The organism is Serratia odorifera, assembly GCF_041448735.1.
GTDB lineage: Bacteria > Pseudomonadota > Gammaproteobacteria > Enterobacterales > Enterobacteriaceae > Serratia_F > Serratia_F odorifera.
In genome coordinates this window covers 1-56,339 of the sequence record NZ_JBGMUT010000016.1, presented here as the reverse complement: position 1 = coordinate 56,339, position 56,339 = coordinate 1, and the positions used below count along the sequence as shown (strand labels likewise).

Annotated in this window: 57 protein-coding genes, 1 tRNA gene and 1 other RNA gene (1 of these 59 running past the window's edge); 45 read left to right on the top strand and 14 right to left on the bottom strand. The window is 54.9% G+C overall.

Going from position 1 to position 56,339, the window contains the following annotated elements:
* Positions 1-530 carry the 3' portion of a LysR substrate-binding domain-containing protein gene (locus tag ACCC84_RS22210; RefSeq protein ID WP_371902350.1) on the top strand. It extends 409 nt beyond the left edge of the window, so only the last 530 of its 939 coding nucleotides appear in the window; its start codon lies off the left edge, out of view; its stop codon occupies positions 528-530.
* A gap of 40 nt (positions 531-570) precedes the next feature.
* On the opposite strand, the gene ACCC84_RS22205 is transcribed toward ACCC84_RS22210, so the two are convergent.
* Complete coding sequence (locus ACCC84_RS22205; protein WP_004958962.1) at positions 571-897, bottom strand: putative quinol monooxygenase; 327 nt, start codon at positions 895-897, stop codon at positions 571-573.
* Positions 898-1,258: 361 nt separating this feature from the next.
* On the opposite strand from ACCC84_RS22205, the gene epd reads away from it, so the two are divergent.
* The 6 genes from epd to ACCC84_RS22175 all read left to right on the top strand — a co-directional run bounded on the left by epd (position 1,259) and on the right by ACCC84_RS22175 (position 7,640).
* Complete coding sequence (epd, locus tag ACCC84_RS22200) at positions 1,259-2,275, top strand: erythrose-4-phosphate dehydrogenase (RefSeq protein WP_198774098.1); 1,017 nt, start codon at positions 1,259-1,261, stop codon at positions 2,273-2,275.
* Positions 2,276-2,349: 74 nt separating this feature from the next.
* On the top strand, positions 2,350-3,513 hold the full coding sequence (gene pgk / locus ACCC84_RS22195; protein ID WP_004958966.1) for a phosphoglycerate kinase: 1,164 nt from the start codon (positions 2,350-2,352) through the stop codon (positions 3,511-3,513).
* Between the two features lie 240 nt (positions 3,514-3,753).
* Complete coding sequence (fbaA, locus tag ACCC84_RS22190; protein WP_039991768.1) at positions 3,754-4,833, top strand: class II fructose-bisphosphate aldolase; 1,080 nt, start codon at positions 3,754-3,756, stop codon at positions 4,831-4,833.
* Positions 4,834-5,058: 225 nt separating this feature from the next.
* Entirely contained in the window at positions 5,059-5,928 is an 870-nt protein-coding gene (mscS, locus tag ACCC84_RS22185; RefSeq protein ID WP_004958970.1) for a small-conductance mechanosensitive channel MscS, read from the top strand.
* 183 nt (positions 5,929-6,111) lie between these two features.
* The gene (argO, locus tag ACCC84_RS22180) at positions 6,112-6,726 is read left to right on the top strand and encodes an arginine exporter ArgO (protein WP_088499783.1); all 615 of its coding nucleotides are present in this window, start codon (positions 6,112-6,114) and stop codon (positions 6,724-6,726) included.
* A 182-nt stretch (positions 6,727-6,908) separates the two neighbouring features.
* Entirely contained in the window at positions 6,909-7,640 is a 732-nt protein-coding gene (locus ACCC84_RS22175; RefSeq protein WP_071586657.1) for an oxidative stress defense protein, read from the top strand.
* Between the two features lie 51 nt (positions 7,641-7,691).
* On the opposite strand, the gene ACCC84_RS22170 is transcribed toward ACCC84_RS22175, so the two are convergent.
* Positions 7,692-8,585 carry a LysR family transcriptional regulator ArgP gene (locus tag ACCC84_RS22170; protein ID WP_004958979.1) on the bottom strand — a complete coding sequence of 298 codons (894 nt, stop codon included), beginning with the start codon at positions 8,583-8,585 and terminating at the stop codon, positions 7,692-7,694.
* A gap of 127 nt (positions 8,586-8,712) precedes the next feature.
* On the opposite strand from ACCC84_RS22170, the gene rpiA reads away from it, so the two are divergent.
* Together rpiA and serA are read left to right on the top strand one after the other, a co-directional pair.
* A complete protein-coding gene (rpiA, locus tag ACCC84_RS22165) occupies positions 8,713-9,369 on the top strand; it encodes a ribose-5-phosphate isomerase RpiA (RefSeq protein WP_004958980.1) in 657 nt (218 codons plus the stop codon).
* Between the two features lie 464 nt (positions 9,370-9,833).
* Positions 9,834-11,072 (top strand): phosphoglycerate dehydrogenase, encoded by a 1,239-nt coding sequence (gene serA / locus ACCC84_RS22160; protein ID WP_004958982.1) that lies wholly within the window; start codon positions 9,834-9,836, stop codon positions 11,070-11,072.
* A gap of 54 nt (positions 11,073-11,126) precedes the next feature.
* On the opposite strand, the gene ACCC84_RS22155 is transcribed toward serA, so the two are convergent.
* The 3 genes from ACCC84_RS22155 to zapA form a co-directional block, all read right to left on the bottom strand.
* Positions 11,127-11,735, bottom strand: coding sequence for a 5-formyltetrahydrofolate cyclo-ligase (locus ACCC84_RS22155; RefSeq protein WP_039991769.1), 609 nt, complete (start codon positions 11,733-11,735; stop codon positions 11,127-11,129).
* 48 nt (positions 11,736-11,783) lie between these two features.
* A non-coding RNA gene (gene ssrS, locus ACCC84_RS22150) (6S RNA) lies at positions 11,784-11,965 on the bottom strand.
* Positions 11,966-12,005: 40 nt separating this feature from the next.
* Entirely contained in the window at positions 12,006-12,335 is a 330-nt protein-coding gene (gene zapA, locus ACCC84_RS22145) for a cell division protein ZapA (RefSeq protein ID WP_004958986.1), read from the bottom strand.
* Positions 12,336-12,643: 308 nt separating this feature from the next.
* On the opposite strand from zapA, the gene ACCC84_RS22140 reads away from it, so the two are divergent.
* The 7 genes from ACCC84_RS22140 (at position 12,644) to gcvP (ending at position 22,030) form a co-directional block, all read left to right on the top strand.
* Positions 12,644-13,222, top strand: a complete 579-nt coding sequence (locus ACCC84_RS22140; RefSeq protein WP_004958989.1) for a YecA/YgfB family protein — start codon at positions 12,644-12,646, stop codon at positions 13,220-13,222.
* A gap of 56 nt (positions 13,223-13,278) precedes the next feature.
* Entirely contained in the window at positions 13,279-14,592 is a 1,314-nt protein-coding gene (gene pepP / locus ACCC84_RS22135; protein WP_004958992.1) for a Xaa-Pro aminopeptidase, read from the top strand.
* A 1-nt stretch (position 14,593) separates the two neighbouring features.
* The gene (gene ubiH, locus ACCC84_RS22130; RefSeq protein ID WP_004958994.1) at positions 14,594-15,772 is read left to right on the top strand and encodes a 2-octaprenyl-6-methoxyphenyl hydroxylase; all 1,179 of its coding nucleotides are present in this window, start codon (positions 14,594-14,596) and stop codon (positions 15,770-15,772) included.
* Between the two features lie 31 nt (positions 15,773-15,803).
* Positions 15,804-17,006 (top strand): FAD-dependent 2-octaprenylphenol hydroxylase, encoded by a 1,203-nt coding sequence (gene ubiI / locus ACCC84_RS22125; RefSeq protein ID WP_004958996.1) that lies wholly within the window; start codon positions 15,804-15,806, stop codon positions 17,004-17,006.
* Between the two features lie 480 nt (positions 17,007-17,486).
* Positions 17,487-18,584 carry a glycine cleavage system aminomethyltransferase GcvT gene (gene gcvT, locus ACCC84_RS22120; protein WP_039991772.1) on the top strand — a complete coding sequence of 366 codons (1,098 nt, stop codon included), beginning with the start codon at positions 17,487-17,489 and terminating at the stop codon, positions 18,582-18,584.
* A gap of 93 nt (positions 18,585-18,677) precedes the next feature.
* A complete protein-coding gene (gcvH, locus tag ACCC84_RS22115; protein ID WP_004959000.1) occupies positions 18,678-19,064 on the top strand; it encodes a glycine cleavage system protein GcvH in 387 nt (128 codons plus the stop codon).
* Positions 19,065-19,150: 86 nt separating this feature from the next.
* Positions 19,151-22,030 carry an aminomethyl-transferring glycine dehydrogenase gene (gene gcvP / locus ACCC84_RS22110; RefSeq protein WP_371902348.1) on the top strand — a complete coding sequence of 960 codons (2,880 nt, stop codon included), beginning with the start codon at positions 19,151-19,153 and terminating at the stop codon, positions 22,028-22,030.
* Positions 22,031-22,084: 54 nt separating this feature from the next.
* Here gcvP and ACCC84_RS22105 read toward each other — a convergent pair whose 3' ends face one another.
* On the bottom strand, positions 22,085-22,324 hold the full coding sequence (locus tag ACCC84_RS22105; RefSeq protein WP_371902347.1) for a hypothetical protein: 240 nt from the start codon (positions 22,322-22,324) through the stop codon (positions 22,085-22,087).
* On the opposite strand from ACCC84_RS22105, the gene ACCC84_RS22100 reads away from it, so the two are divergent.
* Positions 22,323-23,069, top strand: a complete 747-nt coding sequence (locus tag ACCC84_RS22100) for an SDR family oxidoreductase (RefSeq protein WP_004959006.1) — start codon at positions 22,323-22,325, stop codon at positions 23,067-23,069. The two genes, ACCC84_RS22105 and ACCC84_RS22100, sit on opposite strands and share 2 nt — an antisense overlap.
* A 4-nt stretch (positions 23,070-23,073) precedes the next feature.
* Here ACCC84_RS22100 and ACCC84_RS22095 read toward each other — a convergent pair whose 3' ends face one another.
* On the bottom strand, positions 23,074-23,754 hold the full coding sequence (locus ACCC84_RS22095) for a GntR family transcriptional regulator (protein ID WP_039991774.1): 681 nt from the start codon (positions 23,752-23,754) through the stop codon (positions 23,074-23,076).
* A gap of 125 nt (positions 23,755-23,879) precedes the next feature.
* On the opposite strand from ACCC84_RS22095, the gene ACCC84_RS22090 reads away from it, so the two are divergent.
* The 4 genes from ACCC84_RS22090 to ACCC84_RS22075 are packed head-to-tail and all read left to right on the top strand — an operon-like array spanning position 23,880 to position 27,959.
* Positions 23,880-24,593 (top strand): DUF2848 domain-containing protein, encoded by a 714-nt coding sequence (locus ACCC84_RS22090; protein WP_371902346.1) that lies wholly within the window; start codon positions 23,880-23,882, stop codon positions 24,591-24,593.
* On the top strand, positions 24,593-25,942 hold the full coding sequence (locus ACCC84_RS22085) for an amidase (RefSeq protein WP_004959013.1): 1,350 nt from the start codon (positions 24,593-24,595) through the stop codon (positions 25,940-25,942). The genes ACCC84_RS22090 and ACCC84_RS22085 overlap by 1 nt, the downstream gene beginning before the upstream one ends.
* Positions 25,943-25,989: 47 nt before the next feature.
* Positions 25,990-26,643 (top strand): DUF4286 family protein, encoded by a 654-nt coding sequence (locus ACCC84_RS22080; protein WP_039991775.1) that lies wholly within the window; start codon positions 25,990-25,992, stop codon positions 26,641-26,643.
* On the top strand, positions 26,640-27,959 hold the full coding sequence (locus ACCC84_RS22075; RefSeq protein ID WP_371902345.1) for an MFS transporter: 1,320 nt from the start codon (positions 26,640-26,642) through the stop codon (positions 27,957-27,959). Before ACCC84_RS22080 ends, ACCC84_RS22075 begins: the two co-directional genes overlap by 4 nt.
* 114 nt (positions 27,960-28,073) lie before the next feature.
* Here ACCC84_RS22075 and ACCC84_RS22070 read toward each other — a convergent pair whose 3' ends face one another.
* A complete protein-coding gene (locus ACCC84_RS22070) occupies positions 28,074-28,682 on the bottom strand; it encodes an HD domain-containing protein (protein ID WP_004959018.1) in 609 nt (202 codons plus the stop codon).
* 194 nt (positions 28,683-28,876) lie between these two features.
* Between ACCC84_RS22070 and trhA the strand changes: the two genes are divergently transcribed.
* Both trhA and ACCC84_RS22060 read left to right on the top strand, forming a co-directional pair.
* Entirely contained in the window at positions 28,877-29,551 is a 675-nt protein-coding gene (gene trhA, locus ACCC84_RS22065) for a PAQR family membrane homeostasis protein TrhA (protein ID WP_039992574.1), read from the top strand.
* A gap of 153 nt (positions 29,552-29,704) precedes the next feature.
* Complete coding sequence (locus ACCC84_RS22060; protein ID WP_004959022.1) at positions 29,705-30,205, top strand: DUF2165 family protein; 501 nt, start codon at positions 29,705-29,707, stop codon at positions 30,203-30,205.
* Positions 30,206-30,259: 54 nt separating this feature from the next.
* On the opposite strand, the gene ygfZ is transcribed toward ACCC84_RS22060, so the two are convergent.
* A complete protein-coding gene (gene ygfZ, locus ACCC84_RS22055) occupies positions 30,260-31,249 on the bottom strand; it encodes a tRNA-modifying protein YgfZ (RefSeq protein ID WP_004959025.1) in 990 nt (329 codons plus the stop codon).
* Between the two features lie 322 nt (positions 31,250-31,571).
* On the opposite strand from ygfZ, the gene sdhE reads away from it, so the two are divergent.
* The 5 genes from sdhE to creD all read left to right on the top strand — a co-directional run bounded on the left by sdhE (position 31,572) and on the right by creD (position 35,767).
* On the top strand, positions 31,572-31,838 hold the full coding sequence (gene sdhE, locus ACCC84_RS22050; RefSeq protein WP_004959027.1) for an FAD assembly factor SdhE: 267 nt from the start codon (positions 31,572-31,574) through the stop codon (positions 31,836-31,838).
* Complete coding sequence (locus ACCC84_RS22045; protein ID WP_039991778.1) at positions 31,819-32,244, top strand: protein YgfX; 426 nt, start codon at positions 31,819-31,821, stop codon at positions 32,242-32,244. Before sdhE ends, ACCC84_RS22045 begins: the two co-directional genes overlap by 20 nt.
* Positions 32,244-32,939 (top strand): two-component system response regulator CreB, encoded by a 696-nt coding sequence (gene creB, locus ACCC84_RS22040; protein ID WP_371902344.1) that lies wholly within the window; start codon positions 32,244-32,246, stop codon positions 32,937-32,939. Before ACCC84_RS22045 ends, creB begins: the two co-directional genes overlap by 1 nt.
* The gene (gene creC, locus ACCC84_RS22035; protein ID WP_371902343.1) at positions 32,936-34,375 is read left to right on the top strand and encodes a two-component system sensor histidine kinase CreC; all 1,440 of its coding nucleotides are present in this window, start codon (positions 32,936-32,938) and stop codon (positions 34,373-34,375) included. Before creB ends, creC begins: the two co-directional genes overlap by 4 nt.
* Positions 34,376-34,438: 63 nt before the next feature.
* Positions 34,439-35,767 (top strand): cell envelope integrity protein CreD, encoded by a 1,329-nt coding sequence (gene creD, locus ACCC84_RS22030; protein ID WP_371902342.1) that lies wholly within the window; start codon positions 34,439-34,441, stop codon positions 35,765-35,767.
* Between the two features lie 40 nt (positions 35,768-35,807).
* Here the strand turns inward: creD and fldB are convergent, their stop codons facing one another.
* Positions 35,808-36,326 carry a flavodoxin FldB gene (gene fldB / locus ACCC84_RS22025; RefSeq protein ID WP_004959039.1) on the bottom strand — a complete coding sequence of 173 codons (519 nt, stop codon included), beginning with the start codon at positions 36,324-36,326 and terminating at the stop codon, positions 35,808-35,810.
* Between the two features lie 114 nt (positions 36,327-36,440).
* Here fldB and xerD point away from each other — a divergent pair, with 114 nt between their 5' ends.
* The 6 genes from xerD (at position 36,441) to ACCC84_RS21995 (ending at position 42,829) form a co-directional block, all read left to right on the top strand.
* Positions 36,441-37,340 (top strand): site-specific tyrosine recombinase XerD, encoded by a 900-nt coding sequence (gene xerD / locus ACCC84_RS22020; protein WP_004959041.1) that lies wholly within the window; start codon positions 36,441-36,443, stop codon positions 37,338-37,340.
* Positions 37,341-37,366: 26 nt separating this feature from the next.
* Positions 37,367-38,083 (top strand): bifunctional protein-disulfide isomerase/oxidoreductase DsbC, encoded by a 717-nt coding sequence (gene dsbC / locus ACCC84_RS22015; RefSeq protein ID WP_004959043.1) that lies wholly within the window; start codon positions 37,367-37,369, stop codon positions 38,081-38,083.
* A gap of 6 nt (positions 38,084-38,089) precedes the next feature.
* Positions 38,090-39,823 carry a single-stranded-DNA-specific exonuclease RecJ gene (gene recJ / locus ACCC84_RS22010; RefSeq protein ID WP_004959045.1) on the top strand — a complete coding sequence of 578 codons (1,734 nt, stop codon included), beginning with the start codon at positions 38,090-38,092 and terminating at the stop codon, positions 39,821-39,823.
* 151 nt (positions 39,824-39,974) lie between these two features.
* A protein-coding gene (prfB, locus tag ACCC84_RS22005) for a peptide chain release factor 2 (RefSeq protein WP_102991031.1) occupies positions 39,975-41,073 on the top strand; the annotation gives its coding sequence in 2 pieces (ribosomal slippage) (positions 39,975-40,049 and positions 40,051-41,073; 1,098 coding nt in all).
* Between the two features lie 9 nt (positions 41,074-41,082).
* A complete protein-coding gene (gene lysS, locus ACCC84_RS22000; protein WP_004959050.1) occupies positions 41,083-42,600 on the top strand; it encodes a lysine--tRNA ligase in 1,518 nt (505 codons plus the stop codon).
* Between the two features lie 155 nt (positions 42,601-42,755).
* Positions 42,756-42,829 (top strand) — tRNA-Gly (locus tag ACCC84_RS21995).
* Positions 42,830-43,370: 541 nt separating this feature from the next.
* Here the strand turns inward: ACCC84_RS21995 and ACCC84_RS21990 are convergent.
* Positions 43,371-44,057, bottom strand: a complete 687-nt coding sequence (locus tag ACCC84_RS21990) for a hypothetical protein (protein WP_371902341.1) — start codon at positions 44,055-44,057, stop codon at positions 43,371-43,373.
* Between the two features lie 1,093 nt (positions 44,058-45,150).
* Here ACCC84_RS21990 and ACCC84_RS21985 point away from each other — a divergent pair.
* From ACCC84_RS21985 to ACCC84_RS21960, 6 genes are all read left to right on the top strand, one after another.
* Positions 45,151-45,606, top strand: a complete 456-nt coding sequence (locus ACCC84_RS21985) for a hypothetical protein (RefSeq protein ID WP_371902340.1) — start codon at positions 45,151-45,153, stop codon at positions 45,604-45,606.
* A 165-nt stretch (positions 45,607-45,771) separates the two neighbouring features.
* The gene (locus ACCC84_RS21980) at positions 45,772-46,563 is read left to right on the top strand and encodes a helix-turn-helix domain-containing protein (RefSeq protein WP_371902339.1); all 792 of its coding nucleotides are present in this window, start codon (positions 45,772-45,774) and stop codon (positions 46,561-46,563) included.
* A gap of 12 nt (positions 46,564-46,575) precedes the next feature.
* Complete coding sequence (locus ACCC84_RS21975) at positions 46,576-47,007, top strand: hypothetical protein (RefSeq protein ID WP_371902338.1); 432 nt, start codon at positions 46,576-46,578, stop codon at positions 47,005-47,007.
* A 131-nt stretch (positions 47,008-47,138) separates the two neighbouring features.
* Positions 47,139-47,615 carry a phiTE-211 family phage-derived protein gene (locus tag ACCC84_RS21970; RefSeq protein WP_371902337.1) on the top strand — a complete coding sequence of 159 codons (477 nt, stop codon included), beginning with the start codon at positions 47,139-47,141 and terminating at the stop codon, positions 47,613-47,615.
* Between the two features lie 1,088 nt (positions 47,616-48,703).
* Positions 48,704-49,204 carry a hypothetical protein gene (locus tag ACCC84_RS21965; RefSeq protein WP_371902336.1) on the top strand — a complete coding sequence of 167 codons (501 nt, stop codon included), beginning with the start codon at positions 48,704-48,706 and terminating at the stop codon, positions 49,202-49,204.
* A gap of 30 nt (positions 49,205-49,234) precedes the next feature.
* Positions 49,235-49,528 (top strand): hypothetical protein, encoded by a 294-nt coding sequence (locus ACCC84_RS21960; protein ID WP_371902335.1) that lies wholly within the window; start codon positions 49,235-49,237, stop codon positions 49,526-49,528.
* Positions 49,529-49,592: 64 nt separating this feature from the next.
* Here the strand turns inward: ACCC84_RS21960 and ACCC84_RS21955 are convergent, their stop codons facing one another.
* Together ACCC84_RS21955 and ACCC84_RS21950 are read right to left on the bottom strand one after the other, a co-directional pair.
* A complete protein-coding gene (locus ACCC84_RS21955; protein WP_371902334.1) occupies positions 49,593-49,871 on the bottom strand; it encodes a hypothetical protein in 279 nt (92 codons plus the stop codon).
* A 19-nt stretch (positions 49,872-49,890) separates the two neighbouring features.
* Complete coding sequence (locus ACCC84_RS21950) at positions 49,891-50,412, bottom strand: hypothetical protein (RefSeq protein ID WP_371902333.1); 522 nt, start codon at positions 50,410-50,412, stop codon at positions 49,891-49,893.
* 1,850 nt (positions 50,413-52,262) lie between these two features.
* Between ACCC84_RS21950 and ACCC84_RS21945 the strand changes: the two genes are divergently transcribed.
* The 5 genes from ACCC84_RS21945 (at position 52,263) to ACCC84_RS21925 (ending at position 54,641) form a co-directional block, all read left to right on the top strand.
* A complete protein-coding gene (locus ACCC84_RS21945) occupies positions 52,263-52,604 on the top strand; it encodes a hypothetical protein (RefSeq protein ID WP_371902332.1) in 342 nt (113 codons plus the stop codon).
* Positions 52,605-52,629: 25 nt separating this feature from the next.
* Positions 52,630-53,646, top strand: coding sequence for a major capsid protein (locus ACCC84_RS21940; protein WP_371902331.1), 1,017 nt, complete (start codon positions 52,630-52,632; stop codon positions 53,644-53,646).
* A gap of 61 nt (positions 53,647-53,707) precedes the next feature.
* Positions 53,708-53,887 (top strand): hypothetical protein, encoded by a 180-nt coding sequence (locus ACCC84_RS21935; protein ID WP_261411771.1) that lies wholly within the window; start codon positions 53,708-53,710, stop codon positions 53,885-53,887.
* 153 nt (positions 53,888-54,040) lie between these two features.
* Entirely contained in the window at positions 54,041-54,217 is a 177-nt protein-coding gene (locus tag ACCC84_RS21930) for a hypothetical protein (RefSeq protein ID WP_371902330.1), read from the top strand.
* Complete coding sequence (locus tag ACCC84_RS21925) at positions 54,174-54,641, top strand: hypothetical protein (RefSeq protein WP_371902329.1); 468 nt, start codon at positions 54,174-54,176, stop codon at positions 54,639-54,641. Before ACCC84_RS21930 ends, ACCC84_RS21925 begins: the two co-directional genes overlap by 44 nt.
* 64 nt (positions 54,642-54,705) lie before the next feature.
* Here the strand turns inward: ACCC84_RS21925 and ACCC84_RS21920 are convergent, their stop codons facing one another.
* Positions 54,706-55,932 carry a tyrosine-type recombinase/integrase gene (locus ACCC84_RS21920; protein WP_371902328.1) on the bottom strand — a complete coding sequence of 409 codons (1,227 nt, stop codon included), beginning with the start codon at positions 55,930-55,932 and terminating at the stop codon, positions 54,706-54,708.
* Positions 55,933-56,339 lie beyond the last annotated feature (407 nt).

The following is a 56,339-nucleotide window of genomic DNA, read 5'->3' as shown; positions in this document are numbered from 1 at the left end:
TGGTGAGCGAGGGATTCGATCTGGATATTCGCGTCGGCGACGACATCGCGCCGAACCTGATCGCACGCAAGCTGGCGGATAACCGGCGTATTCTGTGCGCTTCGCCGGCGTATCTGGCGCGCCACGGCATGCCGAAAACGCTGAACGAGCTGTCGGGCCGCGCCTGTCTGGTGATCAAGGAGCGCGATATGCCGTTCGGCATCTGGCGTCTGCAAGGCCCTGGCGGCGAGGAGACCATCAAGGTTACCGGCGCGCTGGCCTCCAATCATGGCGAAATCGTACACCAGTGGTGTCTCGACGGGCAGGGGGTGGCGCTGCGCTCCTATTGGGACGTGCAGGAAAACATCGCCAGCGGCAAACTGGTGCATATTCTGTCCGATTATTATCAGTCTGCGAATATTTGGGCGGTATATGTTTCACGCTTGGCGACCTCGGCCAAGGTGCGGGTGACGGTGGAGTTTTTGCGGCAGTATTTTGAACGGCATTACGGCGGTGCCGCACCGCAGGCGGAATACTTGTTCAGCCGCTAGTGTCACAAGGGCGCGTCGCGCCCTTGTTCAAGCGTTCGCTTTATTTCGACTTTTCCAACTGGGTCAATCGTTGCACGTTCAGGCTTTCCAGCTTGCCGTCCAGTTCCTCGAGGAAGCGATCGTGATAGTCCATGGCGATGTGCTTTTTCAGATCGTCTACCGACGCCCAGCGTTCAATAAACACAAACGAGACCTTGCCGGGCTTCTCCAGCTCTTTGACGTTGGTTTCCTGGGATTCGTGGCAATCGTACTGCAGGCAACCCGGCTCCAGATGGGTTGGGGCGACCATGGCGCGCGCCGCTTTTCTCACTGCGTCGACGTGCTCGGGGAACGGGGTCAGCGTGGCAACAATTTTGACTTCACTCATTTTAACTCCTTGTAGTGGATTATGGTCATCCCCAAGATAGGGATTCAGGGTGACTGAAAATGTGCGCTAGATCATTTTATTTTCGCAAAATACCGCCCAGTTAACAGCCGGACTGTCGGGGCTGTTCCTTTTCGAAAAACTTTGGTTTATGCTCGGCTGAAGCGTTTCAGTTGGGGTGAATAACTCGCTGAAAGGCTAGAGAGAGCGGTTGTTGGCGGTAACAGGGTTTACGAATAATGCAACGCAGCGATTCACAGCAGGCAGTGCGCTAAAGTACTCTATGCAGGTTAGCATGATAACCAGTCAGCGCCACCCCATCCGGCGTCAGCACCGGCGGGAATGGCCTTCTTCAGGGAGCAGCATGACCATCCGCATAGCGATAAACGGCTTTGGCCGTATTGGCCGCAGCGTTTTACGCGCACTGTATGAATCGGGGCGACGAGCAGAAATCACCGTGGTGGCAATCAACGAGCTGGCGAATGCCGAAGGCATGGCGCACCTGTTGAAATACGACTCCAGCCATGGGCGCTTTGCCTGGGACGTTCGCCAGGAGTGCGATGTGCTGAGCGTGGGCGACGATAGCATTCGTCTGCTGCACCAGCCGGCGGTAGAGCGTTTGCCGTGGGGGGAGCTGGGGGTAGACGTGGTGCTCGACTGCAGCGGGGTTTACGGCAGTCGGGCGGATGGCGAGGCGCATCTGACCGCCGGAGCAAAGAAAGTTCTGTTTGCGCACCCGGGCGGCAACGATCTGGACGCTACCGTGGTATTTGGTGTCAATCACCAGACGCTGCAGGCGGAGCATCGCATCGTGTCCAACGCCTCCTGCACCACCAATTGCATTATTCCGGTCATCAAGCTGCTGGACGATGCCTACAGCATCGAATCCGGCACCGTGACCACCATCCACTCCTCGATGAACGATCAGCCAGTGATAGACGCCTATCACGCAGATTTGCGCCGTACCCGTGCGGCAAGCCAGTCGATTATTCCGGTCGATACCAAGCTGGCCGCAGGGATTACCCGCATCTTTCCGCAGTTTTGCGATCGTTTTGAAGCGATCTCGGTGCGCGTACCGACCATCAACGTTACCGCCATCGATCTCAGCGTCAGCGTCAGCGCGGCGGTGAAGGTGGCAGAGGTCAACCAGTTGTTGCAAAAGGCCGCACAGGGATCATTTCGTGGTATAGTTGACTATACAGAACTACCATTAGTCTCGATTGATTTTAACCATGACCCGCACAGCGCCATCGTCGATGGTACCCAGACGCGGGTCAGCGGTCAGCACCTGATCAAGACCTTGGTCTGGTGCGACAATGAATGGGGCTTTGCCAACCGGATGTTGGATACAACACGGGCAATGGCCGCAAGCGGTTTCTAGTACGGCGGCATCCGCGACGATGCGCCACTCAGGCAACTTTATAGCTTATAGAGAATCAACCAAGAGGGTTCACCATGTCTGTAATCAAGATGTCCGATCTGGATCTGGCGGGAAAACGCGTTCTGATTCGTTCCGATCTGAACGTACCGGTAAAAGACGGCAAAGTGACTTCCGATGCGCGTATCCGCGCTTCCCTGCCGACTATCGAAGCTGCGCTGAAGCAAGGCGCCCGCGTTATGGTGACCTCCCACCTGGGCCGTCCGACCGAAGGCGAGTACAACGAAGAGTTCTCGCTGCTGCCGGTGGTCAACTACCTGAAAGACCATCTGAAAAACCCGGTACGTCTGGCAAAGGACTACCTGGATGGCGTTGACGTGGCCGAAGGCGAGCTGGTAGTGCTGGAAAACGTGCGCTTCAACAAGGGCGAGAAAAAAGACGACGAAACCCTGTCCAAGAAATATGCGGCACTGTGCGACGTGTATGTGATGGACGCGTTCGGTACCGCACACCGTGCGCAGGCCTCTACCCACGGCGTGGGCAAGTTCGCACCGGTAGCCTGTGCTGGTCCGTTGCTGTCTGGCGAACTGGAAGCCCTGGGCAAAGCGCTGAAAGAACCTGCGCGCCCAATGGTTGCCATCGTCGGCGGCTCTAAAGTGTCGACCAAACTGACCGTGCTGGACTCCCTGTCCAAAATCGCCGACCAGCTGATCGTCGGCGGCGGCATTGCCAACACCTTCGTTGCCGCGCAAGGCAACAATGTCGGTCAGTCACTGTATGAACCTGATTTGATCCCGAACGCCAAAAAGCTGCTGGAAACCTGCGACATTCCGGTGCCAACCGATGTGCGCGTAGCCACCGAGTTTTCCGAAACTGCCGCAGCAACGGTAAAACAGGCGAACGAAATCCAGGACAGCGAGCAGATTCTGGATATGGGCGACGTCTCAGCCGAGCGTTTGGCCGTTATCCTGAAGAACGCCAAAACCATTCTGTGGAATGGTCCGGTTGGCGTATTCGAGTTCCCTAACTTCCGTAAGGGCACCGAAATCGTTGCACGCGCCATTGCAGAAAGCGATGCTTTCTCGATTGCGGGCGGCGGCGACACTCTGGCAGCGATCGACATGTTCGGTATTGCTGACAAGATCTCCTACATCTCCACCGGCGGCGGTGCGTTCCTGGAATTCGTTGAAGGGAAACAGCTGCCTGCAGTGGTGATGCTGGAACAACGCGCTAAGCAGTAATTCTGACAACGGGAGGCGAAAGCCGCCCGTTTGTTTTATACCGCTCTGCTACGGTAGTGCGGTATGAAAAATCGATTTACCACCATCTCTACCCAACGGATTTCGAGATGTGGCTGGCGGCGAAAGAACGACCTCTCGCCAGCCGGCACTGCCGGACAGGCGAGGCAGGTACGGGATGCCAACGCCGCTACGTCTTGAACGATGAAGGGTATAACGGCCGACGAAACAGGACAAAGTAACATGTCTAAAATTTTTGATTTCGTAAAACCGGGTGTCATCACGGGTGATGACGTTCAGAAAGTATTCGCAGTAGCCAAAGAGAACAACTTTGCGCTGCCAGCTGTCAACTGTGTGGGTACCGACTCCATCAACGCGGTGCTTGAAGCTGCGGCGAAAGTGCGTTCACCTGTCATCGTTCAGTTCTCCAACGGCGGCGCCGCGTTCATCGCTGGCAAAGGCGTGAAAACTGACGTGCCACAGGGCGCAGCGATTCTGGGCGCAATCTCCGGTGCGCATCACGTTCATCAGATGGCTGAACACTACGGCGTGCCGGTTATCCTGCATACCGACCACTGTGCGAAGAAACTGCTGCCATGGATCGACGGCCTGCTGGATGCCGGCGAGAAGCACTTTGCCGCGACCGGTAAACCGCTGTTCTCTTCCCACATGATCGACCTGTCTGAAGAGTCGCTGGAAGAAAACATCGAAATCTGCAGCAAGTACCTGGCACGCATGGCGAAGCTGGGCATGACGCTGGAAATCGAACTGGGTTGTACCGGCGGCGAAGAAGACGGCGTGGACAACAGCCACATGGACGCTTCTGCGCTGTATACCCAACCGGAAGACGTGGCTTACGCGTACGAAAAACTCAACGCCATCAGCCCGCGCTTCACCATCGCTGCCTCCTTCGGCAACGTACATGGCGTGTACAAGCCAGGCAACGTCAAGCTGACGCCAACCATTCTGCGTGATTCTCAGGACTACGTGTCCAAGAAATACAACCTGCCGCACAACAGCCTGAACTTCGTGTTCCACGGCGGTTCCGGTTCAAGCGATGCAGAGATCAAAGAGTCCGTCAGCTACGGTGTGATCAAAATGAACATCGATACCGATACCCAATGGGCGACCTGGGACGGCATCCTGCAATATTACAAACAAAACGAAGGTTATCTGCAAAGCCAATTGGGTAACCCGAAAGGCGCCGATCAGCCGAACAAGAAATACTACGATCCACGTGTCTGGCTGCGCGCTGCGCAAACCAGCATGGTGACTCGTCTGGAGCAGGCATTCAAAGATCTGAACGCCATCGACGTTCTGTAATCCGTTTGCCCGGTGTGCTATGTCGCACCGTTCGCTCGACGCACAAAGGCTCCCTTCGGGGAGCCTTTGTTTTTTGGCGCGGTTTTGATGTTGCCCGCGATGTTTTTTTGCCAAAATTGGCATCGCACAACATTGTTGGTTACCCTTATGCGGGTGGTTTGCGCATCGGATAGACCGATGCTGTTGCTATTTCTCCCTCGGGGAGCTTTAAAGTAGGACGTTAGAATGGAAGATCTCAACGTAGTAAACGGCATTAACAGTGCCAGTAACTGGCTGGTGAAAAACCAGGATTTATTGATTCAGTATGCGGTAAACGTGGTCGCGGCAATCGCCATCTTGATCGTGGGGTCGATTATTGCCCGCATGGTCGGTAATGCGCTGAACCGGGTGATGAAACTGCGTGGTATTGATGCCACGGTTGCCGATTTCCTGTCCGCGATGGCGCGTTACAGCATCCTGGCGTTCACCTTTATTGCCGTATTGGGCCGGGTAGGCGTGCAGACGACCTCGGTTATCGCGGTGCTCGGTGCCGCCGGTCTGGCGGTTGGCCTGGCGTTGCAGGGTTCGCTGTCCAACTTTGCCGCCGGCGTGCTGCTGGTGGCCTTCCGTCCGATCCGTGCCGGTGAGTACGTCGATCTGGGCGGTATTGCCGGCACCGTCGATCAGGTGCAGATTTTTTCCACTACCATGCGCACCCCAGATAACAAAACCATCGTGGTGCCGAACGGTAAAATCATCGCCGGCAATATCATCAACTATTCGCGCGAACCCAATCGCCGGGTAGACATCGTGGTTGGCGTGGCTTACGACGCCGATATCGATCTGGTGAAGAAAGTGCTGAACGACGTGATTGCTGCCGACAAGCGCATCATGCACGAGAAAGGCGTTACCGTGCGCCTGAACGAGATGGCGGCCTCTTCGCTGAACTTCGTCACTCGCTCATGGACCACCAACGCCCAATACTGGGACGTGTACTTCGATCTGATGGAAAACTTCAAGCGTCAGCTGGATGCCAACAGCATCGGTATCCCGTATCCGCAGATGGATGTCCACGTGCGCCATATCGAAAAGGCGCCGGCCAAACCGGCGGAATAACCTGCAGATAGAACGACATAAGGGAGCTTCGGCTCCCTTTTTTTATCGTCCGACGCTCTAATCAGTTTGGCTAATGCAGGATTAGAACTATCCATTTCCCCTAATGATCATCCCCTCGTATGATGCGCGTATTGACCCGTATGCGCCCTCGTCAGGCGCTTTTTGACCTTTCAGAGGAACAGCATGTTAACCGTCTTTTTACAGGGCTTTGCCCTGAGCGCCGCGATGATCCTGCCGCTCGGCCCACAAAACGTTTTTGTGATGAATCAGGGGATCCGTCGACAATATCATCTGATGGTCGCCTCGCTGTGCGCGCTGAGTGACATCGTGCTGATCTGCGCCGGTATTTTCGGCGGCAGCGCGCTGCTGGGGCGGTCGCCGCTGCTGTTGACGTTGGTGACCTGGGGCGGGGTGGCGTTCCTGCTGTGGTACGGCTGGGGGGCGTTTCGCTCCGCCTTCAGCCAGCAGTTTGCCTTGACCAGCGCACAGGAGATGAAGCAGAGCCGCTGGCGTCTGGTGGTTACCATGCTGGCGGTCACCTGGCTGAATCCCCATGTCTATCTGGACACCTTTGTGGTGCTTGGCAGCCTGGGTGGGCAGTTGGCGCCGGAGGTGCGTTCCTGGTTTGCCATTGGCGCCGTCAGCGCGTCGATCGTCTGGTTCTTTGCGCTGGCATTGCTGGCCGCCTGGCTGGCGCCGTGGCTGAATACCCCGCTGGCGCAACGGATCATCAATCTTCTGGTTGGCGTGGTGATGTGGCTGATTGCCGCTCAGTTGGCGTGGCAGGGCGCTCATTAACAAGAATTTGTCACTAATCCGAATTTAAAACACCGCGCGATATGCTACGTTTGATGGCAAGGAACCCGCTGTTGTCCCTATCTTCAGTCGCTTGAGTAAATTTCTGCAAATTTGCTTTCGGTTGGCTGTCGGTTGAGGATGATCGGCGGGGAATCAGAACAGCCTGTCATTAAGGAGACACTGTGAAGCTTAAAGCATTGGCTATGGCCGCAATGGTTGGATTAGGGACGCTGCCTGTGGCGCTGCATGCGGCGGAAGTACCAGAAGGGCCACATGTGGTCACCTCTGGCACCGCCAGCGTCGACGCTACCCCGGATATCGCAACGCTGGCAATTGAAGTCAGCGTGTCCTCCAAGGATGCGGCACAGGCCAAGAAACAGGTTGATGAGCGCGTGGCGCAATATTTCGACTTCCTGCAAAAAAACGGCATTGAGAAGAAAGACATCAGCGCCGCCAATCTGCGCACGCAGCCGGAATACGACTACCTGAAAACCGGCGAGTCGGTGCTGAAAGGCTACCGCGCGGTGCGTCAGGTACAGGTGACGCTGCGTAAACTGGACAAGTTGAACGAACTGCTGGATGGGGCGCTGAAATCTGGCCTGAACGAGATCCGTGCCGTTGAGCTGGGGGTTGCCAACCCGGACGTTTACCGCCAGCAGGCGCGCGCGAAGGCGATTGAAAACGCCACCCAGCAGGCTGCTTCACTGGCTCAGGGCTTTAAAGCCAAACTGGGTCCGGTTTACAGCATTCGCTATCACGTCGCCAACTACCAGCCAATGCCAGTGGCGCGCATGTATAAAGCCGCCAGCGACGCGCCGGAAAACAGCGCCGCGCAAACCTACGAACAGCAAAGCATTCACTTTGACGATCAGGTGGATGTGGTGTTTGAACTGCAGCGTAACGCAGCGCAGTAACGCGCCGCAGCAGCAAATAATGAAAGGTTCGCTACGGCGAACCTTTTCTTTTTAGTCCTGACGCAACACCTGATGCCCGTGCGCCAGCAACGCATCGGTCACCTTGCGCATCATGCGGCTTTCCGGTGCAAAGCGGTGCCAGAACAGCATGCGGCGCTGAAACAGCCCCGGGGTCAGATCGATCAGTTCACCGGACGCCAGCTCTTTTTCTATTTGCAGGTGCGGGATCATACAGCAGGTGGTGCCTTGTCGCGCCAGTTGCACAAAGGCTTCGGACGAGTTGACGATGTGGCACGGCACGCTACCCGGCGACAGGTCGAAGTTTTGCTGTAAAAAGGCCTGGTGCATGTCGTCGAGATGATCGAAGGCCACCGCCGGCGCTTTCAGCAGCGCGGAGCGGGTTACGCCGTTGGGGAAATAACGCTCGGCAAAGCCCGGCGAGGCGACGAACAGATAATCCAGCGCGCCAAGCTGATCCACCAGACAGCTCGGCAGCGGCTGCGGTTGGATACTGACCGCGCCGACCACTTCGCCGCGGCGCAGGCGTTCCTGGGTGCGGGTTTCATCTTCCACCTGCAGATTCAGGCGAATTGGCGAATCCGCCAGCACCGGTTTGAGCGCCGGCAGCAACCAGGTGGCCAGACTGTCGGCGTTGACCGCCAGCGACAGCAGCAGCGGCGTATCAACGCCGGTATCGTTACCCAGCCACTCCTCTTCCAACAGCTCGACCTGATGCAGCAGGGCCAGCAGTTTCTGCCCCTGTTCGGTAGGGCGCGGCGGCACGGTACGGACCAGCAATGGCTGGCCGAACAGGTTTTCCAACTGTTTAATGCGTTGAGATACCGCCGATTGAGTGATGCAGAGTTTTTGTGCCGCGCGCTCAAAGCCGCGCTCACGGATCACCGCGTCCAGCGCCTGTAGCGTTCTATAGTCTGGGCGTTTCATCGGAGAGATATCCCTTAAAGTCGTTTGATTTAGGCACTATGCCACAATTTGTGATCCTGCCGGAGTGCAAAACAGCGAATTACCTTATAATACGCACACGTTTTCGTACATAGGCAATGTAAATACCATGACGCAGGATGAACTGAAAAAAGCGGTAGGCTGGGCGGCGCTGGAATATGTCAAACCGGATACCATCGTCGGGGTGGGGACCGGTTCTACCGCGGCGCACTTTATCGACGCGCTGGGGTCGATCAAACATCAGATCAAGGGCGCAGTATCCAGTTCCGACGCCTCGACCGCCAAGCTGAAAAGCCTGGGGATCCCGGTGTTCGACAGCAATGAAGTTGACGTGCTGGATATTTACGTCGACGGTGCCGATGAGATCAACGGCCATATGCAGATGATCAAGGGCGGCGGCGCGGCGCTGACGCGGGAGAAAATCATCGCGGCCATTGCACGCCAGTTCATTTGCATTGCTGACGCCTCCAAACAGGTTGACGTGCTGGGGAAATTCCCACTGCCGGTAGAAGTGATCCCGATGGCGCGTTCCTATGTCGCGCGCGAACTGGTGAAGCTCGGCGGACTGCCGGAATACCGCCAGAACGTGGTGACCGATAACGGCAACGTGATCCTCGACGTACATAATCTGCAAATTGTTGATGCCATCGCGCTGGAAAATAAGATCAACGGCATCGCCGGCGTGGTCACCGTTGGGCTGTTTGCCAATCGTGGCGCCGACATTGCGCTGATCGGCACCTCCGACGGGGTCAAGGTGGTCAAATAAGCCGTTAGCCGCTGTGGCCCGGGCAATCGCCGCCGCTGTGCGGCGTGTTCCGTCGCGTTGAGCATTGGCAAACCGTCCGGGCCGCGTTCGGCATAATTTATGGCAGAAAACATGTTTTATTTATGACGGCGAATTTGGTGACATATGTCACATCTTGGTAATAATTTCCGTTAAGCTTCCGTTAATTTCTTTCCCTATAGCATTTTCCACCAGAATCGACCGACAGCCCTTGGCCTTGTGCTGATGGGCAGGCAATCGTTTGTATTGCCGCTGGCGTTATTTTTGTTATGTTGGTGCGGTGCTGTTCCATTTGTAGCGAAATTTTTACGTGGCAACACGGCGGCAGGCGAGCGAGTCATGCCCAGGCACCTGGCGCTGAGGCGCAGCCATGGCAAGCCAACGTGAAAACAGGCTGGATCTGGATAACGCAGCCGCTTCTGAAGTCTGAACATAGGGTCGGGTAAATGGCAAAAGTATCATTGGAGAAAGACAGGATTAAGTTCCTGTTAGTGGAAGGGGTTCATCAGAGTACGGTAGATAACCTGCGCGCTGCCGGTTATACCAACATTGAATACCATAAAGGTGCATTAGACACCGAATCGCTTAAGGCATCGATCCGCGATGCTCACTTCATCGGCATTCGATCGCGTACGCATCTGACCGAAGAGGTTTTTGCTGCCGCCGAGAAACTGGTTGCGGTAGGCTGTTTCTGCATCGGTACCAACCAGGTTGATTTGCAAGCGGCGACCAAACGCGGTATTCCGGTGTTTAACGCGCCATTCTCCAATACCCGATCCGTGGCTGAAATGGTGCTGGGCGAGCTATTGCTGATGCTGCGTGGCATTCCTTCCGCCAACGCCAAAGCGCACCGTGGCGTGTGGAACAAACTGGCCGTCGGGTCGTTTGAAGCGCGCGGTAAAAAGCTCGGTATCATTGGCTATGGCCATATCGGTACCCAACTGGGCATCCTGGCTGAAGGGCTGGGGATGAAAGTGTTCTTCTACGACATCGAAAACAAGCTGCCGTTGGGCAATGCGCAACAGGTACGTCATCTGTCGGACCTGCTGAACATGAGCGACGTGGTGACGCTGCACGTACCGGAAACGCTGTCGACCAGGAACATGATGGGCCAGGAAGAGCTGGCGCTGATGAAGCCGGGCGCGATCCTGATCAACGCTTCACGCGGTACCGTGGTGGATATTCCTGCGCTGTGCGATGCGTTGGCCAGCAATCATCTGGCGGGCGCGGCGATCGATGTGTTCCCTGAAGAACCGGCAACCAACAGCGATCCGTTCAATTCGCCGCTGTGTGAGTTTGATAACGTGATCCTGACGCCACACATTGGTGGCTCCACGCAGGAAGCGCAGGAAAATATCGGTGATGAAGTGGCCGGCAAACTGGCGAAGTACTCCGACAATGGCTCTACGCTGTCTGCGGTCAACTTCCCGGAAGTGTCGCTGCCGGCGCATGGCCCGAGCGCCAGCCGTCTGCTGCATATTCACCAAAACCGTCCTGGCGTGCTGACGCAGATTAACCAGATCTTTGCGGAAGAGGGCGTCAACATTGCGGCGCAGTATCTGCAAACCGGCCCGGAAATCGGCTATGTGGTGATTGATGTCGAAGCGGAAACCGAACGTGCCGACGCGGCACTGCAGCGTATGAAGGCCATTCAGGGCACTATCCGCGCCCGTCTGCTGCTGTAACCCGGGTTGTGCTAACGTGACCATCCCCAAGGCCGGCTTTGCCCGGCCTTTTTGTTATTCGACGATCTGCCACGCCCAGACCGTTGACGGGGTGATAATCTCCGGCAACGGAATATCCCAATGCTCTGCCGGCAAGGCGTCGACCTGCTGGCAATCGTGCGCCAGTCCGATCGGGTAAGGGCCGCCGTGCTGCCAGTGCTGCAGTGTGCGATCGTAAAACCCGCCGCCCATCCCCAGCCGCTGCCCGGTGTGATCGAAGGCCACCAGTGGCGCCAATACGATGTCCAACTGCCGGGTTGGCAACACGTTGCGTACGTCGAGCTGCGGTTCAGCAATGTTGAAACGGTTGTGCGTCATCGGCGTTTCGGCGCTATAGCGCAAGAACAGCAAATGTCCGGCGCTGAACGGGTGCAACACCGGCAGATACAGCTGCTTGTTCATCTGCCACAGGCGTTCGATCAGCGGCCGGGTGTCGAGCTCACCGTCAAACGACAGGAATGCCGCAATGCGCTGTGCAGCGGCAATGCGCGGATGAGTGGCAATGCGATCGGCGATCTGTTCGGCAAACAGCTTTTGTGATTCAGGGGTTAACGCTCGGCGTTGCTGACGGATATGGTTACGAATGGCTTGCCGTTGTGCGGCGAACTGAGGTTGAAAAGGCATAGTTTGCATGGCGCGTTGTGATGGGTGGCCCCATAAACCGCAATGAAGGGAATCTCCGAGATGCCGTCGCAGGCTGTAACCCTTGAACCCATGGTTCAAGGTGAACGTGCTGTCGCAATCTTAAGGCTTCTCGACGGGCGAGCATGCACACCGATCGCGGAGCATCACATTCTGTTGGTACTAAATATCGGCTCAGGGGACTGGCCCGCTGGCGAACATCTCAGAGAAATTTTTTACTCATTGTCGACGCTGTCGCTTCAACAACTTAAGTTATTCGAATTGTGCATCCTGACGGTCAGCGATGCGACCTTGTTCAAGCAGCGCCTGTTCAATGGTCTGTTGCAGCATGCGGATGCGTTGTTCCATATTGGCCGCATAATCGCGCGTTTTCAAGCGTTCTTGTGCAAGTTCGTGACAAACATTCAAAGCGGCGATGAAAACCAACTGCTCAGTATTTGTGACTCTAGTGCGAACTTTAAGATCTTGCAACCGTTGGTTAAGATCGTCCGCCGCCATGTTCAACGCATCTTGTTGTTCTGGCGGGCAATTGACTCTTAACGAGCGGCCAAAAATTTGAATATCTACCGGTTGTGCAGACATGCCACCTTCCTGCCTAAATTTCGCGCCAGCCTCGGTCTGCCGAAGCGGGCGACACTATATATACCCTAGTACCGAGATACAACCCCTTTTTATCAGTACCTGGTTGTAATCTACTGTGCGGCACGGCGCCAGTCAAAAAACGGTGTCAAAATGCGGACATAACGCCATTTTTATCCCGGACGGCACCAAGTGAACCCTAGCACATACCGATTATAACTAGCCACTGCAGGGGCGTGCTTATCTGGTATAACCACGGACCTTGGTGGTAGCATAACACGAACTTATCCTGCCAACGATGACGAATACGCATGTCTATACAGAATACATTTCCAAGTTACCAATCTTTGACCGTCGCCCTCAAGGGCCAGTCGGTGGCATTGACCGCAGCCGAAATGCACGGCCTGCTCAGCGGCATGCTGTGCGGCGGCAATCGTGATGCCAGCTGGCAAACGCTGATGCACGACCTGACCAACGACGGCGTGGCCTTTCCGCAGGCGTTGAGTCTGCCACTGCAACAACTGTATGAAATCACTCGCGAAACGCTGGAAGACGATGAGTTTATGTTCCAGCTGATGATGCCGGACGGTGAGGCGGTGACGGTATTCGAACGCGCCGACGCGCTGGCGGGCTGGGTGAACCACTTCCTGCTTGGCCTGGGGATGATGCAGCCGAAGCTGGCGCAGGTGAAGGACGAAGTGGGCGAGGCGATTGACGATCTGCGTAACATCGCGCAACTGGGCTACGACGAAGACGAAGACCAGGAAGAGCTGGAGCAGTCGCTGGAAGAGGTGGTGGAGTACGTGCGCGTCGCGGCGATCCTGTGCCATACCGAATTCAGCCGCCGCAAGCCGACCGCGCCGGAAAACGTCAAACCCACGCTACACTAAACCGCAGGTTATTCGCGTATCGCTCACCAGCAGCAGACAGATTTCAGGAGAGGGACATGACTCAGCAGGAATACCAGCATCGCCGACAGGCGCTATTGGCGAAAATGGCGCCGGCCAGTGCGGCAGTGATTTTCTCGGCGCCGGAAGCAACGCGCAGTGCAGATTCAGAATATCCTTACCGTCAGAACAGCGATTTTTACTACCTTACCGGCTTTAATGAGCCGGAAGCGGTATTGATTCTGGTGAAAAGCGACGAGACGCATAATCACAGCGTATTGTTCAACCGGGTACGCGATCTGACGGCGGAAATCTGGTTTGGTCGTCGCCTGGGACAGGACGCTGCGCCGGCCAAACTTGGCGTCGATCGCGCGTTGCCGTTTGATGAGATCAATGACCAACTGCATCTGCTGCTGAACGGCCTGGACGTGGTGTATCACGCACAGGGCGAATATGCCTATGCGGATGCCATTCTGTTTGCCGCACTGGAGCGGCTGCGCAACGGATTCCGCCAGAACCTGCAGGCGCCGGCCAGCGTAACCGACTGGCGGCCGTGGCTGCATGATATGCGGCTGTTCAAGTCGGCGGAAGAGCTCGCTGTGATGCGTCGCGCCGGCGAAATCAGCGCGCAGGCGCACACTCGGGCGATGGAAAAATGCCGCCCGGGGATGTTTGAATATCAGTTGGAAGCGGAAATACACCACGAGTTTACCCGCCTGGGTGCGCGTTACCCGGCTTATAACACCATCGTTGGCAGCGGCGAAAACGGCTGTATCCTGCACTACACCGAAAACGAAAGCGAAATGCGCGACGGCGATCTGGTGCTGATCGACGCCGGTTGCGAGTATCAGGGCTATGCGGGTGACATTACCCGCACCTTCCCGGTTAACGGCAGGTTCAGCCAGCCGCAGCGCGCGGTGTATGACATCGTGCTGGCGTCGTTGCACTATGCGCTTGAGGCCTTCAAACCGGGCACAAGCATTCGTCAGGTGAATGACGAGGTGGTGCGCATCATGGTCAAGGGCCTGGTTGGCCTGGGGGTGATGAAAGGCGACGTAGAGCAGTTGATCGCCGAGCAGGCACATCGCCAGTTCTTTATGCATGGCCTGAGCCACTGGCTGGGGCTGGATGTTCACGATGTGGGTCACTATGGCACGCCAAGCCGCGATCGCCTGCTGGAGCCGGGCATGGTGCTGACAGTTGAGCCAGGCCTGTACATCGCCCCGGACGCCGAGGTGCCAGCGGAGTATCGCGGCATCGGTATTCGTATCGAAGATGACATTCTGATCACCGCCGACGGTAATGAAAACCTGACCGCGCAAGTGGTGAAAGATGCCGATGCCATCGAAGCGCTGATGGCGGCGGCGAGATAACATGAGCGTAATCATTGTTGGTGGCGGCATGGCCGGTGCGACGTTGGCGCTGGCGCTATCGTCGCTGAGTCAGGGAAAGGTAAAGGTCGATCTGATCGAGGCGACGCAGCCAGACGATCGTTCGCATCCGGGATTTGACGCGCGGGCGATTGCCCTGGCGCAGGGGACCTGCCAGCAGTTGGCACGTATCGGCGTCTGGCCGGCGTTGCGTGATTGCGCGACTGCGATTACCCACGTGCACGTTAGCGATCGCGGTCATGCCGGTTTCGTCAATCTGCGCGCACGGGATTATCAGGTCGCAGCGCTTGGCCAGGTGATTGAACTGCACGACGCCGGTCAGCGGCTGTTTGCACTGCTGGACAAGGCGCCAGGCGTAACCTTGCACTGTCCGGCCAGGGTGCTGGAGGTGCAGCGCAGCGTCGATCATGCCGAGGTGCGGTTGGATAATGGCCAGCGTTTGAGTGGTCAATTGCTGGTCGCCGCGGACGGCTCGCGTTCTGCGTTGGCGCAGGCGTGCAATATGCACTGGCAGCAACGGGATTATCCGCAGTTCGCCACCATCGCCAACCTCACCACCGAACAAGATCCGCAAGGGCGAGCTTTCGAGCGCTTTACCCGCCACGGGCCGCTGGCGCTGTTGCCAATGAGTCACGGCCGCAGTTCGTTGGTATGGTGCCATGCGCGGGACGATCGTGAGCGGGTCGACGGCTGGAGCGACGCGCAGTTTCTAACCGAACTGCAACAGGCGTTCGGCTGGCGTCTGGGGCGTATGCTGAAGGTCGGCAAACGCCACAGCTACCCGCTCAGCCTGCTCACCGCCAACCAGCACGTCACCCATCGCCTGGCGCTGGTGGGCAATGCCGCACAAACGCTGCACCCGATAGCCGGGCAGGGATTTAACCTGGGTCTGCGTGACGTGATGTCGCTGGCGGAAACCCTGGCCGCAGCGGCAGAACGTGGCGAAGATCTTGGCGCCTTTACGCTGCTGAGCCATTACCAACAGCGGCGGCAGCAAGACCAGCAGGCGACGGTCGGCGTCACCGACGGCCTGATTGCCCTGTTCGCCAATCGCTATGCGCCGTTGGTGGTGGGGCGCAATCTGGGTCTGATGGCGATGGAACACCTGTCGCCGGTACGCGATGCGTTTGCCAAGCGTACTCTGGGCTGGGTCGATCGCTAATATTTAATGCGTTTTTAAGGAATCAAGCAGCATGCAATCATTTGATGTGGTTATCGCCGGTGGCGGTATGGTCGGGCTGGCATTGGCCTGCGGCTTGCAGGGCAGTGGCCTGCGGGTTGCGGTGCTGGAGCATCATCAGCCGGACATGTCGCCGCCGCCGCAACAGCCGGCGCTGCGCGTTTCCGCCATTAATGCCGCCAGCGAACGTCTGCTGCAACAGATAGGCGTATGGGATGAGATTCTGCAACTGCGCGCCAGCGCGTACAACGCGATGGAAGTGTGGGATCGCGACAGCTTCGGCAAAATTGCCTTCAGCGGCGATGAATGCGGATTCAGCCATCTTGGCCACATTATTGAAAACGACGTGATTCAGCAGGCGCTGTGGCGCAAGGCGCAGGCGTCGTCGGATCTGACCCTGATTACTCCGGCGGCGTTGAAACAGGTGGCATGGGGCGAAAACGACGCGTTCATTACGCTGGACGACGGCCGCATGCTGAGCGCCCGGCTGGTGGTGGGGGCCGACGGTGCCCATTCGTGGCTACGCCAGCATGCCGACATCCCGTTGACCTTCTGGGACTATCGCCATAGCGCGCTGGTCGCCACCATCCGCACCGCAGAGCCGCATCTGGCGACCGCGCGGCAGGTGTTTCACGGCGACGGTATTTTAGCGTTTCTGCCGTTCAGCGATCCGCATCTGTGTTCGATCGTCTGGTCGGTGGCGCCGGAAGAAGCCGAGCGCTTGCAACAGTTGCCGCCGGAGCAGTTCAACCGCGAGCTGGGCATCACCTTCGACATGCGTCTCGGGGCGTGCTCGGTGGAAAGTGAACGGCTGACCTTCCCGCTGACCGGCCGCTATGCGCGTAATTTTGCCGGTCACCGACTGGCGCTGGTGGGCGATGCGGCCCACACCGTACACCCGTTGGCTGGGCAGGGGGTCAACCTCGGCTTTATGGACGCGGCGGAGTTGATCGCCGAACTGAAGCGCCTGCAACGTCAGGGCAAGGATCTTGGCCAGCACCTGTATCTGCGCCGCTACGAGCGCCGCCGCAAGCACGGTGCGGCGGTGATGCTGGCCAGCATGCAGGGCTTCCGTGAACTGTTTGACGGCAATAACCCGGCCAAAAAACTGCTGCGTGACCTGGGGCTGCGGTTGGCGGACAGCCTGCCGGGCGTAAAGCCGAAACTGGTGCGTCAGGCGATGGGGCTCAATGACTTGCCGGAGTGGCTGGCCTAGCCGTCCGGCTGTGCCGGCCTCTCGCTGCCGGCAAACTCCGCCGTATTCTTCTCTCGACGACCACGCTGTTTTCATCAGCAAAACAGCGTGGTGTCATAAATCCTCCTTATAATACCCTTCATTTGAAATAAACTAATTTCACCCAATTTTTTGCATTAGTTTTTCTAATTCAATGGTCGGTTGTCAAAAGTCAAAATTCCGCCAGCCATGACGCATTTGTTATATAACATCGTCATTTTGCCACTTTAATTGTTGATTTTGTGCCATGAAGCGCATTTTTCCAGTGAAAAACTCTGCACACTAGCGCGGCATTTTAGCGCTCGCCGAGCGGTCTGAGCCTATTTTAACTTATGGTTAATGTGGTCGTTCGGTGATAAGTTCGGATAAAAGGTATCGTTTGCGTCGCGGCGGTTGACGGGCTTTTTGGCAACGTTCTGCGCGGCATTTGATACCCGGTTAATCATTGTGGAGAGGGATAAGATGGCAAAGCAAACCCCACTGTACGACCAGCACCTGGCGTGCGGTGCGCGCATGGTCGATTTTCACGGCTGGATGATGCCGTTGCACTACGGCTCCCAGATTGATGAACACCACGCCGTGCGGCAGGATGCCGGTATGTTCGATGTCTCCCACATGACCATTGTCGATCTGCACGGTGCGCGTACCCGCGAATTCCTGCGTTATCTGCTGGCCAATGACGTCGCCAAGCTGACCCAGCCAGGCAAGGCGCTGTACACCGGGATGCTTAACGCCTCCGGCGGCGTGATCGACGACCTGATCGTTTATTTCCTCAGCGAAGACTATTTCCGCCTGGTGGTGAACTCCGCCACCCGCGACAAAGACCTGGCCTGGATCGAGCAACACGCGGCGCCGTACGGCGTTGCGCTGACGGTACGTGACGATCTGGCGCTGATCGCCGTGCAGGGGCCGCAGGCCAAAGAGCGTGCCGCCACCTTGTTCAGCACGCAACAAAAGCAGGCCGTCGAGGGCATGAAGCCGTTCTTCGGCGTTCAGGCCGACGATCTGTTCATTGCCACCACCGGTTATACCGGCGAAGCCGGCTACGAGATTGCGCTGCCGAAGGCGCAGGCCGCCGAATTCTGGCAGCAGTTGCTGGCAGCGGGCGTCAAGCCGGCCGGGTTGGGCGCGCGCGATACGCTGCGTCTGGAAGCCGGCATGAACCTGTATGGGCAGGAAATGGACGAAGGCGTTTCTCCGCTGGCGGCCAACATGGGCTGGACCATCGCCTGGGAGCCGCAGGACCGCCAGTTCATTGGGCGCGACGCGCTGGAGCAGCAGCGTGAGCAGGGCACCGAGCAACTGGTCGGCTTGATCATGACGGAAAAAGGCGTATTACGTAATGAGTTGCCGGTGCGTTTCACCGATGCCGGCGGCCAGATCCACGAAGGAATTATCACCAGCGGTTCGTTTTCGCCCACGCTTGGTTTCAGCATTGCGCTGGCGCGCGTGCCGGCCGGCATCGGCGAGCAGGCCATCGTGCAGATCCGCAACCGTGAAATGCCGGTCAAAGTGACCAAGCCTGGCTTTGTTCGCGCCGGCAAATCACTGATAAATTAAATCATTATTGGCTATTCCGCAGGGTTTACGCCGTCGGTGATAACGCGGTGTGAAACACGCGGAGACATTATTTATTTTGAAGGAGTTCGGGCGATGAGCAATGTACCAACAGAATTGAAATACGCGACCTCTCACGAGTGGGTGCGCGACGCAGGCAACGGCGAATACGTGGTGGGCATCACCGAACACGCACAGGAACTGTTGGGCGACATGGTGTTTGTCGACCTGCCTGACGTAGGCACAACCGTCGCGGCAGGCGACGACTGCGCGGTGGCCGAATCGGTGAAGGCCGCGTCCGACATCTATGCGCCAATCAGCGGTGAAGTCATCGCGGTCAACGACGCGCTGGACGGCTCGCCGGAGCTGGTCAACAGCGAACCCTATGGCGACGGCTGGCTGTTCCGCATCAAAGCCTCCGATGCCGGCGAACTGGGCAAGCTGCTGGATGCCGCCGGCTACCAGGCGTCGATCGACGAATAATCACCACCACGCCCCAGGTCAGCCGACCGGGGCGTTTTAGTTCACGCTATATCCCGTACCACGCAAGCATTCAGGAATTTGTAGCAATGACTCAGACACTCAGCCAACTTGAACACAGCGAAGCGTTCATCGAACGCCACATCGGCTCTTCTGCGCAACAACAGCAGGAGATGCTGGCAGCGGTGGGCGCACGCTCGCTCAGCGCGCTGATCCAACAGATTGTGCCGGCAGACATTCAACTGCCGGGGCCGCCGCCGGTTGGCGATGCGGTCACTGAACATCAGGCGCTGGCCGAGCTGAAGGTGATTGCCGGTCAGAATCAGCGCTACAAATCCTATATCGGCATGGGCTACAGCTCGGTACTGACGCCGCCGGTGATCCTGCGCAATATGCTGGAAAACCCCGGCTGGTACACCGCCTACACGCCATATCAGCCGGAAGTGTCGCAGGGGCGCCTGGAAGCGCTGCTGAACTTCCAGACGGTGACGCTGGATCTGACTGGTCTCGACCTGGCGTCCGCGTCGCTGCTGGACGAAGCAACCGCAGCCGCCGAAGCGATGGCGCTGGCCAAGCGCGCCAGCAAGCTGAAGGACGCCAACCGCTTCTTTGTGGCGGACGACGTGCATCCGCAGACGCTGGACGTGGTGCGTACCCGTGCCGAAACCTTCAATTTTGAAGTGATCGTCGACAAAGCCGAAAAAGTGCTCGAGCTGGAAGGCGTGTTCGGCGTGCTGTTGCAGCAGGTCGGTACCACCGGCGAACTGCACGATTACAGCGCATTGCTGGCCGAATTGAAGTCGCGCAAAATCATCACCAGCGTCGCTGCCGACATCATGGCGCTGGTGCTGTTGACCGCGCCAGGCAAACAGGGCGCCGACGTGGTATTCGGCTCTGCGCAGCGCTTTGGCGTGCCAATGGGCTACGGCGGCCCGCATGCCGCGTTCTTTGCCTGCCGCGACGAGTTCAAGCGCTCGATGCCGGGCCGTATCATCGGCGTGTCACGCGATGCCGCCGGTAACACCGCGCTGCGTATGGCGATGCAAACCCGTGAGCAACATATCCGCCGTGAAAAGGCCAACTCGAACATCTGTACTTCGCAGGTGCTGCTGGCCAACATCGCCAGCCTGTACGCGGTGTACCATGGCCCGCAAGGCCTGCAGCGCATCGCCGGGCGCATTCATCGCCTGACCGACATTCTGGCTGCCGGCTTGCAGCAGGCCGGCCTGCTGCTGCGTCACGCCACCTGGTTCGACACCCTGACCGTTGAGGTCAAGGACAAGGCGGCGGTGCTGGATCGCGCGCTAAGCTTCGGCCTCAACCTGCGCACCGACATTCACGGTGCGGTGGGCATTACCCTTGACGAATCGACGTCGCGCGAAGACGTGCAAACGCTGTTTGCCGTCCTGGCCGGCGACGACCACGGTCTGGACATTGACGCGCTGGACGCGGCGGTGAGCACCGCGAGTGCATCGATCCCGGCGGCGATGCTGCGCCAGGAGCCGATCCTCAGTCATCCGGTATTCAACAGCTACCACAGCGAAACCGAGATGATGCGTTATATGCATCGTCTGGAACGCAAGGATCTGGCGTTGAACCAGGCGATGATCCCGCTGGGCTCCTGTACCATGAAGCTGAACGCTGCGGCAGAGATGATCCCGATCACCTGGCCGGAGTTTTCCGACATGCACCCGTTCTGCCCGGCAGAACAGGCGGCAGGCTATCAGCAGATGATCGGCCAGCTGTCCCAGTGGCTGGTGCAACTGACCGGTTATGACGCCATCTGTATGCAGCCGAACTCCGGCGCTCAGGGCGAATACGCCGGTCTGCTGGCGATCCGTCGCTATCATGAAAGCCGTAACGAAGCCGGCCGTCACGTATGCCTGATCCCAAGTTCGGCGCACGGCACCAACCCGGCGTCGGCGCAAATGGCCGGCATGAGCGTGGTAGTGGTGGCCTGCGACAAGAACGGCAACATCGATCTGCATGACCTGCGCGTCAAGGCCGAGCAGGCCGGCGAAGCACTGTCCTGTATCATGGTGACCTACCCGTCGACCCACGGCGTGTACGAAGAAACCATCCGCGAAGTATGCCAAATCGTTCATCAGTTCGGCGGTCAGGTCTATCTTGACGGCGCCAACATGAACGCGCAGGTGGGCATCACCACGCCGGGCTATATCGGCGCGGATGTATCGCACCTTAACCTGCATAAAACCTTCTGTATCCCGCACGGCGGCGGCGGCCCGGGCATGGGGCCAATCGGCGTCAAGGCGCACCTGGCACCGTTTGTTCCGGGGCACAGCGTGGTGCAAATCGACGGCGTTACGACTCAGCAGGGTGCGGTGTCTGCGGCACCGTTCGGCAGCGCATCGATTTTACCTATCAGCTGGATGTACATTCGCATGATGGGAGCCGAAGGGCTGAAGCAGGCGAGCCAGGTGGCGATCCTCAACGCCAACTATATCGCTACCCGCCTGAAGGATGCCTATCCGGTGCTGTATACCGGCCGCGATCATCGCGTGGCGCATGAATGTATTCTGGACATTCGCCCGTTGAAGGATGAAACCGGCATCAGCGAAATGGACATCGCCAAGCGCCTGATCGACTACGGTTTCCACGCGCCGACCATGTCGTTCCCGGTTGCCGGCACGCTGATGGTGGAACCGACCGAATCAGAAAGCAAAGTCGAGCTGGACCGCTTTATCGACGCGATGCTGGCGATCCGTGCAGAAATCGATCGCGTACAGCAGGGCGAATGGCCACTGGACGACAACCCGCTGGTCAATGCGCCACACGTGCAGGCGGAGCTGGTTGGCGAATGGCAACATGCCTATAGCCGCGAGCTGGCGGTATTCCCGTCGCTGGCGGTACGCGAGAACAAGTATTGGCCGACCGTGAAGCGTCTTGATGACGTTTATGGCGACCGCAATCTGTTCTGCTCCTGTGTGCCGATCGGCGACTACCAATAACCGATTCGATTAACGTCGATTAATCAGGGACGCCGTATTTACGGCGTCCTTTTTTTATTGCTGGCGGCAATAGCAGGCCAGATGGATATCCTCTGGATCGCCGGCAAACAGCTCGGCGTCGGGTGAGGTCAGCAACCGGCAAAAAGTAATATTGAATTTGTTGATTTTCCAGATGATATTATCCTGGCACACCGCTTGTGCGCGGCTAGAATCTGCCCGCCGGGTGAGCGGTGCAAACCGTTTTGCCAAGCACAGCGGCACATTATTTACCGCATCCGTAATGGGGAGTGACATGACAAAAGTTGCATTGATTACCGGCGCCAGCCGAGGCATTGGCCGCGCGACGGCGTTATTGCTGGCCCGTCAGGGTTATGCGGTAGGGGTTAACTATCAGACCAATGAGGCAGCGGCACAGCAGGTGGTAAACCAGGTGCTTGCCGCTGGCGGCCGAGCGCTGGCGTTGCAGGCGGATATTGCCCAGGAGAATGAGGTTGTGGCGATGTTCTCCCGGCTGGACGCCGAGCTTGGTACCCTCTGTGCTCTGGTGAACAACGCCGGCATTCTGTTTCAGCAGACCAGCATCGAACACATGAGCGCAGAGCGCATCAACCGCGTGCTGGCCACCAACGTCACCGGCAGTTTTCTCTGTTGTCGCGAAGCGGTGAAACGCATGGCGCTGCGCCACGGCGGGCAGGGCGGGGCGATAGTCAACGTTTCCTCTGGCGCCGCGCGGTTAGGGTCGCCGGGAGAATATGTCGATTATGCCGCCTCAAAAGGGGCGCAGGATACCTTGACTACCGGGCTGGCGATCGAAGTAGCGGCGCAGGGGATCCGCGTCAATAGCGTGCGGCCGGGCGCCATTTATACCGAGATGCATGCCAGCGGTGGAGAGCCGGAGCGCGTCGAGCGGGTAAAAAGCCTGTTGCCGATGCAACGCGGCGGGCAACCGGAAGAAATAGCGCAGGCCATCGCCTGGCTGCTGTCAGACGCCGCTTCTTATGTCACCGGCAGTTTTATCGACGCCGGCGGCGGTCGCTGATCCGTCAGGCATCGTGCAACAGCGCGCTGCGGAAGGACAGAATGTGTGCCTGCGCCGCCGATTCCGCCGCCTGGGTATCCTGTTGAGCCAGTGCGTCGATGATTGCGCGGTGCTCTTCAATCACCTCCTGCATATGACCTTCCTTGGAGAGCGAGGTGGCCCAGAAGCGTTGCGCGCGTGCGTGCAGCACGCTGAGGATGTCGGCCAGCATGGCATTGCCGGCGATCTGTGCCAGCGCCTGATGGAATTCATTATCCAACATCATCATGCGCACCCGATCGCGAGCCTGGCAGGCAGCGGCAATCTGCTGATTGAGCGCGCTCAGCCCGGCCACTTGCGCAGCGGTGGCGCGCTTGCTGGCCAGACGCATGCACAGCAATTCGTTGGCCAGTCGCACTTCGATCAGTTCCAATGCATCATCGATCGACAAAGGCGCAACCATTACCCCCTTGCGTGGGATCACCTGCAATAACCCTTCATTGGCCAGACGGTGGATCGCCTGGTTGATCGGCGTTCTGCCCATCTGCAAATCAGTCATCACCTGCGCGGTATTCAAATACTCACCCGGTTTATAGCTCAAGGTCACTAACGCCTGCTTGAAGCGCCGATAGGCCAGTTCGTTCAGGGACAGGCCTGCTTCCTCTACCGGCGGGCGCTCCCGACCCTCTGCATCAACGGTCTTCACGTTTTGCTCCTGCAACTAAAAAGTTTTTAGACATAGTACACAAAAATATGGCACGGAAATCGCTTAATGAGTAACTAAAGATATAGTGAAATTTCACAGTGTTTTAACAAAAGGGAGCGAATACCATGCAACTGACCTTCACTTTACCTGATTCTCGCGAGGCTGACGCCCTGAACGTCGAGATTGACCATCTGGTGATTGCCGGTTGGACCGGACGCGATCGGCAAGCCATCTTGCACCATATTCGGGAGTTGGCCGAGCTGGGGGTGCCCCAACCGAGTGCAGTTCCACTGTTTTATCGCGTGGCGGCCAACCAGCTTAGCCAGCGCGACAGCGTCGAAGTGATGGGCGCCGCCAGCTCCGGCGAAGCCGAACCGCTGGTGTTTACCCACCAAGGCGAGCTGTATGTTTCGCTGGCCTCCGATCATACCGACCGGGAGTTGGAGGCGCACAGCGTGGCGCTGTCGAAACAGCTCTGCGTCAAACCGGTGGCCACGGCGGCCTGGCGATTGCAGGAGGTGGCAGCGCATTGGGACCAGCTGATTCTGCGCTCGTGGATTAAGGAGCAGGGGGAGTTCCGCCTGTATCAACAAGGAACACTGGCCAGTCTGCGCACCCCGGGCGACTTGCTGGAGCGTTATCTGGCCGGCCAGCAACTGCCGGAATACCAGACGCAACCACAGCAGCCGCGCGACGGACTGGCGATGACCTGCGGCACGCTGGCGGCGATCGGCGGTATTCGCCCGGCGGCGGAGTTTCGCATGGAATTGGTGGACGAGATTCTGGGGCGCCGTATTTGCCATACCTATCGAAGCATCGAATTACCGGTGGTGGCGTGATGAAAAAGCTGACCTTGTTACAGGCCGCTGCCGGCCTGGCGTGCGGTGAGTTCACCTCTCGGCGGCTGACGGCAGAGGCGCTGGCGTGCATCGACGATCCCCAAGGAGAGGGCGCACGCGCATTTATCCGCGTTTATCACGCCTGGGCGCAGCAGCAGGCGGCCGAATCCGATCGGCGGCGAGCCGCTGGACAGGCGCTGTCGCCGTTGGACGGCGTGCCGGTGTCGATCAAGGATCTGTTCGACGTGGCCGGCGAAGCGACCACCGGCGGTTCTCGCGTCTTGACCGATGCCGCTCCGGCGCAACGCCATGCGGCGGTGGTAGCGCGTTTGCTGCAGGCCGGAGTAGTGATTGTCGGTAAAACCAATATGACCGAGTTTGCCTATTCGGGGCTGGGCATCAACCCGCACTACGCCACGCCGGCCAATCCATGGCAGCGCGCGGCGCGACGCATTCCCGGCGGTTCATCGTCCGGCGCGGCGGTGGCGGTCGCCGATGGCATGGGATTCGGAGCGATTGGCAGCGATACCGGCGGTTCGGTGCGCATTCCGGCGGCGTTTTGCGGATTGACCGGCTACAAGCCCAGCGCATGCCGCATTGACATGGCTGGCGTGCAGCCGCTGTCACCGTCGTTGGATTCCGTTGGTGTGATCGCTCACGGCGTGGCGGACTGCGTCGCGCTGGATGCGGCGATCGCCGAACGGGCGCTGGAACCGCAAACGCTGCCGCTGGCTCAGGCGCGTTTCGCCGTGCCGCAAACGCTGGTGCTTGATGATTTGGATGACGCGGTGGCGACGGCATTTGACCGCGCGTTGCAGCGTCTGACGCTGGCGGGGGCGCGCATCGACGCCCTGCCATGCAGCGAGTTCGCCGAACTGGCGGCGATCAATGCCAGCGGCGGCTTCACCGCGCTGGAGTCGTGGCAATGGCACCAGACGCTGATTGCCTCACAGGCGGCTGATTACGATCCACGGGTGCTGTCGCGCATTCGTCGCGGTGCGACGCTGGGCGAGGGTGACCGTCAGCGATTGCAACAACAGCGTGGCGATTGGCAACGGCGGGTGGCGGCAACGCTGGAGGGCTATGACGCGCTGCTGATGCCCAGCGTACCGTTTATCGCGCCGACCATCGCCGAACTGGAAGCGGATGAGGCGCTGTACTTCCGCGTTAACGGCGCCGCGTTGCGTAACCCGTCGGTAATCAATTTTCTAGATGGCTGCGCCGTGTCGCTACCCATGCAACCCCCCGGCAGCGCGCCGATCGGTTTGATGGTGGCGGGATTGCCGCAGCAGGATCAGGCGCTGCTGGGTTGGGCGCTGTCAATTGAGCGTTGCCTTGCCGGCGCGTGAATTACGGCGGGCATGCTCGCCTCATTTTGAGCTAACAGGAGACTCCCATGACCGGAACCCCTAATGGAATGCTGTTTGTCGCCACAGACGTCGCCGCACAGGATGAGGCGGACTTCAACCAATGGTACGACCGGGAACACGTGGAAGAACGGGTGCGCATTGACGGCTTTTTGAGCGGCACGCGTTATCAGGCGTTGCAGGGCGGGCGAAAATACCTCGGCCTGTATAAAACCACCTCGCTCGACAGCTTTACTTCAGCGGCATATCACGCCGCGTTCACTCGCCAGACGCCATGGTCAGTGGCCTGTCTGGACAAGATGGTCAATCCAATGCGGCGCGTCTGTTCGCTGACGACGCTGAGCGGCATCGGCTGCGGTAGCCATCTGAGCATTCTCACCCTGGCGGTTGGCGCAGACCGCCCACTGGTGCAGCGAGCCAGGCAACTGGGCGAAGAACTGGCCAGTGCCGCCGGGTTTGTCTGCAGCAGCCTGTTGCTGCCCGACGCGCTACTCAGTACACCGCTGCCAAAAGAAACCACGGAAAACCGCCGGTTACTGCCGATGCTGCTGATCGAAAGCAGCAGCGTGCAGGCCGGTCAACGCCTTGCCGACCAGGCTTGCGCGGCTCTGAATATTGCGCCGGACGCTGCGCTGCAATACGCGCTCAGCTGGCGACTCACCGCACAGGAGTTGACATCATGAGCACTTCTACCACGGAAACCCCGATCGGTGCAGAGGCGGCCCGCAGCGCCGATGCGCCCAATACCGGCAAACTGGCGGCGGCAAGCTCCATCGGCACCGCGCTGGAATGGTACGACTTTACCGTTTACAACATCATGGCGGCGCTGATTTTCAATCACGTCTTCTTCCCGTCGTTTGATCCGCTGGTGGGCACTATCCTGGCGTTTTCCACCTATGCGGTCGGTTATGTCTCGCGGCCGATTGGTGGCATCGTGTTCGGTCATCTGGGCGACGTGCTTGGCCGTCGTTTTGTATTGGTTACCACGCTGCTGATGATGGGCATTACCACTGCATTGATGGGGTTACTGCCCGGCTATGCCAGTTGGGGCATCTGGAGCCCGTTGCTGCTGGTGACGCTGCGCTTTATTCAGGGCATCGCGCTGGGCGGTGAATGGGCCGGTGCGGTGCTGCTGTCAATGGAGCATGGCAAACCGCATCAGCGTGGGCGCAATGCGTCGTTCGCTCAGGTCGGCCCGTCCTGCGGCTCGCTGATTGGCACCGGTTTTATCATGCTGGTCACGGTGGCGATGTCGGCGGACGACTTCCAGCAATGGGGCTGGCGCATTCCGTTCCTGCTGAGCCTGGTGCTGGTGGTATTTGGTCTCTGGCTGCGTCGTGGCGTGGGGGAGACGCCGGCGTTCCTCACGCTGGAAGCCAACCGCGACGTGACTCACGCGCCGCTGCGTGAAGTGTTCGGCCAGCATAAACGGGCGCTATTGATCGCCGGCGGTTCACGCATTGGCTCTGACGTACTGTATGCGCTGGTGGTGGTGTTTACCCTGACCTATGTCACCACGGTATTGAACCTGCCACGGCCATTGGCGTTGGCCGCCACCATGCTCGGCGCGGTGGGCAACGCGCTTACGGTTCCGCTGTTCGGCGCGCTTTCCGATCGGCTTGGTCGGCGCCCGGTGTATATTGGCGGCGCGCTGGCGGCGATGGTCTGGGCGTTCGTGTTCTTCGTGCTGCTGGACAGCACGCAGCCAGTGCTGATTTGCCTGGCGGTGGTGGTGGGGTTACTGATCCATGCCGCGATGTATGGCCCACAGGCGGCGTTCGTCACCGAACAGTTCCCGACCCGCGTGCGTTACGCCGGCTCATCACTGGCCTATACACTGGCCGGCATCGTCGGCGGTGGCTTTGCGCCGCTGATCATCGCGTCGCTGTTCAAAAGCTATGACAGTACGCTGGCGGTGTCGCTGTACGTGGTCTTTGCGCTGCTGATAACCCTGTGGGCGGTGCTGGCCGCCAGGGAAACCGCGCATAAACCGCTGTAAAGGCCACGCCGGGCGATATCTGCACCCGGCGTGGTTGTTCAGGCAAAGGCCGGGTCAGGCCGCCATGGTCTGCTCGCTCACGCCGCTGGCTTCCAGCGTCGGCGCGTGTGATGGTTACTTCAGCCAGCCTTTGCGCTGTGCTTCATGCAGATGGTGGGACAGGTGCTGCCACAGTTCCGGGTAGACCTCGGCGATCATGGCGTTGCGCGATAGTACCTGATCGAGGCTGATGCCGTTTTCAACCCAGCTCTGCCCCTGGTTATGCAGATTCATCAGCATGGGCATGGTGCGATCCAGCACCAGTGCAAAACGTGCATCGGCGCTTTCGCCGTCTTCATATTCCTGCCATAACGCGGTGAAATACTCGCGCTGTGGTTCCGGCAACAGACCAAACAGACGACGCGCTGCGGCGACTTCCTGATCGTGAATCGCGGCACGTGCGGCCAGATCGTACACCAGCACGTCGCCGGCATCGATTTCGACGATGTCATGCAGCAGGGCCATCTGGATCACGCGTTGGATATCAACGTCTTCAGCGGCATAAGGCGCCAGGCTCATGGCGGCGATGGCGAAGTGCCAGCTGTGCTCGGCAGAGTTTTCCTGACGCTGGGTGCCCAATACTTTGGTACGGCGCTGAACGCTCTTGAGTTTATCGATTTCCATCAGGAACTGGATGACCTGAGTCATGGCGCCAAATTCTAACGCGGGTACGGCAGATGACATGATACAGCCTCGGTAGTCGGTGGGTTTAAAGCAGGATGATTGTAGATCACTCAACGACAGATTTCGACGTTTGCGCTTTGTTACACGCCAACACAGTTTTATTTTAGCGTACACGTGTACACTGGAATTATTCTCAGCTAAGCTGCGTTGTGGAAATTTCGAGCAAGAATACCGGTTTTGAGGGTTTGGTGGTTATGGGAAAAGCGGGTGGAATTAAAGCCAGGGCCGACAAGTTGGCCAATGCGGCTTATCCGTGGGCGGAAGAGATCGCCAACAGTATCAGTCATGGGATTGGGTTGATTTTCGGCATTGTCGGTTTGGTGCTGCTGCTGGTGCAGGCGGTGGATACCGGCGCCGGAGCCACCGCCATCGCCAGTTACAGCCTGTACGGCGGCAGCATGATCCTGCTGTATCTGGCTTCTACGCTTTATCATGCCATTCCGCATCAAAAGGCCAAATACTGGCTGAAAAAGTTTGATCATTGTGCCATCTATCTGTTGATCGCCGGCACCTATACGCCATTTTTACTGGTCGGGCTGGATTCGCCGCTGGCACGCGGCTTGATGGCGGTGATCTGGGGGATGGCGCTGTTTGGCGTGATCTTCAAGCTGGCGTTTGCCCACCGTTTCGAGGCGCTGTCGTTGGTGACCTATCTGACCATGGGCTGGCTGTCGCTGATCGTGATCTATCAACTGGCTACGCGACTGGATATCGGCGGCGTTACGCTGCTGGCCGTCGGCGGAGTCGTGTATAGCCTGGGGGTAATTTTTTATGCCTCCAAGCGTTGGCGTTTCGGCCATGCCATCTGGCACGCTTTTGTACTGGGCGGCAGCGTGTGCCATTTTATGGCGATTTATCTGTACGTCTGATAGCCGAACGTTAAATCCATATTGAATAAGCGTTTCTTTTGCGTTAGAAAGAAGCGCTTGTTTCTTTCGGGTATCCAACAAGTTCCTTTCGTCTTCCTGAGCCCGCAATACGCATCCTCCGATGCTCTTTGTTTTCTTTCAGGACTTATCATTATGATCATTCGCTTATCCAAAGCGCTGCTAGTCTGCGCCATTGCCTTGTTCGCCTCATTGGTCGCCTTCGGTAACATCACCGATTACGGCTCTAACTTTGCCTTTGTTCACCACGTATTTATGATGGATACCCTTTTCCCTGACGCCACCATTCGCTATCGCGCCATTGATACCCCGTGGATGCACCATGCCGGCTATATCGGCATCATTGCGCTGGAAACCTTAACGGCGCTGTTGTGCTGGATTGGCGGGGTGCGTTTGTTGCGTGCGCTCAGGCTGCCGGCGGCGGCGTTTAATCATCGTAAGGCGTGGGCGGTAGCCGGCCTGACGTTAGGGTTCCTGACCTGGCAGGTGGGGTTTATGTCGATCGGCGGCGAATGGTTCGGTATGTGGATGTCAAAACAGTGGAACGGAGTGCCTGACGCCTTCCGTTTCTTTGTGACCATCCTGTTGGTGCTGATTTATCTGGTGCAGCGTGACGACGAGCTTCAGCAGCAGTAAATCACAGAGGCTGGAATAAAAAAAGGCGCAACCCGTTGCGCCTTTGCTGTCGAATTATTCTTCGGTTAGCGAGTACGGCAGCGGCATGATGCCGAGTTCGCCGCCAACGTCCTCACGCAGCCGCAGCTTGCTGTCCGCTGCCAGATCGTTATTCAACACCGCCTGCACCCAGATGGTGCCGTCGGCCAACTGGCTGGCAGCCAGCACGGTGCCGGTGCGGCGCCAGTTGTCCCCCAGTTGCAGTTCCAAATCGTCCGAGGCGGCGGGCACCCGACTGCCTTTCCCTGCCAGCCAATACATGGCGCGCTTGTTGGCGCCGCGGAACTTGGCGCGCGCCACCATTTCCTGCCCGGTATAACAGCCTTTGCTAAAGCTGATGCCGCCCAGTGCCTGCAGGTTGGTGGCCTGCGGAATCAGTTGCGCGCTGTTTGGCGCGTCGATAATCGGGTAGCCAGCTTCAATGTCCAGCGTCAGCCACTGCTGGCTGTCGTTCAATTGCGCCTGCTCTTGCAGTTTTGCGCAAAGCTGTTCGGCGATTGCGGCCGTGGTGACCAGCAGAAAGCGTTCCGCCGGCAGGCTGAAGTGCAGCAGGGTGGTATCACCGTCCTGCGCCACGGGATGCGCTGCGTCCGGTAATTGGCCGAACACGCCCGCCAGCGCCGCACGCGCCTGGAAACCGGCGACGCCCAGCAGTACCGCGTCGTTATCCGCGCTAAAGGTCACCTTGGAAAATACCGCGTACTTTTTGATTTCCGCCAGTTGGTTGTCTGCCAGACTACGGCGCTCCAGATAGGCGAAGCCTTCGCCACGCCGGAACAGCCGCAGATTGCTCCACATTTTACCTTTGGCATCGCAATGGCCGCACAGCACGTGCTGATCAGCCGCCAGTTGGTCGAGGTCGGCGGTGACCTGACCCTGGAGGTATTTCACCGTGTCCGGGCCGTTCAGCGTCACCAGCGCCCAGTCTTCCAGCGATATCAGCGTAAGCGGCAGGTGAGACGAAGCGGAGGGTTGACGGGGTAGAAAAGGAATATTGAACGCCATAGTAAGATCCTGATTAACGTTAAGCTTACCGAAAGGAGTATGCCCACCATGGTAAAAGAGGCGACCGGCTTTGCAAACAGTTATTGCCTGGTAGCGCTTTTTTTGACATTTAGCGCTTAATTGCGCTTTCCGCAGCAAACGTTCTTCCCGGCGAGTATGTCAAATTGTTACTCTATACGCTTACGGCTGACATTACCCTGACAAACTAATTGTTAACCGACGGAATTATATCGAGCAAGCGTTGCCATACAGTGTAACAGGTGAACCCTATACTGGCATTGCCACGCCGAAGCCACGCAGAACAGAGGTTAGTCATTACAACATGGATATCAATAACAAAGCACGTATTCACTGGGCTTGCCGCCGCGGCATGCGCGAACTGGATATCTCGATCATGCCGTTTTTCGAATATGAGTACGATTCGTTGAGCGATAAAGACAAGGCGCTGTTTATTCGCCTGCTGGAATGTGACGATCCAGATTTATTTAACTGGCTGATGAATCATGGCGCTCCGCAGGATGACGAACTGCAGAGAATGGTGACCTTGATCCAGACGCGAAATAAAGACCGTGGCCCAGTGGCGATGTAATGTCCGTATCTCCTGGCGCACCCAAATCGTTTCGCTGTTGGCGCACGGCGCGCTGATACTGCTGATCCTGATTTCGCCGTGGCCCGAAGGTTACGGCCCGCTATGGCTGGTGCTGCTGACGCTGGTGGTGTTTGAATGCATCCGCAGCCAAAAGCGCATTGCCACGCGCCAGGGAGAGCTGCGGGTGCTGAGTGCGCCGCGGCATGTGGTGTGGGACGGCCAGGAATGGCGGGTTATCGGCCGGCCATGGATGCCGCGCTTCGGTATTCTGTTCACGCTGGAACCGCTTGACGGGCAAAAACGACGTCGGCTGTGGCTGGCGTCCGACTGCATGAGCAAAGCGGACTGGCGGCAACTGCGCCAGCGGTTGTCGTTCCCGCCGGAGGATGATAGCGAGGCGCCGTGATGAAACCGCCGATCTGGCTGGTAGAAGATGAACCCAGCATTGCCGATACGCTGGTTTACACGCTGGAAAGCGAAGGGTTCCAGGTGCGTTGGTTCGAACGCGGAGAACCGGCGCTGCAGGCGTTGGCGCAGGGGGAACCGGCGCTGATCATCCTTGACGTCGGCTTGCCCGATATTAACGGCTTTGAGCTTTGCCGCCGCTTGCTGGCGCAGTCGGCTGACTTGCCGATCCTGTTTTTAACCGCGCGCAGCGACGAGATCGACCGGCTGCTCGGGCTGGAGATCGGCGCAGATGATTATGTTGCCAAACCGTTTTCGCCCCGTGAAGTCAGCGCTAGGGTGCGCACCATCCTGCGCCGATTACACAAGCAGCAACGCATAACGGCGTCGGCGACTCATCGCGTGGGCGAGCTGGTGCTCGATGAAGACGCCGCCACCGTGCATTATTACCAACGGCCGTTGGCGCTGACCCGTTACGAATACCTGTTGTTGAAAACCCTGCTGCTGGCGCCGGGGCGGGTATTTTCACGTCAACAGCTGATGGAGGTGGTCTGGGCCCAGGCGGAAGACAGCCTTGAACGTACCGTCGATACCCACATCAAAACGTTGCGCGCCAAGCTGCGGGCGGTCAATGCCCACGCCTCGCCGATTCACACCCATCGCGGCCTGGGGTATAGCGTGGTTCGCCAGCCATGAGAATCGGCCTGCGACTGCTGCTGGGATATTTCCTGATCGTCGCGGTGGCGGGCTACTTCGTGCTGAGCATTTTTGTACAGGAAGTCAAACCTGGCGTGCGGCGTGCGACCGAAAGCACGCTGGTTGATACCGCCAGCCTGTTGGCGCAGATAGCCCGCCAGGACATGCAACACGGCGAGGTGGCCAACGGTCGCTTGGCGCAGGCGTTCATTCGACTCAACCAGCAACCTATCGGCGCTAATATTGCCGGCATCCGCAAAGATCGCAGCGAATATCACGTTTATCTTACCGACGGGCAGGGGCGAGTCATTTTCGACTCTGCCGGCCAGGCGCTGGGGCAGGATTATTCGCGCTGGAACGACGTTTATCTGACGCTGCGTGGGCAATACGGCGCACGCAGTAGCCGCAGTAACCCGGCGGATGAAAACAGCTCGGTGATGTACGTTGCCGCACCGGTGCGCGAAGGGCGCAAAATCATCGGCGTGCTGAGCGTCGGCAAGCCCAACAGCAGCATGACTCCGGTGATCAAGCGCAGCGAACGGCGCATTCTACTGGCGGGGGGCGTGCTGCTCGGTATCGCTTTGCTGATTGGGTTGGGATTTGTCTGGTGGATTAACCGGTCGATAGGTCGCCTGGTGCATTATGCCGACGGGGTGGCGCAGGGTGAAGTGGTCACGCTGCCGAACATTGGCACCCATGAACTGGCGCGATTGGCGCAGGCACTGGAAAGCATGCGTCTCAAACTGGAGGGCAAAGCGTACATCGAACGGTATGTGCATACGCTGACGCACGAGTTGAAAAGCCCGCTGGCGGCGATCCGCGGCGCGGCGGAGCTGTTGCACGAGAAACCCCCTCCGGCCACGGCACGGCGTTTTCTGATCAATATTGAACAACAGAGCGCCCGTATCCAGCAATTGGTCGATAAGCTACTGGTACAGGCGCGGCTGGAAAGTCGGCTCGAGCTGGAGATGTCACCGCTGGCGATGGCCGATCTGCTGCGCCAGGTGGTGCAGGGCAAAGAAGCGCAGGCGACGCGACGCGGCGTACAGTTGCAGCTCATCGCCGCCGACGCCGCCACTCTGTATGGCGATGCGCTGTTGATCGAACAGGCGCTGACCAATCTGCTTGATAACGCACTGGACTTCACTCCGCCAGGCGGTACGGTTCATCTGCGGGGCGAACAGGGTGAGCAGGAGTACCGCATTACGGTCAGCGACAGCGGCAGCGGGATCCCCGACTACGCGCTGGATAAAGTCTTCGAGCGGTTTTATTCGCTGGCCCGCGCCGATAAACCCAAAAGCAGCGGCCTGGGGCTGAACTTTGTGCAGGAAGTGGCCCGTCTGCACCGGGGCAGTATTCATCTGCACAACCGCCAACCCCACGGCGTCGAGGCGATCTTCAGCTTATCCTCCGGGCTTCACCGTCCCTTCACATAACCACATTCTGTCTTCACCTACGGGTTTTAACATGGCGCCATGGCTAATCAGGAGCGCATAACCATGTTGAAATCAGTGTTGTTTTGGAAAATGGTAACGTTGTTGGGATTGATGATTTTATTACTGATCCCGATTGCGGAATTGATGAGTGTAATACAGGAGCGCAGCGGCTATCGGCAAAGCGTGGTTGGCCAGGTGAGCGAAAGCACCAGCCGGGCGCAACGCATACTGGGCCCGGTCATCGTCATCCCTTACACCGAGCGGCAAGAAAAAAAGGACCAGGCAGGGCAGGTCACGGTCGATACGCTGCGTCACTATCGCTATCTGCTGCCGGAAAGCTTGCAGGTGACCGGCAAGCCCAACGTCGAGGTGCGCAAGCTGGGCATTTACCAGACTCAGGTTTACCAGGGACCGCTGACCTTCAAGGCCCGCTTTGAGCCGTTGGATCTGGCCGAGCTGCAGCGTAGCAACGTCGTCGTTGGCCAACCCTTTTTACTGGTTTCACTGAGCGATTCACGCGGCATCAAGCGTATTTCTCCGTTAAGCGGCAACCAACCGGCGATATTTGAGCCGGGCACGCGCATCGCTGAACTGCCGCAGGGCATTCATGCGCCGTTGGCGTTGGCGGCGCTGCAAACCGAGGGGATCGACGCCGAATTCACCTTGACGCTGGCGGGAACCAGCAGCCTTTCACTGGTGCCGCTGGGGCGCAATAGCGAGCTCGCGTTGCACAGCAACTGGCCGCATCCCAACTTTCTTGGCAATTTCCTGCCGGATGAACGCAAGGTCACGGCTGAAGGGTTTAACGCCCGTTGGCGCAGCACCTGGTTTGCCAACAATATCAACAGCGCCTTTATCGACCAGGACGGTATAGTCAAGGCGGATAAACTGCCGAGCTTCAGCGTCAGCCTGATTGAACCGGTGGATCATTATCAACTGACCGAACGGGCGGTAAAATACGCGCTGCTGTTTATCGGTTTGACGTTTATGGCGTTCTTTTTGTTTGAAACGCTGACCGGGCTGCGCGTTCACCCCATGCAATACCTGCTGGTGGGGGCGGCGCTGGTGCTGTTCTACCTGGTATTACTGGCGTTTTCCGAGCACCTGGGCTTTGACGCCGCCTATTGGCTGGCCAGTCTGGCATGCAGCGGGCTGATAGCTTTTTATCTGAGCGCAGCACTGCGTGGCAAACGTTGGGGGGCGCTGTTTGCCGTCAGCCTGCTGGCGCTGTACGGCGTGCTGTACTTGCTGCTGCAATCCGAAGATAACGCCCTGGTGTTGGGGGCGAGCCTGCTGTTTGCGATACTGGCGGGCATCATGTTGCTGACGCGCAAACTGGACTGGTATCAGGTGGCGGATCCGGCGCGGTTAACCCGCAGGGAAGCGGACTGACCTTTTGGGCGCGGCGTGCCGCGCCCTGGTTGATTGCCGGTTACAGCAATGGCTCCATTTCCAGCAGGATCTGTTCGCACCATTGTTGCAGGCGATCTTCGCTCATATCGTATTGATTGACGTCGTCCAGTGCCAGGCCGACAAAATGTTTGCCGTCGGCCGCCAGCGGTTTCGGGCTGGTAAACTCAAAGCCGTCGATTGGCCAGAAACCGATAAACTGCACGCCGCGCGGTTTGAGCTGGTCGTGCAGCATGCCTAGCGCATCGAGGAACCATTCGCCATAACCGAGTTGATCGCCCATGCCGTACATGGCGACAATCTTGCCTTGCAGATCCAGTTCAGCCAGCTGCGGCCAGATGGCTTCCCAGTCCTCCTGCAACTCGCCGAAATCCCAGGTGGGGATGCCGAGGATCAGCACGGAATAGTCTTCCATCAGTTTGGGTGAGACGTCTTTCAGGTTGTGCAGGTCGACCAGGTCTTCACCCAGAATCTCACGGATTTTTTCTGCCGCCATTTCGGTGTAGCAGGTGCTGGAGCCGTAAAACAGACCAATCTTCATGTTTTAACCGTTATGTTGCCGTTGGTAGTGCGTGGAATGGCAACGAGTGTATCAGATTTACGCTGGCTTAAGGCATAATGCCAACGGTGTAAACCGTAACAAAGAGAGGACCAGGTGCAACAACAGGCGAATGCGCTGATCGAGCAATTTTTGGATGCACTGTGGCTTGAACGCAATCTGGCGGAAAATACGCTGGCCTCTTATCGGCTGGATTTACAGGCGTTGGTCAACTGGCTGGCGCAGCACAACAGCGACTTGCTACAGGCCGAGGCGCTGGATTTGCAGGCGTTTCTTGCCGAACGGGTAGAGGGCGGTTACAAGGCCAGCAGCTCCGCGCGCCTGTTGAGCGCCATGCGTCGCCTGTTCCAATACCTGTATCGCGAAAAAATGCGTGCCGACGATCCCACCGCGTTGCTGGCCTCGCCCAAACTGCCGCAGCGGCTGCCGAAGGATCTGAGCGAAGCGCAGATCGATGCGCTATTGCAGGCGCCGTGCGTCGATCAGCCACTGGAACTGCGCGACAAGGCGATGCTGGAAGTGCTGTACGCCACCGGGCTGCGGGTTTCCGAGCTGGTGGGGTTAAGCATCAGCGACGTCAGCCTGCGCCAGGGCGTGGTGCGGGTGATCGGCAAAGGCAACAAGGAACGTCTGGTGCCATTGGGAGAGGAAGCCGTGTACTGGATCGAAAATTATCTGGAACATGGCCGCCCGTGGCTGGTCAATGGGCAGACGATCGACGTGCTGTTCCCCAGCCAGCGCTGTCAGCAAATGACGCGACAGACGTTCTGGCATCGTATCAAACACTATGCGATCCTAGCCGGCATCGACAGCGAACGATTATCGCCGCACGTGTTGCGGCACGCATTCGCCACCCATTTGCTGAACCATGGGGCCGATCTTCGTGTCGTACAGATGTTACTGGGACATAGCGATCTCTCTACCACACAAATTTATACGCATGTAGCAACCGAACGACTGAAACAGCTACATCAACAGCATCACCCGCGCGCCTGACGCCCGGGTTCGAAAGGATTGGAACAATGAAAAAAGGTTTAATGCTGGTTTCTCTGCTGGTGGCCTCGGTGGCCGGCACGGCTCACGCCGATGACGCGTCAATCAAGAAAGCGCTGGTCAGCCTGGGCATTCAGCAGGCGGACGTGCAGCCTTCTCCGGTTGCCGGTTTGAAAACCGTACTGACCGAAAGCGGCGTACTGTACGTGTCCGAAGACGGCAAGCATATCCTGCAGGGGCCGCTGTACGACGTCAGCGGCAAAGAGCCGGTCAACGTCACCAACCAGCTGTTGGGCACCCAACTGGCCGCCTTGAAGGATCAGATGATCGTCTACAAGGCGCCGAAGGAAAAACACGTGATCACCGTGTTTACCGACATCACCTGCGGCTACTGCCACAAACTGCACGAGCAGATGAAAGAGTACAACGATCTGGGCATTACCGTGCGCTACCTGGCATTCCCGCGTCAGGGGCTGAATTCCCAGGCCGAAAAAGACATGCAGTCGATCTGGTGTACCGCCGACAAGGCCAAGGCGTTTGACGCCGCGATGAAGGGCGACGCGGTTTCGCCGGCCACCTGCAAGACCGACATCAGCAAGCATTATGCGCTCGGCGTGCAGTTCGGTATTCAGGGGACGCCAGCCATTATCCTGGAAAATGGCATGATGATCCCAGGCTATCAGGGGCCGAAGGAAATGGCCGCCATGCTGGACGCGCATCAGGCCGCAACCAAAGCCGGTGGTTAATCGCCGGTGAGTATCAAAACCCAATTACGCCGTCGCGAGACGGCGAATGACAGTCATCTACCGGTCAATTTGCACCCGTTGCTGCGCCGACTTTACGCCCAGCGCGGCGTTCAGGGCGAACAGGAGCTGGAGCGCAGCGTAAAAGGCATGCTGCCCTGGCAACTGCTGGATGGCATCGATGCCGCGGTGGACATTCTGCAACAGGCACTGGCGGACGGCCGCCGCATCATGATCGTTGGCGACTTTGACGCCGACGGCGCGACCAGTACCGCGTTGACGGTGCTGGCATTGCGCAGCATGGGCGGCAACAACGTCCAGTATCTGGTACCGAACCGCTTTGAGGACGGCTATGGCCTGAGTCCGGAAGTGGTTGAGCAGGCGGCGACCCGTGGCGCGCAGCTGATCGTGACCGTGGACAACGGCATTTCCTCTCACGCTGGCGTTGAGGTCGCACACGCCAAGGGGATGCAGGTACTGGTTACCGATCACCACCTGCCGGGGGAAACGCTGCCGGCAGCCGAAGCCATCGTCAACCCTAACCTGCGCGAATGCGCGTTCCCGTCGAAGTCGCTGGCCGGCGTCGGCGTGGCGTTTTATCTGATGCTGGCGTTGCGTGCGCGGCTGCGCGACAGCGGCTGGTTTGAACAGCGCGCGATGGCGATGCCCAATCTGGCCGAGCTGCTGGATCTGGTGGCGTTGGGTACGGTGGCCGACGTGGTGCCGCTTGATGCCAATAACCGCATTCTGGTGTATCAGGGGCTGAACCGTATCCGTGCCGGCAAGTGCCGCCCCGGGGTGCGTGCGCTGCTGGAGGTGGCCAATCGCGATGCGCGCCAGCTGGCGGCCAACGACCTGGGCTTTGCCCTCGGCCCGCGGCTGAATGCCGCCGGCCGGCTGGATGACATGTCGATAGGCGTTGCGTTGCTGTTGAGCGACGACATTGCGCAGGCGCGCATGTTGGCCAACGATCTGGACGCGCTCAACCAGACGCGCCGCGAGATCGAGCAGGGCATGCAGGTGGAAGCGCTGCAGCTGTGCGACCAGCTTGAGCGTACCAGTACCACGCTACCGTACGGTTTGGCGATGTATCATCCCGAATGGCATCAGGGAGTGGTCGGCATATTGGCATCGCGCATCAAAGAGCGTTTTCACCGGCCGGTGATTGCCTTTGCCCCGGCGGGGGATGGTATTCTGAAAGGTTCTGGTCGTTCGATAGCCGGTCTGCACATGCGTGATGCGCTGGAGCGGCTCGACACCCTCAACCCCGGGCTGATGCTCAAGTTCGGCGGCCATGCGATGGCAGCCGGGCTGTCGCTGGAGGAAGCGCGGTTTGACGAGTTCCGCCAGCGTTTTGGCGAACTGGTGGGTGAATGGCTCGATCCTGCGATGCTGGAGGGCGTTATCTGGTCCGATGGCGAACTGGCGATGCAGGAGCTGACGCTGGAAACGGCGGAGCTGTTGCGCGAAGGCGGCCCCTGGGGGCAGGCGTTCCCGGAGCCGACCTTCGACGGGCGGTTCCGTATTCTGCAACAGCGTCTGGTGGGTGAAAAACACCTGAAGCTGATGGTGGAGCCGCTTGGTGGCGGCCCACTGCTGGACGGTATCGCCTTCAACGTTGATACCACGCTGTGGCCCGACAGCAGCGTGCGCGAAGTGGAGCTGGCCTACAAGCTCGACGTCAACGAGTTTCGCGGCAACCGCAGCGTACAGCTGCTGATCCAGCATATCTGGCCCTACTGAGCCATTTGGCCGGGGCGTGGCTACTGCAGCGCCCCGGCAACTTCCCAGAAAAACTGCCTAACTCGCTATAATCTGTTACCCAGATCCGCTAGAATTATCGGTTCCATGGCATCCCGCCATTGACGACATCTAACGTAAGAACGCTAAAACCATGTTTGAAATAAACCCGGTAAAAAACCGAATTCAGGACCTGTCCGAGCGGACTGCCGTTCTTAGGGGGTATCTTTGACTATGATGCCAAGAAAGAACGCTTAGAAGAAGTTAACGCCGAGCTGGAACAGCCGGACGTCTGGAACGAGCCCGAACGCGCGCAGGCGCTGGGTAAGGAACGTTCCGCGCTCGAAGCCATCGTTGAAACCATCGACAACCTGAGCCAGGGTGAAGAAGATGTGACCGGCCTGCTTGAGCTGGCGGTTGAAGCCGACGATGAAGAAACCTTTAACGAGGCGGTGGTTGAGCTTGATCAACTGATCGCCAAGCTGGAACAGCTAGAATTCCGTCGTATGTTCTCTGGTGAATACGACAGCGCGGATTGCTACCTGGACATTCAGGCGGGTTCCGGCGGCACCGAAGCGCAGGACTGGGCCAGCATGCTGCTGCGCATGTACTTGCGTTGGGCAGAAGCCAAAGGCTTCAAGACCGAAGTGATTGAAGAGTCCGACGGCGACGTTGCGGGCCTGAAATCAGCCACCATCAAGATTATCGGTGACTACGCGTTCGGCTGGTTGCGCACTGAAACCGGCGTTCATCGCCTGGTGCGCAAGAGCCCGTTCGACTCCGGCGGTCGCCGTCACACCTCGTTCAGTTCGGTGTTTGTCTACCCGGAAGTCGATGAAGATATCGATATCGACATCAACCCGGCGGATCTGCGTATCGACGTTTACCGCGCTTCAGGTGCCGGTGGTCAGCACGTCAACAAAACCGAGTCCGCGGTGCGTATTACCCACTTGCCGACCAACATCGTCGTGCAGTGCCAGAACGACCGTTCACAGCATAAGAACAAGGATCAGGCATTCAAACAGCTGCGAGCCAAGCTGTATGAATACGAGATGCAAAAGAAAAATGCTGACAAACAGGCGTTGGAAGACAACAAGTCCGATATCGGCTGGGGTAGCCAGATCCGCTCTTACGTACTGGATGATTCCCGTATCAAGGATTTGCGCACCAACGTTGAAACGCGTAACACGCAGGCCGTACTGGATGGCGACCTGGATAAATTCATTGAGGCAAGTTTGAAAGCCGGGTTATGAGGAACAGAAATGTCTGAGCAACAATCACAGGGCGCCGATCAGGCGTTGGATCTCAACAACGAGCTGCAGTCACGTCGCGAGAAGCTGGCTGCGCTGCGCGAGAACGGCATTGCGTTCCCGAATGATTTCCGTCGTGACACCACGTCCGACAAGCTGCACGCCGAGTACGACAGCAAGGAAAACGACGAGCTGGAAGCGCTGGGCGTAGAAGTGACCGTCGCTGGCCGCATGATGACCCGTCGTATCATGGGCAAGGCGTCGTTCGTTACGCTGCAGGACGTGGGCGGTCGCATTCAGCTGTACGTCGCGCGCGACGATCTGGCGGAAGGCGTTTACAACGAGCAGTTCAAAAAGTGGGATCTGGGCGATATCCTGGGCGCACGCGGCAAGCTGTTCAAAACCAAGACCGGCGAACTGTCGATCCACTGCACCGAACTGCGTCTGTTGACCAAAGCCCTGCGTCCGTTGCCGGACAAGTTCCACGGCCTGGCCGATCAGGAAACCCGCTATCGCCAGCGCTATCTTGATCTGATCGCCAACGAAGAGTCACGCAATACCTTTAAAGTGCGTTCGCAGATCATGTCTGGCATTCGTAACTTTATGGTTGGCCGCGGCTTTATGGAAGTCGAAACGCCAATGATGCAGGTGATCCCGGGGGGCGCGTCTGCCCGTCCGTTCGTCACGCACCATAATGCGCTTGATATCGACATGTATCTGCGTATTGCGCCAGAGCTGTACCTCAAGCGTTTGGTGGTCGGCGGCTTCGAGCGGGTGTTCGAAATCAACCGTAACTTCCGTAACGAAGGCGTTTCGCCGCGTCACAACCCAGAGTTCACCATGATGGAACTCTATATGGCGTACGCGGATTACAAAGATCTGATCGAACTGACCGAATCGCTGTTCCGTACTCTGGCGCAAGACGTGCTGGGTAAAACGGCGGTGCAGTACGGTGATGAAGTGTTCGACTTCGGCAAGCCGTTTGAAAAGCTGACCATGCGCGAAGCGATCAAAAAATACCGTCCGGAAACCGACCTGGCCGATCTGGATGACTTTGACAAGGCAAAAGCGATTGCCGAATCGATTGGCATCAAGGTTGAGAAGAGCTGGGGTCTGGGCCGCGTAGTGACCGAAATTTTCGAGGAAACTGCCGAAAGCCACCTGATCCAGCCGACCTTCATTACCGAATATCCGGCTGAGGTTTCCCCGCTGGCACGTCGTAACGACCAGAACCCGGAAATCACCGATCGCTTTGAGTTCTTCATTGGCGGCCGTGAAATCGGTAACGGCTTCTCCGAGCTGAACGACGCAGAAGACCAGGCTCAGCGCTTTGCCGACCAGGTTGCGGCGAAGGACGCGGGTGACGACGAAGCGATGTTCTACGATGAAGACTACGTAACATCGCTGGAGCACGGCCTGCCGCCAACCGCTGGCCTCGGCATCGGTATTGACCGTATGGTGATGCTGTTTACCAACAGCCACACCATCCGTGACGTGATCCTGTTCCCGGCAATGCGCCCGACCAAATAAGATCCACAGCCGAATAAAAACCGGTGCAGGCTGCTGCGCCGGTTTTTTTATCCTCAGCGTCTGCAGTGAACTAACTGCCTAAAACATCAGCAGTTATGTGCGAACTCTGCTTGCCCGCCGGCGATAACCGGTTATAATGCCAGTCGCACACCGTTGCGGGTGTAGTTCAATGGTAGAACGGCAGCTTCCCAAGCTGCATACGAGGGTTCGATTCCCTTCACCCGCTCCAATTTCTACTTATAAATCAAAGTCTTGATTTATAAGGACACCTAGCTAAGGTGATTTCTCACCTACAACGCTATCTGTACCATTGAACTACACCCGTAACTGTCACTGTTTGGTGTGTGGTTGATCTGTGAGCATATCAAACCGTTGGCGGTCGTTCCAGCGTCTTACCGCGATAGCAAAACAAGAAACCTAAGCCCCACTGTAGGCTCTAAATACTCACAGACAGCTCATAGCAAGGCGCATTTAAGCCCGATGTCACTAAACAGGTTCATGGTGGTTTTCGTCCCTGCACACGATATGCAGGCTCTGCCAGCGTTTCAGCCACGCTTCCCTTAGGGGATACACGGTTACCCTGATAAGACCTTGCTCTGAGTAGATCACTGATGCTGTCGCTAACGCTCCGCTTTGCGTGTTACCACCAACGGGGCTTTATGGTTCCTATTGCCTTTACTTAGTTGAAGATAGCGTCTAGAGATACTAGTTATCTTTTCTAAAGGAAATAATCATTATGAATTAGGAAAGTAACCATTAATGGTAAATAACTACCTACCTCCAGCTAATTCCACTCTTAAACCCACATGAAAACAGATAAGCCAATCACAGGCTATTTTTAAGTTTTTTAATTCGTTCTGGAAAATCTCTTTCTCATAATTAAATGCCTCATTGATGTTGCCATTTTCATCTACAAGTAAAAAAGCTTTAATATAACCCTTTGACTCTTGATCCCAGTTTAGTATTTCTTCAGTTTCTATTTTTTTATTTTTAGATTTAAAATCGTTTTGTTGTTTGTCTTTCGTGTTTGGATATCTAAAGAAAAAGCTACTGTCATCTAATGCATCAATTGCATTTATTGCCTCAGTAAGTTCAGGAGGAAGAGGAAGCCAGTTTGTTCTACATAGCTTGTTTAGCCTTTCTGAGTGACCATTTAAAATAACTGATAACTCTTCATAAAGAATTTTTAGACTATGAACGCTTGTTAGAGGTTTCTTTTTTCCATTGACTGTTATTTCCGGTCGACTTTCTTTTTTTCTTTGAATTAAATATCTATGTGTCACTATTAGCAATGATTTTAAGTATAACTCACATGCATGCCTTAAAAGATAGCAAGCAGATAGTTCTATGCCTAAAAAGTTTTCTTCTGGATGTTTTATTAAAATATTAGCACTATCCTTAAATGAGTCCGCCATTGCACCAAAACCATCATCAGAATGCTTGTCAAAAGGAAGCATCAGCCACTCCATAAAACCTCACTTATCTCAATAGGATCATTTTTATATCATAATAACTTCATTATTACGGAAATAAAGGGAAAGGGCGCATTACACGCCCTCTGTATGACTTAGACAGCTTGACGGTACGAGTCCTGAACACCGTCGCGATAGCCTTGCGCAAAAGCCGCCTGAGGACTTTTGTGCCGAACGGTGCCAGCTTGGCTCTCAGGTAGTGCTTCAAGGTTTACCCATGCTTGAGAACTACGAAGCAAACCTTGCCTGTAGCCTTGCAGATAGGCACACCCACAGCACTTGTGACGGCCTTCACCACCTTGATCTTCAGGAAGTTGGGCGAATACCGGTGCGTACCGGTGACTGTTGTAGCAAATACTCATTTTATTGCGGCCTTAGCCCTGATAGGGCACGAAAGGTTTTGCAAGGCCCGTCTATGCTGTCTACAATCCGACTTGTCTAAGGTAAGAAAGTAGCAAGCTAACGGTTAGCTTTGAGTCGTCAAACTCTTAGCGACCTTGCTTCTAGGGAAGCCGAGTTCACTATGTGGATTCGGCTTTTTTGTTGTCTAGAGAATATAAAAACACTATATGTAGTGCCTCTTGCCTCTGACTCAATCAAGATAATTAGAAAATAAGAGATTGGCAAGTGAACAAAACCGGCCTAATTTGTGGATAACTTGGGGGTGAAATTTGGCTTCCGGCCGTGAGTGCGCACCGTGACTGGGGCAACAAGCTTGTCAATAAGCGTGATAATAATTTCCTGATGGTATACGCCCGCAGTGTTGGTCGTTATCTTTTCTGCCTTAATGAGTTGCCCCTTGACAATCTACCCCGATATCCGGATATTGACGGCCTCACCAAATCCAGATCACATCTAAAATCAAAATGCAACATTTATTAATAAATATCTGGACATTTTAAACGTTCCATGACATAATAGTATTTATAGATTAGTGAGTTAGCTAAAAATCACAGTATTCTCAATACTTCTCATACTGATTTATAAAAATCCCCTTTGACAGCACAAGCTTAGCCCCCCTTCTGGGTGCTTCCTTCCGTGTTGCGATTTTCTTTTTCCAAACTTAAGAGGTACTTACATGAAACAAACCGAGTTTATTCGGCGGTCTACCGCTGAGCAAATCCTGAAAGCTCTGATAGAGAACCGGCTCGCGCGTCACATGATTTACGCATACCGTAAACGCCACCCTAATGATGAGGCAGGTCTTGAAAAGACGGGTGATGCACTGGAACAGTACCGCATTCACCTGCTGGAACAGAAGCGACAGCCACCAAAGCCAACAGCGGCGACATTGGCCCTTGCCGATTTACTAGATGAACATCATCCACACGGCAATGTCCGATCTCCGATGACGAAAGAGTTGATCGAAAGGCAAAAGCGACTCGTTCAACTAGCGTTTGGCCGTGATATCAGCACCGAACAGGTATTTACACTCTGGGCTGCATACAACATGAATAGTTATAGCGAATTCTCTCATCAGGAGTATCTCACCCACAGGGATAACAATTCCCAATTACGTGATGAGGGCATGTGAAGATGGAGAAGAAGGCCAAAAATGCGTTCCTCTTAGAGCTGAACAGCACAGATTTCAATGCAGTCATGAAGCACTGCCAAAACAACGGCATTTCGCCACACAAATTTATGAGAGCCGCCGTTAGATCGGCTCTCGCCGTGAACAATCCTGTAGAGGAGAGAGAAAGTGACAGTAGCAAGCGCAAAAATTAAGCGGTCAGACCCGTATTATGATGTCAAAAAACGTAGAGATATCACCCCATCAGCTAAAAATGTTTATTACGCATTACTCAGTTTGCAGAAGACCTGTGAGGACGTTTATCCGAGCCATGATTGGATAGCTGATGAATGTGGGATATCTAGAAGCACATCGATCAGGGCGGTGGCAGAATTACATAGGCTCGGTTTTATTATCAAGACCCAACGGGGAAGTATGAAAAGCAATATGTACTCTGTTGTGCTCCCGGCTGACTTGCCAGCAGAGCAACAAAAGGTTAAGTCGCAGAACAACATCCAGCCGTCAGAAATGGAACAGGGGCCAGCAGGAGCACGGATGCAGGGAGATGTAGATGAGCATGACCGTGATTCTAAAACAGAATACCGCACGCCGTACGATGATCAAAACAGCCATGATCCGGTTGAGGTTGGTCAGCCTGATGTTAACCCTGTTAGCCCTGCTGATGTGGTTCCCGAGCTGAAAGCTGCGCCAGTGCCTGCTGTGCTACCGCATTTACAGGGGGATGATGAATTTTCCATCTGGTGCTCAGTCGCCAACCGTGATCAGTTAAATATCCCGGTTGTAGATATCCTCAAGGACTGCAACGGTGACAGAAACAAGGCCACAGCGAGCGTAAAACTCATGATTGATCACATGCGTAAGCGGAGAAAAGATGAGCAACGGCGGCAGGTTGAACATCTGGCGAATGAGGATACTAGCGCCGATGGCCTGTTGGATGAGGAAGAAGAAATTCCATTCTAAGGGAGGTATTGCATGGTAATGAGCGATAGCGAGGAATCTCGCATCTCAGAAATTGAAGAAAAGCTCAGGGAGCGTAAAGCAAGAAGGGTCAGGCTCAGCGATTACGCACCACACATAGTATCAGCCGTCAAATCTGCACTTGTTCAGGGTTGGCCATTAGACAAAATCTGCAAACTGTACGCTGTCCCGGCATCCTTGGTACTGCATCTGCAACGAACATATAACAAACGATTTAGACGAAAACATTTTTTGTCGAGTAGGGACAAGATCTTCTATATCACCCAGATGCAAAGTGAAGGCAAGGCTGATGAACAGATAGCAGAGTTCCTCGATTTATCCCTGAATGGCTTCCGCTCATGGTGGCGACGCTTTCGGGAATATCCTGTTCCAACATCACCAAGTCCAGAAAAACCTTCGCACTACAGCCAGTTCTCATACCATTAAATAACAATGTCAGTACAAAAACCAGACATCAGCCGATGGGCCATTGATGCGCTTTTCTACGCATTAAAACCAAGAGTAATTATCACTCTGATTATTATTATTTTCATAACCGATTACATAAGGAAGTTCCTATGAAAGATTTTAATTCATTGGTTGCAGAGTTGCGCCAACAGTTAGCAGAACGTCAAGCGCCTGATGCTGAACAGAGTTCAATCAGTAAAGCAAAGGACGGTCTGGCAGAGACTATCGCGGAACACATTAAAAAGCAGTCTGCACAACCGGCAGCTACTGAAGAATCAGCCACGCCAGCGGCAGATATTCGCAAGATTAAGAGCAAAGGCATTGCCTTGACCGCTGCCGCTCAGGGTGGGCCAGCAAATGGCCGTCCAGTTTCTTTGCTAATGAAATCATCAGACCAACCAACCATTAAACGCCAACAGTTGATCAGTAGGTCGGGCGTCCCGATGTTCATCCGCAAGGCCAACGGTGAACTACTTAGCCCCAGCGGCCAGTTGATCACTGAATCCCTGATGAAAACTATCAGAAAATTGAATATTGAATTCACCATTCAAGAAGAACAATCAGGGACGAGGGTCTGTAATGGATGATATCGAAACAATCAGCGACTTTATCAGTCTGGATACCCCGGAGTGCATAGCCGATAGCGTGGACATGAGTGATCTGTTCCCTCAGCTATGGGCTGAGAGCCTTCTGTATGAGGGTAACAGTGATAAGCCTCTACCTCTCATTGGGTAGTGGCTTTTTCATTACTTCAATAACTGTCGTAATTATTCCAATTAAATACATTTAAATATGAATTAATAGGAGAGGATGTAATTGTAATTGAGTAATAAACGTACAGTCGCGGTAGTGTGCGGTAGACACTTCAGGAACATTTAGCAAGTAGTAACGGGTCTGTAAGCCTTGGGGCAGTAAGCATCGTAAAATATATTGTGCGGATAAACATTTTTATTGTAGGGTAATGGGCTAAGCACAATAACGGTATTCACTTTAAAAATAAAACACTGTTTCATTTTCCACAAATGATATTCATTTCATTTTGAAAATGAGATTCATTATCATTTTTGGGTGGTGTCGGGGAACCCGGCCAGATATCCCAAAAGAGGGTAGAGCTAGACGCCTAAAGGGGCAATTTGGTTTCACCGGTATAATTGAATGAAAGCCCTGAAAAGATAACTTTCACCATTTTCTGATGCAGGTGCGTACCCTGAACACCAAAAAATTTGAATAGAGGTTATCTCTGATTAATCTGGGTGAAATCTGGGGAGTAAGCGTAGGTAAATGGGTAGTATGGTCATCGTTAGGTAGGCAAGAGCGTATTATTAAAACATGCATTTAATATATAAGTTCGCAAAATGACCATTATGTTAAATAGCGGGAATTTTGATGTGCTACAGACTGCCAAAACATCCAATCTTCCCTCAGGGCGTTTGTAAGTGCTTATGCATAGGGTGGGTAGGGGTTGGTCGAGTTAAGGCCGTGGCGTGGCTCTGAGGAGCTTATGTAATGAATGTTGATGTGTGAGCAGGGGCGGCAGCATTTCTCTGATATTTGAGAAAGATTCTCGTTCTCATTATCGGTAACCCGAGGTCGGTCAAGCGCCGATATCCAAACATGAAGCAAAGTCCCAACAATTCCCCAACATATCCATCATTTATCTAAAAAGATCAATAAAATGAGCATGACGCTAAAAGACGTTTTTGAACTGATCCAGCTTTGTATTCAGGCTAAACCGCAGGTGACTGACTGCGATATGCGAAGTATGATCACTCACCTCTTTCCACGTACTTTAAAACCATACACCGAGTTTACGGGAAAGGTATCTGAAGACGCTATCGCTGTCATTGAGGAGATGCAGGGTAATTATCAAGGACATAAAGTGATACGCGAGCATCCCCACAAAATACAGACCAGCATTACACAACTGATCAAGCAAATGCGCGAAACTGATGATTGGAATTTCGATGCCTTTGAAACACAGATTAGAAAACTTTCAGTTGTACACATCACCACCACGGACGAAAATACTAAACTACGTCGCAAAGGGGCAAGCTATGAGAGCCTGGGTATAAAACTCATTCCGTGGGTCGAATTGAACGCTGATGTTCGGAGGTTGATCCGCAAAAAACTTTTGCGTTCTGATATTGCAAACCGTGCTGAGTGGTTAATAGACTAACTGCCCATCAACATCGTGTAAGGGTTTTCAGTGAAAGATAAGATCATCAGCATGTTTATGAATCGGCCGAGTTGGTTCAATCATGAAGGGTACTGGCGTATCTTGGTGATTGTGCGTTTCCTGCTGTTTGTTCCTATTTTGTTATGGGGATCGATTCTGGCTGTAAGGGGGATTTATAATACGGTAACTGATTCATATATTGGTGTTGAATGGATATATGCGGGTATCTTCTTAATCGTCACAAGTTTTGTGTTGGTGATACTGCTTAACCTTTTGCTGCGGGTAGTTGGTTGGGTTGTAGCTGGTTTCACAGAGAGTAAGTGATTTTTGTTAAAGGCGGAGCTTAGGTTGTTGTAGATGTAACCCGCCTAACTGGGGCGGGGTGGCATCAAAGAAAAGTTCTTAATTTAAGTGAGCTAGAAATTTCTGGTTTGCTCCCAAAAGTTACATCAATGTTGTTATCAATCCCATTGTCAAGTAACGCTTGAGCGAAAAAAGGATAACCCTCTTTAAAGCTTCTTTTCCCAGCAATGGTAGCTGGCGAATCTACATACTTCTCGTAGAGAGCTATAAGAATGTCGCTGTGGATATCTCCTTCATCTCTGTATTCTACAGATTCTGTGAGTTCTTCATCGCCTATCTTATATGTATAACTCGCTAATGGCATATAATCTTACCTTTTGGTTTTATCGTAAGTTGTCGAGTATTTCTAGAAACAAAGGTTGGAAATTGTGCCTTTCTGGCAAGGATTCATCAGGATCTGGATTTCTAAACGCCCCCATAATTATCTCTGCGTAGAATCGACCATCATTTTTAATGAACTGATTAAACTGATGATTAAATGAACTTCGAAACTTAGGAAGAATCAACAGCTCGAGCTTTTGACCTATAACCCGTACTTGATCATAATATTGCTTATCATATGATTCTATATGTACAGCCATCAGAGCTGACTCTATTGAGTCGTAGTCTCTAGAGCTTAAGTCAATAGCAAATTTAGTCAGTGCGGCATCAATCTTTCTCATCTCATCTTGAAATTCCATGATCAAGTTTAGGGCTTTATCTCTACGCCACTCATTTTGAGATTTAACTCTACTAGTACGGTTGTTGATGATAGCTAAAACAGCAGTAGCAGTAGCTGTAATGACCGCACCAGCGACTATCCCTGCCGCTCCAACTACTTTGATATAATCCTCTTGTATATCCATACAGTATCCGTGTGCAAGAAGTTTTGTTTACATCATTGTACTGCAATCGAAGCAGCATGTGGACGAGACACCACTGATTTCTGTGCATACCTCATCCAACATTCACCAACTCTCAGAATATCGATTTTTAATGGCGTTATATCCCACTCATCATCAATTGGATCATAGTAATTGATTGTTTACAAGGCAGTAAATATAATAGCGCGTGATACCCTAACAGTGGAAATCCAGGAGGTTATTTTGACCCAATTTTTGGACTTCCCCAAGTTGTTCTCAGCTTAACGGAGTTGAGTCCTGACCGGAAGGGGATCGGTAAGAGACTAGAAGTTAAAAAGGTAGCACTGTGTGCGTTGTAGGCTGAGGCGGTGCCTCACTTACTTTTGCCTTTACCGGATGGCCGTTACCTGAGGTTAATGACTTCGAAAGAGCTGGAGAAGGTCAGGCAGCTTCTGATTCCAAGATCACTATTAGTTGATGGATAGTTGTTTTGAGGTTGTGCTACCGGAAGCGATTTCCGAGAGAAATTCCAGAACAACACACGAAGTCGCTGATATATCCAATGGTTGATGTGGCTGAACAAAAACTTCACTTTGTCTCATCAAATTGTATTGAGCTGGTTAACGAACACTGTACGCCCAAGCATGTTTAAGATGTAGACAGCTCATCACGAGTAACCCCGCTAAGATTTCGCCGGGTACTGACACTAGTGAAGTTCCATTTTGACACTAGTGAAGTTCCATTTTGATACTAGTGAAGTTCCATTTTGACACCCAATAATATTAATTTATTACATTACCCCTATAACACTAGCTTTATGATCTTTACTCCCTTCGGTCGTAAGGCGCGTAGCTACGCATTTCCCACACTGGAGAGGAGTCGCACTCCTTGTAGGGAAGGGGAAGAGTGTTTAAGGGTTTATGGGTTTGTTTGGTTACTTGAGAGAGAGCCTCTTCAGGCTATCGAGTTGTTGTTGGTTATGGTGACTCGTCACCTAGGGCATTGTCCAACGGACAAGCCACCATTTGGGCAATGGGAGAGAGCTACGCTCTCGACCTTTGGAATATGTCACGAGGCAGATGGCCGAGAGTCAAGTGGGCGGCGGGGGGCTGGCGGTCATCACGCAGAACTGTACCTACACCTGACCCACTTACCACACCTGATTCAACCCCACGACCTAGAATCATTCCTAGAACCCAGCAGATTCAATTGTTACCATTAATTCATGCCATTGCATTGCATGATGCGATAAAGCGCCGCACGGTGGCTTACAGCTCGCCCTGTGGGGTTCTGCATTGCATCAGTTCATTCTTAAATCTTAAATGCACATATTGAAATTCATGTCAACAGCAATTTCGTAATAAATGTTGATATTTATAATCATTAATGTTATAATAGATATTAGAGATAAGACGGTAGGCCAACTTGATATCTCCAAAAGCCCCAGTGCCTGAATGCTGGGCATCACCCTTCGGGGTAGCCAAAAAATCCTGATCCTTCGTCAGGTCATTATGATGAGCGACCATAAGCAAGTTGTTTGATCATAGCAAGGTACAGCCTCCCGGCTGGCCTTTATCCAGTGCTCTATAACGCAACCCCCAGAACATTGAATAAAGGCGAATCTAGGCCCCTCGCCCGGAGTGGTGTTCACGCGCCACACCATCCCATGTGGATGCTTGTATGTAACGGTTGGTGCTCCCCTTCGGGGGAGTTCTTTTATCCGTATATCGCACAGCCCACACAATCCAGCATTACCCAACGAATTCTCAAATTATTGAGATACCGAACTGGATTAACCAGAGCGGCGGACGTGCTCGTAAAATTTTCAACCAACTGTTATATAAGGATTTACAATGAAATTAGAAGGACGACAACCTCGCAGTTACACAGACGTAATTGCATACGCGGCTGACCCAGTATTCAGCCACACCGAGGTGGTGATCGCCAGCTTAGCCGCTGACCTTGTACCGGGAAACATTATCGATGCGACCGGTGCACTATACGCTGCATCATCCACTGATGAACCGATGATCGTGATCAGTAATACCGCAGCGGGTGCTAATCGCCATGTTCTGGTGGTTGACCGGGGCGTAATCGTCAAACGATCAGCTCTGATTGCCGCAGATGTAGCGGGACTGACTGCCGCACTGGCAAAGATCAAGACAAGCGGTAAGGTCCGTTTCTCTGTTAACTAATAATAATTAAAAGGATTTTACTTCTATGTCAAAACAAGCGTTTGATCAGCTAGACCTGATCTCCCCGTTCGTATCTGCTCCTACTACCGGCAACCTTCTGCAAGATCTGGGCGTCTTCTCACGCGATGAGAGCAAAACCCCGTCTGTGCAGGTGGATTATTTGCTGGGTGAACAGTCAAAGCTGCTGGAATACACCGAGCGGTTTGGTACAGACTATAATGTGACCGATCGCCAACGCGGCAAGAATTTTTCTGTTCAGATCCCGCACACAACTACCTCGGGCCGTATCACATCAGAAGACTGGCAGGGCCATCGTAAATTTGGCACTAACCGCGAAGAAGCGAAGTTGGAATTGATCGCAGCAGAAGCGGCCAAACAACATGAGAGCTATTTGCGAAGCAAAGAAGCCCGGCTGGCCACCGCACTGTTCGAAAACAAGGTTCTCGACCCCCACACTAATGATGGTCTGATCGATTTCACTGATGTGTTTGGATTTCAGCAGGGCGCAGCGGCAATTACCACCGGCCAACTGGATAACCCACTGGAACAGATCGACAACGCCAAGCGATCCATTCGCCGTAAGATGGGAGCATTTACCAAAACCACCTCTGGTTTCGTCGCGCTCGTTGATGATGAACTATTCGCCAAGGTGAAATGGCACTCCCAGACGTTGGCGCTGATTCAGCACAACATGATCTCCCCAAATTTCCTTTTCAATAACAAGGAAGTCTATCCGGGGTACGAGATGTTCACCGTAAACGGTATCACTTTCGTTCAGAATTCGAATACTGATATCACGGCTATCGAAGATGGAGAGGGCTTCCTGTTTCCTATCATTAAACCCACGGCTATCAGTGCTTCCCCTTTCGTGAATATCGCTGGCCCGGCAAGCCGCAACTTTGATTTGGCTGGCAGTGGAATCATGGATTTCTATTCCTATGCGATTGCGGACAAGTTGGGTAACCCTGAGATCTTCTCAGAGTTCAGCAACCTGCCGATCTGTTACCGCTCAGACTTTGTAACCAAACTAACGCTAGCCTAATCGCTATCTGCATTGGGGGTCTAATTGACCCCCGGCTAAAATTTGAGAGGAGAATCGCCTGATGAAAATTTTGATATTAGATGCTCGAGGCCAGCCCTTGATAAGCGGTGGTGAAGAGCTAGTCAATGTCGCGGAGATCTGTCGGCTGATCGGCGTGCATCGCTCGACGTTCAACAGCATGGTTGATCGCTACGGTTCTGTTGAGCAGGCCATCCGGCAGTACAAACAGAAACACAAATGAAAATCTGCCTAAACCCAGCAGCACCAACACAGCCCGCCTTTAGTGCGGTTTTTTTTGTTGATAGATTGCTCAAATTTGAGTAAGCTGGTAATAATAATTCTTAACGTATTGCACGTTATTTTAGAGAAAGTCATTCATATTAGGAGGTTACAAATGATTATCGAACTGGAGAAGCAACGTTTCGTATCTTCACTTGTTAATCTCACTGATAAAGTGAGCAGTAAGTCTTTTTCTGGTTCTTCTAAAGAGCAGGAACAAGCGCTTCTGGATTTTTTCAAGGAAAGCAATGAGCGTTTCGCAATCGCAACTCACAAAAACGTACATATCTGATGTAAAGGTCAATAGCCTGTTTTCAATCATCAGCCAAGAGTTTGGTTATGATGCAGCTGAATGGGCATTAGAAATTGTCGCCCTGATGAACCTTTGGAAGCAACAAGGCTATATTGAAGTATATCAGACTAAAGAAGATAGAGAGCATGGGTTGATAAAAGATTCTAGTATAAATGAGCGTGGTAATATCGCCCCCTTTTATATTGGACTCTTCCATGCTCGGCTAGTTGAAGGTGATAATGATCCGCTAATAATCATTAAATTTCATGAGATTGAGGACGGGCATCCTTTCGCTGATATGAAGTTTATGCTTGATCATTGTGATATCTTCGGAGACAAATCTCAAAAGTTTGATCAAAACCAGATGCGTTTCATATGGAAAAGCATTGATGAGTGTGTCAAACGTGCAGATCAAACTACATAATTAATTTAATTAGGCGAGAAATAATCTCGCCTTTTATATGTTGTTTGATCTTATCTTTAAAAGATTACATCCCTTCATAACCCACTAACTCTATGATTTTCCTCAATGCCTCAAGCTCAGCCCCTTGGCTGTAAACCTGTTTCGCCATTGTCTTCTGTGTGTGACCTACAAGGGCCGCTATCCGGCTATCATCTACGTTGTGTCTATCCAAGCAGGTGATGAACATCCCACGCAAACTGTGGAAACACTGCCTATCGCTCGCCGCAGGCAAGACACGATTTCTTAGACGGGTAAATCTCTGACTGAAATAAGGGGCTTTCTTTCCATCGCTTCGAGTAACGCTGTTTGCGCTTGGCAACAGATATTCATTACCCCGGCTCAAGTACTTTTCTATCACTCCCACAATTAGCGAATGCACCGGAATTGTTCGAATCCCCGCCTTGGTCTTACTCTTGCTAATGTGGAGCGATAACCCACCGCCATCCCTGATCACATCGACACACCGAAGGCTACAGATCTCATCCAACCGCATCCCCTGATACAGTCCGATTAGGATCACATCCCTCAGTTCATCGTCTGCCGTGTTAAGCAGTTTTGTTGCCTCTTCAATAGTAAATGGTTCATAGCTCTCGACGGTGGATTTCGCTTCCAACGCATGGCCTTTGAATGGGCAATCAGCAGGGATACCGTCATAACAGCGCCGGGCGTATTCATAAACCGCCGAAAGGCTTGATAGGTAGTTCTGGACAGTTTGGGAGGATTTAGCTTTCTTCTGTTCCTTGATGAAGCCAGAAACCTGTGTTCTACGTATTTCCTTCAGTGCGATGTTTGGTACACCAACAGTTTCGAGAAATAGGTTAACGCTTAGTAGTGTCTTGGATAGCGTGGCAAGCTGCCGCTTGTCCTGATATTCCGCTAGGTACTCGTCCCTGACCGTAGCCAAAGTAAGGGGAGCATGCTCAAGCTGCGGGTTATCAGCACTGATCAGTGGCGTAGGTAAACTAATCGCTGCTCTTTTTGGCTGTGTTCCAGTTAAATAATGAAGGGCGGCTATGCCTCGCTGAACACGGATTTCAGGTGTATCAGGCTTAAGCTGATTCTTGATTTTGTTGAACTCAATGATCATGTGGTCACGAAAATCACGCGCCTGCACTAAGTCACGTGTTCCCGTGCTTTTCCTAAACGCTCGTTTCCCCTCGCAGATTGCCCGCATATAGGTAGGGACAAACACTTGAAAGATCCAAATACCGTCCCTGTTTTGGTATAGGTATTGATTGCCCTTGATCGCCATGATTCTGTTCCTGTATTCTCACAGGATCAGTTACAAGAAAAGTACAATGTAGAGATGGAGTAACGGCAGCTTCCCAAGCTGCATACGAGGGTTCGATTCCCTTCACCCGCTCCAAACCTTCCTGTTAGTACCTTTTCGGTAAAAAAAATCAGCAAGTTAAGAAGTGGTTGAATGTTCAGGTACCTACAAAGGTATCCCAAGGAATTGCCCATCGCTGTTGTGGCTTGGCGTGTGGTTCTGGGAGCATATCAAACCGCTGGCGGTCGTTCTACTGTCTTACCGCGATAGTGATCCCTTCCCAATATCGGTGCCAGGATAAATCAGAGATCTGGGCCTGTTTGCAGGCTTCGGATAAATTCTGCCGGAGTCTGGTTATTTAACGAGGAATGTGGCCGGCATTGGTTATA

What these genes read in the sequence shown, in the direction of transcription:
- gcvP (WP_371902348.1), top strand. Translation starts at nt 19,151, where the DNA reads ATGACTCAGACACTCAGCCAACTTGAACACAGCGAAGCGTTCATCGAA.
- ACCC84_RS21925 (WP_371902329.1), top strand. Translation starts at nt 54,174, where the DNA reads ATGAGCGTTTCGCAATCGCAACTCACAAAAACGTACATATCTGATGTA.
- ACCC84_RS22085 (WP_004959013.1), top strand. Translation starts at nt 24,593, where the DNA reads ATGAAAAAGCTGACCTTGTTACAGGCCGCTGCCGGCCTGGCGTGCGGT.
- ACCC84_RS22075 (WP_371902345.1), top strand. Translation starts at nt 26,640, where the DNA reads ATGAGCACTTCTACCACGGAAACCCCGATCGGTGCAGAGGCGGCCCGC.
- ACCC84_RS21920 (WP_371902328.1), bottom strand. Translation starts at nt 55,932, where the DNA reads ATGGCGATCAAGGGCAATCAATACCTATACCAAAACAGGGACGGTATT.
- pepP (WP_004958992.1), top strand. Translation starts at nt 13,279, where the DNA reads ATGACTCAGCAGGAATACCAGCATCGCCGACAGGCGCTATTGGCGAAA.
- ACCC84_RS21970 (WP_371902337.1), top strand. Translation starts at nt 47,139, where the DNA reads ATGAAAGATTTTAATTCATTGGTTGCAGAGTTGCGCCAACAGTTAGCA.
- ACCC84_RS22100 (WP_004959006.1), top strand. Translation starts at nt 22,323, where the DNA reads ATGACAAAAGTTGCATTGATTACCGGCGCCAGCCGAGGCATTGGCCGC.
- ACCC84_RS21985 (WP_371902340.1), top strand. Translation starts at nt 45,151, where the DNA reads ATGAAACAAACCGAGTTTATTCGGCGGTCTACCGCTGAGCAAATCCTG.
- ACCC84_RS22070 (WP_004959018.1), bottom strand. Translation starts at nt 28,682, where the DNA reads ATGTCATCTGCCGTACCCGCGTTAGAATTTGGCGCCATGACTCAGGTC.
- fldB (WP_004959039.1), bottom strand. Translation starts at nt 36,326, where the DNA reads ATGAAGATTGGTCTGTTTTACGGCTCCAGCACCTGCTACACCGAAATG.
- ACCC84_RS22105 (WP_371902347.1), bottom strand. Translation starts at nt 22,324, where the DNA reads ATGTCACTCCCCATTACGGATGCGGTAAATAATGTGCCGCTGTGCTTG.
- creB (WP_371902344.1), top strand. Translation starts at nt 32,244, where the DNA reads ATGAAACCGCCGATCTGGCTGGTAGAAGATGAACCCAGCATTGCCGAT.
- ACCC84_RS21935 (WP_261411771.1), top strand. Translation starts at nt 53,708, where the DNA reads ATGAAAATTTTGATATTAGATGCTCGAGGCCAGCCCTTGATAAGCGGT.
- ubiI (WP_004958996.1), top strand. Translation starts at nt 15,804, where the DNA reads ATGCAATCATTTGATGTGGTTATCGCCGGTGGCGGTATGGTCGGGCTG.
- serA (WP_004958982.1), top strand. Translation starts at nt 9,834, where the DNA reads ATGGCAAAAGTATCATTGGAGAAAGACAGGATTAAGTTCCTGTTAGTG.
- ACCC84_RS21940 (WP_371902331.1), top strand. Translation starts at nt 52,630, where the DNA reads ATGTCAAAACAAGCGTTTGATCAGCTAGACCTGATCTCCCCGTTCGTA.
- ygfZ (WP_004959025.1), bottom strand. Translation starts at nt 31,249, where the DNA reads ATGGCGTTCAATATTCCTTTTCTACCCCGTCAACCCTCCGCTTCGTCT.
- ACCC84_RS21975 (WP_371902338.1), top strand. Translation starts at nt 46,576, where the DNA reads ATGGTAATGAGCGATAGCGAGGAATCTCGCATCTCAGAAATTGAAGAA.
- gcvH (WP_004959000.1), top strand. Translation starts at nt 18,678, where the DNA reads ATGAGCAATGTACCAACAGAATTGAAATACGCGACCTCTCACGAGTGG.
- zapA (WP_004958986.1), bottom strand. Translation starts at nt 12,335, where the DNA reads ATGTCTGCACAACCGGTAGATATTCAAATTTTTGGCCGCTCGTTAAGA.
- epd (WP_198774098.1), top strand. Translation starts at nt 1,259, where the DNA reads ATGACCATCCGCATAGCGATAAACGGCTTTGGCCGTATTGGCCGCAGC.
- dsbC (WP_004959043.1), top strand. Translation starts at nt 37,367, where the DNA reads ATGAAAAAAGGTTTAATGCTGGTTTCTCTGCTGGTGGCCTCGGTGGCC.
- rpiA (WP_004958980.1), top strand. Translation starts at nt 8,713, where the DNA reads ATGACGCAGGATGAACTGAAAAAAGCGGTAGGCTGGGCGGCGCTGGAA.
- mscS (WP_004958970.1), top strand. Translation starts at nt 5,059, where the DNA reads ATGGAAGATCTCAACGTAGTAAACGGCATTAACAGTGCCAGTAACTGG.
- ACCC84_RS22155 (WP_039991769.1), bottom strand. Translation starts at nt 11,735, where the DNA reads ATGCCTTTTCAACCTCAGTTCGCCGCACAACGGCAAGCCATTCGTAAC.
- sdhE (WP_004959027.1), top strand. Translation starts at nt 31,572, where the DNA reads ATGGATATCAATAACAAAGCACGTATTCACTGGGCTTGCCGCCGCGGC.
- ACCC84_RS22205 (WP_004958962.1), bottom strand. Translation starts at nt 897, where the DNA reads ATGAGTGAAGTCAAAATTGTTGCCACGCTGACCCCGTTCCCCGAGCAC.
- ACCC84_RS22140 (WP_004958989.1), top strand. Translation starts at nt 12,644, where the DNA reads ATGTCTATACAGAATACATTTCCAAGTTACCAATCTTTGACCGTCGCC.
- ubiH (WP_004958994.1), top strand. Translation starts at nt 14,594, where the DNA reads ATGAGCGTAATCATTGTTGGTGGCGGCATGGCCGGTGCGACGTTGGCG.
- ACCC84_RS22170 (WP_004958979.1), bottom strand. Translation starts at nt 8,585, where the DNA reads ATGAAACGCCCAGACTATAGAACGCTACAGGCGCTGGACGCGGTGATC.
- ACCC84_RS22090 (WP_371902346.1), top strand. Translation starts at nt 23,880, where the DNA reads ATGCAACTGACCTTCACTTTACCTGATTCTCGCGAGGCTGACGCCCTG.
- ACCC84_RS21990 (WP_371902341.1), bottom strand. Translation starts at nt 44,057, where the DNA reads ATGCTTCCTTTTGACAAGCATTCTGATGATGGTTTTGGTGCAATGGCG.
- ACCC84_RS22060 (WP_004959022.1), top strand. Translation starts at nt 29,705, where the DNA reads ATGATCATTCGCTTATCCAAAGCGCTGCTAGTCTGCGCCATTGCCTTG.
- trhA (WP_039992574.1), top strand. Translation starts at nt 28,877, where the DNA reads ATGGGAAAAGCGGGTGGAATTAAAGCCAGGGCCGACAAGTTGGCCAAT.
- creC (WP_371902343.1), top strand. Translation starts at nt 32,936, where the DNA reads ATGAGAATCGGCCTGCGACTGCTGCTGGGATATTTCCTGATCGTCGCG.
- argO (WP_088499783.1), top strand. Translation starts at nt 6,112, where the DNA reads ATGTTAACCGTCTTTTTACAGGGCTTTGCCCTGAGCGCCGCGATGATC.
- ACCC84_RS22080 (WP_039991775.1), top strand. Translation starts at nt 25,990, where the DNA reads ATGACCGGAACCCCTAATGGAATGCTGTTTGTCGCCACAGACGTCGCC.
- fbaA (WP_039991768.1), top strand. Translation starts at nt 3,754, where the DNA reads ATGTCTAAAATTTTTGATTTCGTAAAACCGGGTGTCATCACGGGTGAT.
- pgk (WP_004958966.1), top strand. Translation starts at nt 2,350, where the DNA reads ATGTCTGTAATCAAGATGTCCGATCTGGATCTGGCGGGAAAACGCGTT.
- gcvT (WP_039991772.1), top strand. Translation starts at nt 17,487, where the DNA reads ATGGCAAAGCAAACCCCACTGTACGACCAGCACCTGGCGTGCGGTGCG.
- ACCC84_RS21945 (WP_371902332.1), top strand. Translation starts at nt 52,263, where the DNA reads ATGAAATTAGAAGGACGACAACCTCGCAGTTACACAGACGTAATTGCA.
- ACCC84_RS21965 (WP_371902336.1), top strand. Translation starts at nt 48,704, where the DNA reads ATGAGCATGACGCTAAAAGACGTTTTTGAACTGATCCAGCTTTGTATT.
- ACCC84_RS21955 (WP_371902334.1), bottom strand. Translation starts at nt 49,871, where the DNA reads ATGCCATTAGCGAGTTATACATATAAGATAGGCGATGAAGAACTCACA.
- lysS (WP_004959050.1), top strand. Translation starts at nt 41,083, where the DNA reads ATGTCTGAGCAACAATCACAGGGCGCCGATCAGGCGTTGGATCTCAAC.
- ACCC84_RS21950 (WP_371902333.1), bottom strand. Translation starts at nt 50,412, where the DNA reads ATGGATATACAAGAGGATTATATCAAAGTAGTTGGAGCGGCAGGGATA.
- ACCC84_RS21930 (WP_371902330.1), top strand. Translation starts at nt 54,041, where the DNA reads ATGATTATCGAACTGGAGAAGCAACGTTTCGTATCTTCACTTGTTAAT.
- creD (WP_371902342.1), top strand. Translation starts at nt 34,439, where the DNA reads ATGTTGAAATCAGTGTTGTTTTGGAAAATGGTAACGTTGTTGGGATTG.